The following is a 55978-nucleotide window of genomic DNA, read 5'->3' as shown; positions in this document are numbered from 1 at the left end:
GCGGTGGCGGGGTATTCATGCTCAGGTCGAGGATGGCGGTCAATTCGACTTTCGGCGCCGCGGCATAAGTGCCGCGGGCGCCGCGGCCCTCGAGCAAGTTGCGGCGCCTGGCTTCGTCGTAGGCGCGCGTGATCGTCGTCAGGTCGACGTCCAGCTGTGCCGCCAGCTGGCGCTGCGTAGGCAGGCGGTCGCCCGGCTTCACCGATCCGACTGCCAGCGCCGCTTGCAGGGCATCCGCAATCTGCAAGAAACGTGGCCCTTTGTTCCCGGCCAGGCGGGGCATCCAGATAGTCAAATGTTCATCTTGTATGGTTTTTAACTGGGACATTTTGTCTCAATGTATGGAAATTGTTTTCAGGTAGTATGCATCAGAACGTACAGCAGCACCATCCTTGCATGGCAGTTGCTGACGTTTTCTCCTCTCTCCTTTGCATTCGGCAAATCAATGGGCAAGATGCCATGGTTATTTCATAGCTGGATATAATGAAAGACTCAAGCCGGGAATGCCGGGGGGATGGTTTGAGCAGCAGCTGCTGAAGCGGCGTGTTGAGGCAGTGCTCCCCGCGATAGATAGTGTCAAGTAATAGACTGGAAATACGCAAAATGATCGATTGGACTCCTATAGTCTTCGTTACCTTCAAGGCTTTCGTGCTTTGCACGGGCATGTTCTTCGCCATCAAGTGGCATTACGATCAAGGGAAGAAGGACAAGGATAAGGCGAAGCAGAACCGCGCGGTGCTGCGCGCAAGCGGCAAGGTGGTCGCAGTCTTCATGCTATTGCTGCTGGCCTTGGGGATCGTCACCTTCTTCGTCGTCAGGATGGCCGGTCTGGAAATGACCTTCCTTTGATGGCAAGGAATCGTCGGCCGCTATCCAGTGATGCGGCCGCAAATCCTGATGCGGCCAGGGCCGCATCGGCATGCCATCAGGCATTGCCTTGATGTGCTTCATGGCCCTAGCTCAGGGCATGGGCAAATTGCCGCTGGCTTTGAGTTGAGCGGGCGTTTCTTTGCGCGCGGAGACTTTGTCACGCCAGCGTTCGAACGCGAGTACGGCAATTTCCGCGCACCAGTCCCCTGAGCGTTTCATGGCGTAACGCCCATCCGTTCTTATCGGGTTTAATCGGGAGTGATCGGCTTGATCAGGCAAGAAAAAAGCCACTAAATCCTTGATTTTATTGGATTTAATGGCTTGATCGGTACTTCTTTGATGTGTTCTGTGGTGCCGGGAGCCGGAATCGAACCGGCACGCTGTTTCCAGCGCGGGATTTTGAGTCCCGTGCGTCTACCTATTCCGCCATCCCGGCAACGCGAGACGCATTATCACTGATTTGTCACAATCTGGCAAGTTTTATGCTTGGCGTGCGTTTTGCTCAAGCCTGGCGAATCTGTGACGATGCCGATTCCAGCGCAAGAAGCGGAGTGCCGCGCCCGGCTTGCCGGCCTATCTTTTCCCTTTCAACCACTTGAAGGGGAAGCAAATGTTGCAACTGGAAAATAAGGTCGCCATCATCACGGGCGCCAGCTCGGGCATCGGCCACGCGGCGGCGCGCCTGTTCGCGGGCGAGGGCGCGCGGCTGGTACTGGTGGCGCGGCGGCGGAAGGAACTCGAGGCGCTGGTGGCGCAGCTGGCGGACGGCGGCGCGCAGGCCGTGGCCTGCGTGGGCGACGTGGCCGACGCCGCGTGCGCGCAAGGGGCCGTGGCGCTGGCGCTGCAACGCTTTGGCGGCCTCGATATCGCTTTTAACAATGCGGGCAGCCTGGGGCCCATGGGACCCACGCCGGAGCTGGCGCTGGAAGACTGGCAAGCGGCGGTCGACACCAATCTCACCAGTGCCTTCCTGGCGGCCAAATACCAGCTGCCCGCCATGGCGGCGCGCGGCGGCGGCTCGCTGATCTTCACCTCGACCTTTGTCGGCCATACGCTGGGCATGGCCGGCATGGCGGCGTATGCGGCCAGCAAGGCGGGCGTGATCGGCTTGACGAAGGCCCTGGCGGCCGAGTATGGCGCGGCCGGCGTGCGTGTAAACGCCCTGTTGCCGGGCGGCACGGATACGCCCATGGGGCGCGCGGTGGCCGACACGCCCGAAGCGCTGGCCTTCGTGGCGGGCTTGCATGCGTTAAAACGCCTGGCTACGCCGGACGAGATCGCCCGCTCGGCGCTGTACCTGGCGTCCGATGCATCGAGCTTTACCACCGGCACGGCGCTGCTGGCCGATGGCGGCGTGTCCGTCGTGCGCGCATAGGGCATGCGCAGAAACGCCGACGGCCCGGGGATGAGCCGGGCCGTCGGTGTCTTGCAGCTTACCTTACGCTACATCAAGCTCAGTTGTGAACCGAGTTCAGCTGGCGCGCGATGATGTCGTGGTTGAGCCAGACGACGGGCGCTGGCGGTTCCGACATGGTGTGGAACATCAGCGGACCCGTGCCTTCCAGCACCAGCGAGCTCAGGTGGTCGGTGATCAGTTCCTTGCGGTCCTTGTGCAGCTTGGTGATGTCGTCCGAGGTGCCGATCATGACGTCGGCCAGCTCTGGCGTGTTGTCCATCGGCCAGGCGGCGAAGTTGCGGAACTGCACGCTGGTGGCGTCGCCGTTGTAGGCGGCGATACGGTCGAGCAAGTCTTGCAGCGACACGCCGTCTTCCAGCAAGCCCTGGCAGATTTTCCACTGCTCTTCGGCCCAGGCGCCGCCGCCTTCTTTTTTCAGCGCGTCGAGCAGGGGGAACAGCGACAGTTCCACGCCGACGAAAATGTCGGACGAATTCGTGCGGATTTCCGGGCAATTGAAGACGGTCGCCTTGATGCCTTTTTCCCACGCGGCCTTGGCCACGTTTTCCAGGCGCATCTTGGCCAGGCCTTGCGTGTAGTTGCTGTAGGTTTGCCACTGGTACTTGCCGTCGATCAAGATCTCGGTACCGTGGTAGCCGTAGGCGCTGTAGCGCACCTGGCCGCCCGTTTGCTCGATGCGGGCGCGGATGGCGGCGCTGCCGTCGATCAGGTGCTGCAGGGTGTTGGCCGTGACTTCGTCGAAGTTCATCAGGATCAATTTACCCAGGTCGCTGTCGAGCAGGGCGCGCGAGGACATGAAGCGCTCGCCGCGGCCTTTGTAGATGCGGTTGGCGATGGCCAGGAAGACCTTGACCTTCGGAATGCCGCCGGCCATGGTGTGGGCGAAATACACATTGCTGCCGTCAGGAATCAGGCTGTCCAGCTCGGCCATGGCTTTCGCCACGGAAGCGCTGAAGCGGGCGACGCCGGCTTCGCGGCAGCGTTCGATCTGCGCCCAGTCCAGCTTGTCTTCCTGCCAGCTTTTCAGGGTCATGTCGGCCAGCAGGGCCGTCGGCGTCGGTTCGCCGGCCGGCGCGTCGAGGTCGAAACCGGCCATCAGCGGCACATTGATGATGCGCCCGCCCAGGTTGGCTTCGGCTTCGGCCAGCTCTTCCGCGTTCAGCGGACGCAGGGCCATGTTTTCATCGCGGCGGCCGACCGTCATGCCGACGATATTCATGCCCGCCTTGCGCGCTTCGTCCAGCAAGCCATTCACATAGCCGCGGCCGAACAGCTCGCCGAACAGCACAAAGGTGTCGCCCTTGCGGAAGATATTTTTTTGCGGGATGTCTCTCAGGGACGTGATCTCGGTCATGGTGTCAATTCATTCAAAAATTAGCAGGGCAGACGGCTAAACGCGCTGCCTGCAGGTTCAACATAGTTGTAAATTATGCGCCATTTCAGCCGTAAAAATCTTCTTGCGAACGATTCTCGTCTGGAATGGCATCTTCTTCTGCGGTGGAGCTCTTATTCTTTCGCCATGGCGTATTTTACGCTGCCGCGGCGCACAGCGCCCGCGGACTGGCCCGGCAGGCGCCGATATTACCCCAGCTTGGCCATGCTGGTCAGAAAAATTGACCTAAAACAAATCCTGCTGCCCCGAGACCAGGCGCGAAAAATCGTCGCCCAGGAAGGGCAGTATCGCGTCGGCCACGGGCTGCAGCTGGCGCGTCAGGTAATGCTGGTAGTCGATGGGCGAGCGCTGCGTTTCCAGCGGTTCCGGCCCCGCCACCGTGATGACATAGCTGATCCAGCCGCCGTTCTGGTATTGCAGCGGCCGTCCCTGCGCCAGGTTGTAGGCGTCGGCCGTGCGCGCCGCGCGCACGTGGGGCGGCACGTTGCGCTGGTAATCGTCGAGCGGGCGGCGCAATCGCTTGCGGTAGACCAATAAAGCGTCGCATTCGCCGCGCACCGTGCGCGCCACGTAGTCGCGCACGTAGTCCTGGTAGGCGGCGCGCTGGAAGATGCGCCGGTACAGCTCTTGCTGGAATTGCTGCGCCAGCGGCGTCCAGTCGCTGCGCACGGTTTCCAGGCCCTTGTAGACCATCTCCTCGCTGCCGTCGGGCTTGCCGACGAGGCCAGCGTAGCGCTTCTTGCTGCCTTCTTCCGAGCCGCGGATGGTGGGCATCAGGAAACGCCGGTAATGCGTCTCGAATTCCAGCTCCAGCGCATTGTCCAGGCCGAACTCCTCGCGCAGGTGCCGGTTCCACCAGGCATTCACGTGCGCTACCAGGGCGCGGCCGATCTTGCCCGCTTCTTCGTCGCTATGCGCCGTTTTCAGCCACACAAACGTGGAATCCGTGTCGCCATAGATCACCTGGTAACCCTGTGCGGTGATCAGCTCGCGCGTGCGGTGCATGATGTCGTGGCCGCGCAAGGTGATCGACGAGGCCAGGCGCGGATCGAAGAAGCGGCAGCCGCTGGAGCCCAGCACGCCGTAAAACGCGTTCATGATGATTTTTAACGCTTGCGACAGCGGCGCGTTGCGTTCGCGCTTGGCCGCCTCGCGGCCCTGCCACACCTGTTCCACGATGGCCGGCAGGCAATGTTTTACACGGGAAAACTGCGCGCCCCGGTAGCCGGGCACGGTATCGGCTTCGTCGCCGCTGGTGCCCACCACCAGCCCCACGGGGTCGATCAGGAAAGTGCGGATGATGGATGGGTACAGGCTTTTATAGTCGAGCACGAGCACGGAATCGTACAGGCCCGACTGCGAATCCATGACGAAGCCGCCGGGGCTGTTGTCGCCGGAGACGTCGCCCAGGTTGGGCGCCACATAGCCCTGCCGGTGCATCAGCGGCAGATACAAATGTTCGAAGGCGGCCACGGAGCCGCCGCTGCGGTCGGCCGCCAGGCCCGTCACGCTGGCCCGTTCCAGCAAGAAGGTCAGCAGCTCGGTCTTGGCGAAGATGCGCGTGACCAGCTCGCAATCCTTGAGGTTGTAGCGGGCCAGCGCAGGTTTATCCTCGCGGAAACGCCGGTCGATCTCGGCCATGCGCTGGTAGGGGTTGTCGATGGACTTGCCTTCGCCCAGCAGGGTCTGCGCCACGTTTTCCAGGCTGAACGAAGAAAAATTCCACGTCGCCGAGCGCAAGGCTTCGATGCCGTCGATGATCAGGCGTCCGGCGGCAGCGGCAAAGTAATGCTCCTGCTTGCCGCCATGCTCGCGCCATTCCATCACGGCGCCGCCGCGTCCCAGCCGCAAGGGCACTTGATAACGCTCAGCATGTTCCTTGAGCACGCGCAAGTCGAACTGCACCAGGTTCCAGCCGATGATGGCGTCCGGATCGTGCCGTTCCATCCACGTGTTCAGGCGCTCGAGGATCTGCGAGCGCGTGTCGCAGTATGCGAGGTCGAAGTCGAGTAGCTCATCGCCGCCGTTTGGCGGCCCCAGCATGTAGACCTGGCGCTGGCCGCAGCCTTCCAGGGCCAGCGAATACAGCTCGCCATGCGCCGTCGTCTCGATATCGAGCGATGCCAGTTTTAATGTGGGGCGGTAGCCGGGCGCCGGCCTCAGCTGCACTTCCTGCCCTGTTTCCCCGCTGAACGATACCGGCGCCGTAATAAAGCGCTCCATCAGGTAGCGCTCGGGCGGGCGGATGTCCGCTTCGTACACGTCGACGCCGTGTGCGCGCAGCTGCTTTTCCAGTTTCAGCAAATGCCGGTATTGCTTGCAGTACAGCCCCAGCACGGGACGGTGGTGAAAATCGCACAGCGACAGGGGCCGCAGCTCGGCATGGCGCTCGCCGCGCAGCAGCTGTTGCGCCTGTTCCTGCTGCTCCATGGGGATAAAGGCGACGGCCGTCTGCACGGGCAGGCGCACGTGGCGGGGCCCGGCGTCTGTTGCCAGCCAGAAATCGACCTCCGTGCCATCGCGCGTGTCGCGCCAGTGGCGGGTCAGGATAAAGCCCTGTTCGGGCGGGTGCTGCGCGTTGCCTGTCATGGTGCGTGAGTGTCTGGTGTGCTGGCCTGCACATTACAGCAAGCTGATGCAGGGCGGGGGCGGTTGCGGCTATAATTTTCTGCATCGAAGACGATAACAAGAGCGCGCCGCGCCACCCACCCCGGAGACAGCATGCAAGCAATGAGTTATGTACATGGCGCCCACGAGACGCCGTTGATCGGCGAAACGATAGGCGCCTACCTGGATGGCATCGCCGCCCGCTATGGCCAGCACGACGCCCTGATCGTGGCGCACCAGAACGTGCGCTGGACGTATCTGGAATTCCAGCAGCGCGTGCACCGCCTGGCCGCCGGCCTGTTGAAACTGGGCTTGCAGCCGGGCGACCGGGTCGGCATCTGGTCGCAGAATTGCGCCGAATGGGTGCTGACGCAGTTTGCCACGGCGAAAGCCGGTTTGATCATGGTCAACATCAACCCCGCCTACCGGCGCTCGGAACTCGAATACGTGCTCGACAAGGTGCAATGCAGCGCGCTGATCCTGTCGCCCAGCTTCAAGTCCAGCGATTACCTGGCCATCGTGCAGGACGTGGTGCCGGAAATCGCCCGTTCGCGCGCCGGCGCCCTGCAATCGCCGCGCCTGCCGCAATTGCGCCACGTCATCCGCCTGGGCGCGGCCGCCACGCCGGGCATGCACAGCTTCGACGCCCTGATGGATGGCATCACGGATGCCGACCTGGCGCGCCTGGAAGAAGTGAGCGCTACCTTGCAGTTTGACGATGCCGTCAACATTCAGTTCACTTCCGGCACCACGGGCGCGCCGAAAGGCGCCACTTTGACGCATCACAATATCCTGAATAACGGCTTTTTCATCGGCGAAGCCATGCGCCTCACCGAACAGGACCGCTTGTGCATCCCCGTGCCCCTGTACCACTGTTTCGGCATGGTGCTGGGCAACCTGGCCTGCGTCACGCACGGCGCGGCCATGGTGTTTCCCGGCGAAGGGTTTGATCCGAAGGCCGTGCTGGAAACGGTGCAGGCCGAGCGCTGCACGGGCTTGCATGGCGTGCCGACCATGTTCATCGCCATCCTCGACCATCCTGATTTCAAGCAATACGATCTGTCGAATTTGCGCACCGGCATCATGGCCGGCTCGCCCTGCCCGATGGAAGTCATGACGCGGGTCATCGAATTGATGCACATGGCGGAAATCACGATTGCGTATGGCATGACGGAAACGTCACCCGTCAGCTTCCAGACGTCGATCGAAGACCCGCGCGAGATGCGCGTGTCGTCCATCGGCCGCGTCCACCCGCACCTGGAAGTCAAGATTGTCGATGCGGAAGGCCGCATCGTGCCGCGCGGCGAGAAGGGCGAATTGCTCACGCGCGGCTATTCCGTGATGCAGGGCTACTGGGGCGACCCGGAAAAAACAGCCGAAGCCATCGACGCGGCGCGCTGGATGCACACGGGCGACCTGGCCGTCATCGACGCCAACGGTTTTTGCAGCATTGTGGGCCGCTCGAAGGATATGGTGATACGCGGCGGCGAAAACATCTACCCGCGCGAAGTCGAGGAATTCCTGTACCGCCACCCGAGCGTGCTCGACGTGCAATGCGTGGGCGTGCCCGATGCCAAGTATGGCGAAGAATTGTGCGCCTGCATCATCTTGCGCCCGGGCACGCAGGCCACCAGCGAGGATATCCGCGCCTTTTGCGACGGGCAGATCGCCTATTACAAGATTCCCCGCTATGTGCGCTTCGTCGAGGAATTCCCCATGACGGTGACGGGCAAGATCCAGAAATACCTGTTGCGCCAGCAGGTGGCGACGGATCTGGGGCTGAGCGGGGACTAAGTCTTTCGCCCGCGCATAAAAAAACACCGGGACGCTCGCGCGGCCCGGTGTTTTTTATTGATCCTGCGTAAAGCTTAAGCCAGTTGCGCTTGCGGTGCGCGCGCTGGCGTGCGGCGGCGCACGAAGGCCAGCAAGCCCAGGCCGGCCAGCAGCATGGCGTAGGTGCCTGGTTCCGGCACGGCCGACACGTTCACCGTGTTGAAGCCGGCGCCGTTCATGGAAACGTGGCCATAATTGATCGAGCTGACCGAATTGGCGACCAGGGTGCCGTTCATGCTGCCCGAACCGGAAAACGCGCTGTTCGGCGCCAGGATGCTGCCGTTGATGCCGACGTTGTTCAGGTTGGTGGTGGTGGCATTGGCGAAGTTGAGCAGCGTGCGGTCGGCGAAGCTGCCGAAATTGTCGAAACCGCCGCTCATGGTGATGTTGGTGGCCGTGCCGTTGATGATGATGCTGGCCGTGCTTTTCAGCGACGACACGTCCAGGGTCAGGTTATGCAGGTCGTTTGCAGCGATGGTGAAGACATTCACGTCGGCGTTGACGTCGCCCACCAGCTTGAAGCCGCCCGATTGCGAAATCACGGTGCCGTTCGATTGCAGCTTGGCAACGTCGCCCGACAGGGTCGTCAGCTGTTGCTGGGCGGCCGCAAAGTCCAGGGTGGAGGCATTGCCCTTGCTGATGTTGCTGGTTGGGAACCATTGTGGGGCTGTCAAGGTGGCGTTGGGGTTGCTGACGCCATACACGGAGGAACCGACGATGGTGCCCCAGCCCGTGTTCAGGTTACCGCCAGCAACGATGGCGTTGGTCGCGCTGCCTGGTTTTTTATTCGTGCCAACGTTGTAGTTGTCCAGGTAGATATTGCCGCCAGCGGCCAGGCTGCCGCTGACGCTGGTGAAGCCGCTGGCCGAGCCGCTGCCGATGTTGCCGAAGATGAAGGCCGAGTAGCCGTTGGCGACGCCGAGGTCAATCACGGTCGCCTGGGCCGAGGCACTGAAGGAGAAAGCGAACAGGGCGGCGCTGATGAGCGGCAAGGTGCGTGTAGCAAATAATTTCATGGACAATCTCATGGTGAATGGGGGGACGAATCGGGCGGGAAAGCAAGACACCGCCATCGCGCAAGCCATCATTATAATCTAAAAAACAATTTTAGTTCAATTTAGGTAATTAAGTATATTTAAAAGCAACACTTTTGCTGTTTGCAAAGCTTGCTTTACGGGCAAGAAAAAACCGGGCTAGCCCGGTTCTTTTCATGTGCTACCTGACGCGCTGGTACAGGCGGAAACGTTCCACGTCATCCGTGGGGCGGCGCCCTTCCCACAGCTTGATCCAGTCCGCACCATGGTGCTCGGGCAGTTTCTCCTTGCTGTCGGGAACCTTGATGCTGTCTTGCAACAGGAACACATCGCACTGCTGTTGCCCCACGCTGGCAAACGGCAGGTGGCCGAAGTAGGCGAACGAGGCGCGCTGTGCGGCGCCGACGTTGCTGTTGATGCAACTGCTGCCTGGCGGCAGGTGAATGGAAATCTGGTGCGCCACGCTGGCGTAGCTCTTGCTGTAGTTCAGCGGCGGCAGGAACAGGGTCATGATCAGCACCCAGATCAGGATCAGGCCGCCGGACGACAGCACCACGGCGCGCCACAGCACGGCAGGCTGGCGCGAGATGCGCCAGTGCACCAGCGTTACCCAGCCGGCGCTGGCGCAGGCGGCCACGAAAAAGGCCAGCAAGTCCAGTTCAGGCTTGAAGCCCGGCATGAGTTTCAGGGCATTGTGCGACAGTTTCGGCGGCCAGCCCGTCAGGATGGCGAACCAGAACAGCCACAGCGCGAGGGCGCAGATGGTCAGCACCATCACGGAGAACCAGTCGATGGCGTTGATGGCGCCCCGTTTCATGGTCAGCAAGCCAAACGCGGCCATGACGGCCAGCGGCGGCAGCAGGGGCAGCAGCTGGCTCGGGTCGGGATCGGGATGGCACAGGCCCAGGATGGCCAGCATGGCGACAAAGGTCAGCGGCACGACGATATGCAGCACGTGGTGCTGGCGGCGCCAGGCATACACGGCCCAGGCGGCGAACGGCCAGGCAGGCCAGAAGAACCAGATCCCGACACGCAAGAAATATTGCACGCTTTTCAGGCTGGGCGCGCTGAATTGGCGGCAATTCCATTCCATCCACGCTTGCAGCGGCGAATGGCCGTACGGCTGCAGCCATTCGCCCGGCAGCAGCCAGACGAGGGTCAGCGCGACGCCGATCAGGATGGCCAGCGCCAGGTGGCGTATGCTGCGCAGCAAGGGCAGGCGCAGGAAGACGGTGCATAGCAGCAAGGCGATGCTCAGCGCCGCCGGCGTGATCCAGCCGCGCGCCAGGGTCAGGCCGCCCATCGCCAGGCCCAGCAGGGCCGCATTGCGCACGGATGGGCCTTCCATGTAGCGCACGGCGCGGTACAGCAAATAAGCCATCAGGGAGACGTACAGCGCTTCGGCCGTGATGTCGTGGCTGTGCTGCAGCAGGCCCAGGCAGCCCAGGTAGATGAGCACGGCGGCATCGGCCAGGGTGCGGCCGAAATCGTCCGGCTCCGGCTGGCCGCCGAAGGCCAGGCGCAGCGGCTGGGCGTCGTTGCGGCGGCCCAGATTGAAGGCCGTGTACCAGACGGACAGGGTGCTGACGACGAAGATGCCGATGGTCGACATGCGCGCGCCGAAGACGTCGCCGTCGATCCAGCCGAACAGCTTGATGAAGATGGCGCCCAGCCAGAAGGCCAGCGGGCCTTCATCGGGCAGCGACAGGCCGGCCACGTTGGGCCACAGCCAGTCGTTCAGGCCGCCATGTGCCATGGTCCACATGATGCCGAAACTGGCGGCGTCATCGTTCTTCCACGGTTCGCGGCCGATCAGGCCAGGCAGGATGTACAGCAGGCCGAGCGCAAACAAGGCCCATCGTGGCAGCGCGAGTGTGGCAGCGGCGGGAAGGCGGACTGGCTTCATTGATAATCGGTATCAGAATAGTGGCAAGACGCGACGAATGGCGTCGGGTATGCGCGAGTATAAAGTAAAGCGGCCAAAGACAAAAAAGGCAGCCGTGGCTGCCTTTTTCTCTGGTAGCCGAAGCTGCCCTTTTTTGCCGCAAAGCGGCAAAAATCAGCCTGCTGCGACTGCGGTTTTCGAACCAACCGAACCGAACTTCTGACGGAACTTCTCGACGCGACCGGCGGTATCGACGATTTTGTGCTTGCCCGTGAAGAATGGGTGCGATTCAGCCGAAACCTCGATCTTCACCAGTGGGTATTCTTTACCGTCGTGGGTGATTTTTTCGCGGGTTTGGATGGTCGAGCGGGTAACGAATTTGAAATCGCACGACAGATCGTGGAAAACAACTTCGCGGTATTCTGGATGGGTATCGACTTTCATGGTCTTCTCTCTAGTTTGGTAGCCAAACAGCACTTCGTCGGTCGTCCTGCTTCTTGACCCGATTGCCGATCACTTGCCAGGGTTTAAAATAATGCAACCGTCGATTATATAGCGCTTTCCCGCAGCAGGCAATAAAAAAGCCGCTCAATGAGCGGCTTGTATCGATAACCCAAGGCGGAAACTGGGGTCGGACCCTCAGGGTCCGACCCCGGCGGTTCACGGGTTCACAGCAAATTAACCGCCCCGGCGCATCATGTCGAAGAACTCTGCGTTGTTCTTCGTGGCTTTCATCTTGTCGAGAATGAACTCCATCGCCTCGATCTCGTCCATCGAGTACAGCAACTTGCGCAAGATCCAGATTTTTTGCAGTTCGTTCGGCTTGATCAGCAGTTCTTCGCGGCGGGTACCCGATTTGTTCAGGTTAATTGCCGGATAGACACGTTTTTCGGCCAAACGGCGTTCCAGATGCACTTCCATGTTGCCGGTACCCTTGAATTCTTCAAAGATCACGTCATCCATGCGCGAACCCGTTTCGATCAGCGCCGTGGCGATGATGGTCAGCGAGCCGCCTTCTTCGATATTGCGCGCGGCGCCGAAGAAGCGTTTTGGACGTTGCAGCGCGTTCGCGTCGACACCACCGGTCAGGACCTTGCCCGAGGCAGGGATGACGGTGTTGTAGGCGCGCGCCAGGCGGGTGATCGAGTCGAGCAGGATGACCACGTCTTTTTTCATTTCGACCAGGCGCTTGGCTTTTTCCAGCACCATCTCGGCCACTTGCACGTGGCGCGTGGCCGGCTCGTCGAAGGTCGAGGCGACGACTTCGCCGCGCACGGAGCGTTGCATTTCGGTAACTTCTTCCGGACGTTCGTCGATCAGCAGCACGATCAGGGTGATGTCCGGGTGATTCGCCGTGATCGCATGCGCGATGTGCTGCAGGATCACGGATTTGCCGGATTTCGGCGATGCCACCAGCAGGCCGCGCTGGCCCTTGCCGATCGGGGCGATCAGGTCGATGATGCGGCCGGTGATGTTTTCCTGGCCATTCATTTCACGTTCCAGGCGCAGCGGCTCGTTCGGGTGCAGCGGCGTCAGGTTTTCAAACAGGATGCGGTGCTTCGAGGCTTCCGGCGATTCGCCGTTGACCTTGTCTACTTTGACCAGTGCGAAATAGCGTTCGCCATCTTTCGGGGTCCGTACCTCGCCTTCGATCGAATCGCCGGTGTGCAGATTGAAGCGGCGGATTTGCGAAGGGGAGATGTAAATGTCGTCGGTGGACGCCATGTAGCTGGCGTCGGGCGAGCGCAGGAAGCCGAAGCCGTCAGGCAGCACTTCCAGGGCGCCGTCGCCAAAAATCTGTTCGCCGGACTTGGCGCGTTTCTTCAGGATAGCGAACATCAGCTCCTGTTTGCGCAAGCGGGCTGCGTTGTCAATGTCAAGACCGATCGCCATCTCAAGCAGGGCGGATACGTGTAAGGCCTTTAGTTCGGATAAATGCATATGTGTTGAGTGTCCCGAGACGGGATGTAAAGGTAGGGGAGGGGACTGCGTGGCGTTGATTAATTATTGGGGAAGGCTGTGCACGAATGATGGCAAAGTGCTTCCCGGTCTATCCAGTCAGGCGGCGCTGCGGGCGCAGCGCTGCCTATCATACATTAAATGTTGCTGTCGACGAAAGCGGTCAACTGGCCCTTGGCCATGGCGCCCACTTTTTGAGCTGCTGCAACACCATCCTTGAACAGGATCAGGGTCGGGATGCCGCGGATGCCGAACTTGGCAGGCACTGCCTGGTTGGCGTCCACGTCCATCTTGGCGATCACGATGCGGCCGGCGTATTCCTTGGCCACTTCTTCCAGGATCGGGGCGATGGCCTTGCAGGGACCGCACCACTCGGCCCAGAAGTCCACCAGGACGGGCAAGTCGGATTTCAGGACGTCTGCTTCAAAAGATGCATCGCTAATGTGTTTGATATTTTCGCTCATATTTTCCTCAAATGAGGGTGGGATCAATAATGCCTGGAATTCACCATACGCTGGTTCGCCATCCATGCTTCCTGGAGTACAGCTAGCAGATGGGGGCAATGGGCACGACTTCAATGTTCTTGGAAGGTGCGACCAGAGGTATGCAGGCGGGGATGGCTGAAATAATAACCCATTTTTTCAAAGCGTGGCGATTATTGCAGAAAAACTTGAGGCATATCGTCCCCGCACGTGCCGGCAGGGCGGCAAAGCCGCATGCCTGCTGGCCTGCAGCGCCATGCCCGCCCTCCGCGATCAGGCTTGTACGCTGGCCTGACGCGCCGTGTGCTGCAGTTGCAAGTTCACCATCAGCTGCAATTCCGCGCTTTCCATCGGCTTGCGGAAGGTGCCTAATATATGCAGGCCATTGGCCACGGCCAGGCGTTCGGCTGCCAGGCGCACGGCCGAATGCAGGCCCGACAGCAGGACCACGCCGCCGCGGAAGCCATTGTCCGCCGCCATGCGCAAAAATTCGATGCCGTCGATGTCGGGCATGGACAGGTCGCAGATCAGCAGGTCGGGCTGGTGCTGCTTCAGGGTCGCCAGCGCCTGTTCGCTGTGCGACTCGCAGCGGATGTCGAAGGGCCCCATTTGCTCGAGCATGTCGCTGAGCACGTCGAGCATGAAGACGTCATCGTCCAGCAGCAGCACGCGCAATGGCGCCAGGCCTGCTTCGTTGTGTTCCCGGCTTGCTTGGTTTGATACAGTGTTCATCGTCCTGTCTTTCTATTGATATGCTGCATCGCTGTCGATGCCGATACCTTGCCTTAACGGAATTTGGCGGTAGCTAATCGTCATTGGCAAAGCTGGTGTTATTCATGATTTGTTCGGTAATCTGTTCCAGCAGGGGCCACAGGCGCGCGACGATGCGCCGGGCCCGCTCTGCCTCGTCGGCAGGTTCGCCCGGCGCCAGGGTTTCCAGGTTGTGGCACAGCTCGGCCAGTCCCAGGGCGCCCACGGTGCGCGCCGACGACTTGATGCGGTGCCCCAGTTCCCGCACCTGGTGCACGTCGCCGCGCGCCAGCGCCGCATCGATGTCGCCAAAGCCATCCTGCGTTGTCTGCAGGAACTTGAAGGCGAATTTGCGCACCTTTTCCGGGTTGTAACCCAGCAACTTTGCCAGGATGGACAGGTCGATCACCTGAGGATCGCCCGCCAGCGTGGTCTTGAAGGCGGGCGCGGCGCGGCTGCGCGCCGGCGGTGGCGGCGTGTCGCGCGCCGGCAGCCAGCTGGCGATGGTCTGGTACATCATGGCCGGCTGGATGGGCTTGGAAATGAAATCGTCCATGCCCGCGTCCAGGCAGCGCACCCGGTCTTCGCTGGTGGCCGTGGCCGTCATGGCCAGCACGCGCAGGTGCGCCAGCTGCGGGTCGGCGCGGATGTGGCGCGTCGCCTGCAAGCCGTCCATCAGCGGCATCTGCACGTCCATCAGCACGCAGTCGAACTGCGTCTGGCGCAGCAAATCGAGTGCCTCTTCGCCATTGTTGGCCAGGCAGACGGAGGCGCCCGCTTCTTCCAGCAATTCCAGCGCCACCTGCTGATTAAAAGTGTTGTCTTCCACCAGCAGGATGCGCGCATGCTTGAGCGTACGCATCACCAGGGCCGCGTCGGCGCTGGCGCGCATGGCGGCCGCCGTCTGCACCATGCTGTCGAGCATGGCGGGCGCCGCCTGGTCGGAAATGCCCAGGTTGGCCGTGAACCAGAAGGTGCTGCCGGCGCCGGGACGGCTGTCGACGCCCACGTCGCCGCCCATCAGCTGCGCCAGCTGCTTGCAGATGGCCAGGCCCAGGCCAGTGCCGCCGTACTCGCGCGTGGTGGAGGTGTCGGCTTGCTGGAAGGACTGGAAGAGTTTGCTCATTTCATCCTGCGACAGGCCGATGCCGTGGTCGCACACTTCAAAGCGCACCAGGCAGTGCCTGGCGTCCGCCACCACCTTGCGCACTTTCACGGTGATGCTGCCCTGTTCGCTGAACTTGATGGCATTATTGGCGTAGTTGATCAGCACTTGCCCCAGGCGCAACGGGTCGCCCACCAGCACGGCGGGCAACTGCGGGTCGATTTCGAACAGCAATTCCAGGTTCTTGCCGGCGGCGCGCGGCGCCACCACCGTCATCAGGGTTTGCACCACATGGTCGAAACTGAAGTTGACGCGCTCGATTTCCAGCTTGCCCGCCTCGATTTTCGAGATGTCGAGGATGTCGTCGATGATGCCCAGCAAATGTTCGCCGGCGAAGCGGATCTTTTCCAGGTAGTCGCGCTGGCGCGGTTCCAGGTCCGTCTTGAGGGCCAGGTAGGCCATGCCGATCACGCCATTCATCGGCGTGCGGATTTCATGGCTCATGTTGGCCAGGAATTGTCCCTTCGCCAGGCTCGCCTCTTCGGCCACCTGCTTGGCCTGGTCCAGCTGCTCCGTGCGCTGTGCCACGCGCTCTTCCAGATGTTCATTGAGCTCGCGCAAGGCGCTCTCGCTGCGCTTGTGATACGTGATGTCCGTCAGGCTGGCCACCACCATGCCCACCTTGCCGTATTCATCGCGGATGGCCTCGGTATTCACGGACAGCCACGACAGGCTGCCGTCGGGTTGCTGCACGCCCATCAGCACGTCGCGCATGGCCTCGCCCGTCGACAGGGTGATGTGCACGGGATGGCTGCGCTGGTCGAAGGCGGAACCGTCTTCGCGGATGGCTTGCCACAGGCTGTTGCCGGCAGGACTGGCCGCCAGCATGCGCTCGGCGGCGGCATTGCTTTCCAGGATGTGGCCGTGGCTGTCCTGCACCACCAGGCCATTCGTCACGGCGCCGAAGACGGAGGCCATGCGCTGGCTCGAGTTCGACAGGGCGATCGACGCCTGGCGCCGTTCCGTGATGTCGGTAATCATCGCCAGCGTGCCGCCCGGCTCGCCGTTGTCCGACTGGATGCTGGTGCTCGACAGCAAGCCCCACAGGCTGGACTGGTCCTTGCGGAAGAAGCGGAAATCGACCTGGTCCGGCTGGCTGGCGGCATTGCCGTGGCTGGCCAGGCGGCGCTGCATCAGCAGCTGGCTGTCGCGGTCCATGAAGTCGAGCAGGGGGCGGCCCAGCATTTCCTGCACCGTGTAGCCCAGCATGTGCGCCATCTTCGGGTTGACGAAGGTGGTCTTGCCGTTCGCATCCGTCATCCAGATGCCCTCGGCAGCCGTCTGCACGATCAGGCGGTAGCGTTCCGAACTGGCGTGCAGCGCTTCCTCGGCGCGTTGCCGCTGCGTCATGTCGCGCAGCGAGACGATGGAAAACACTTGCCCGGCCATGCGCAGCGGCGACAGGCTGACCTTGGCCGGGAAATGCGTGCCGTCGCGGCGGCGCGCCATCATCACCCGGCCTGGCAGGCTGTGCCGCCCTTGCGGGTCGCCCACGGAGTGGCTGGCCGTGCTTTCCGGTACCAATTGCTCCAGCGACATGCCCGTCAATTCGGCCAGCGGATAGCCGAAGCAGCGCGCGCCGATCTGGTTGGCGTAATGCACCTTGCCCTCGACGTCGGCCACCAGCATGGCTTCGGGCGCCGCTTCCAGCATCGAGCGCATGCGCGATTCCTCGTCCTGCTTGCGCTCGCTGATATCGCAGACGATGCCGCTGGCCTGCGTGGCGGCGCCATCCGAGGCACGCGCCAGCACGGCGCCGCGCGCCAGCAGCCAGCGCCAGTGGCCGTCGCTGTGGCGCAAACGAAATTCGCAATTGAAGGTGCCGGGCGCTTGCCCATCCAGATGCTGGCGAAAGGCCAGGCTCAGCCGTGCGCGGTCGTCGCGGTGGACTTCGGCCAGCCAGTCGGCCAGTGCATGCTCGAGCCTGGCATTCTTGTCGCCCAGCACGTCCTGGTACTGGGGCGCGAATTGCAGGCGGTCGGACTGGCGCCGCCAGGTCCAGCCAGCCATGATGGCGCCGCGCAAGGCTTGCATGGCATCGTGTTCGGCCAGGGCATGGGCGGGCAGGGGCTGGCGCTGCAACTGCCGGCGCAGGCGCCAGGCTTGCCAGCAAGCCAGTCCCGCCAGGGCGGTGGCGCTGGCGGCTGCATACGGCCACAGCAGTGCCGGCGCCATGCCGGGTGCCGCCGCCTGCACCGGCAGCGAGAATGCCATGCCCGCCGCCAGCATCGTACGCGCGAGCCGGCGCAGCGCAGGGCGCCGTGGGCGTGGTGCGCCGAAACTCGTGTGGCTGCAATACGACAAATGCATCCCTTTCTGGGGCGTGATTGGACGGGGCTGGCAGTGCATGATGCGCGTTCAAATAAACGCCTGCGGCGCTTTCTGGCGGCAACTATAGCATCGAATATTTAGTCGGAGTAGTTAAGTTCTGAAACAGCCAAAACGGGATTTTTTTTGCCCCGGAATGGCTGTTTTTTTCGCGATTTGGTGAGAATTCGTGAGAAAGTTGGCGCGAAATCGTGCTACTCAATTGAGCTGATAGCCTCAGGCGAAACTTCCCGCAAACTGATAGCGGTGTCCGGGATGCCACATGGTGGCGATCGAGGCGATCCTGCCGCCCGAGCGCGTCTGGCGGCGCAGCACCAGGCACGCCTGTTTCGTGTCGATGGCCAGCATTTCGGCGATGTCGCGCGGCGCCGACAGCGCTTCGATGCTGTAAGTGGCGCCTTGCAGGGGGGCGGCGGCCATCAGGTATTCGTTTGGCGTGATGCTGGAAAAATCCTGCGTCATGTAGTCGGGCGCGCACTCGGGGTTGACCCAGCGGTCTTCCACCTGGATCGGTACGCCGTTCTCGAAATGCACGATCAGCGAATGGAACAGCGGGTGCTCCGGCGGCAGGCCGAATTGCTTGGCCAGCAAATCGGACGCCTTGGTGCGCTCCAGCAATTGCAGGCTGCTGCGGTGGATATGCCCGCGCGCGCGCACTTCATCGGCGATACTCTTGATTTCCAACAAGGTCGCCTGGTATTTTTGCTGCGCCACATAGGTGCCGGAACCCTGGCGCCGCGTCAGTATTTGCTCGCTGGTCAGTTCGCGCACGGCGCGGTTGACCGTCATGCGCGAGACGCCGAATTGTTTCACCAGGGCTTGCTCGGAGGGAATCACGTCGCCTTCCTTCCAGCGTCCGGCGGCGATGCCGGCCAGCAGAAAATCCTTGATGCGCTGGAAAATGGGCGTATTTTCCTGGGTATTGTGATCGTCCAATGCGGTTTCTCCGGGGCGCGGGCAGGGCGCGCCGCCGGCTGGAGGCGCGATGGCCGATTTTAGCACCGAGCGCGATGCCTGCCGCCAGCCTTTTTTTGAATTCAAAAGCAAGCGCCGGAGTGTGGCGCGCCCTGGCGCTGGTTATGCTGCGAACTTACTATTGCTTACCATTGACTTGCACGGAGTTCGCCATGGAATACGCTTATCTGACTGACGATGAACGCTGGGATGCGCTGCAGCGGCGCGCCCCCGACGCCGACGGCGTTTTTTATTACTCGGTGCGCACGACGGGCGTGTATTGCCGCCCTTCCTGCGCGGCGCGCCCCGCCTTGCGCCGCAACGTGGCTTTCCACGCCACGTGCGAAGAGGCGGAGGCGGCCGGTTTCCGCCCCTGCCTGCGCTGCAAACCGGACTTGCCACCCCTGGCCCAGCGCCAGGCGGCCATCGTGGCCGATATCTGCCGCCTGATTGACGCCAGCGACGAGCTGCCCGACCTGGACAGCCTGGCGCATGCGGCCGGCATGAGCCGCTTTCACTTTCACCGCGTCTTCAAGGCGCACACGGGCATCACGCCGAAAGCCTATGCGGCGGCGCGGCGCGGCGAGCGCCTGAAGGCCGGCTTGCAGGGCGCGGCGAACGTCACGGAAACGTTGTATGCGGCCGGTTTCAATTCCAGCGGCCGCCTGTACGCGGCCACGCCGGGCTTGCTGGGCATGACGCCGGGCGCATTCCGCGACGGCGGCAGCGGCGCCGTGATCCGCTTTGCCATCGGCGCCTGCTCGCTGGGCGCCATCCTCGTGGCCAGCACGGACAAGGGTATCTGCGCCATTTTGATCGACGACGACCCGGAAGTGCTGCTGCGCGACTTGCAGGACCGTTTTCCCCGGGCCGAACTGCGCGGCGCCGAGCCTGACTATGAACGGACGGTGGCGCAGGTGGTGGGCCTCGTCGAGGCGCCGGCGATCGGCCTGGACTTGCCGCTCGACGTGCGCGGCACCGTGTTCCAGCAGCGCGTCTGGCAAGCCTTGCGCGAGATTCCTGCCGGCAGCACGGTCAGCTATGCCGAACTGGCGCGGCGCATCGGCGCCCCGCAAGGCGCGCGGGCCGTGGCGGGCGCCTGCGCCGCCAATGCCCTGGCCGTCGCCATTCCCTGCCACCGGGTGGTGCGCAACGATGGCGCGCTGTCCGGCTACCGTTGGGGCGTGGAGCGCAAGCAGGCGTTGCTGGAACGCGAGGGCGGACGGTGAGGGCGCTGGACTGGGGGCAGATAGAGGATGAGCTGAATCAATACGGCTGCGCCGTCGTGCCGGGCTTGCTGGCTGCGGATGCCTGCGCGGCGCTGGCGGCGCAGTACGACGATGCGTCGCGCTTTCGCAGCCGGGTGGTGATGCAGCGCCACGGTTTCGGCCAGGGCGAGTACCAGTACTGGGCGTATCCGCTGCCCGCTGTGGTGGCCGCCTTGCGCGAACAGCTGTACGGGCCGCTGGCGGCGATTGCCAACCGCTGGCACGCCAGCATGGGCCTGGAAGCGCGCTTTCCGTCCAGTCACGCCGATTTCCTGGCGCGCTGCCATGCGGCGGGGCAGACGCGGCCCACGCCCTTGCTCTTGCGCTACCGCAAGGACGATTACAACTGCCTGCACCAGGACCTGTATGGCGAGCACGTGTTTCCGCTGCAGCTGGCCGTGCTGCTGTCGCGCCCGCAAGTCGATTTCACGGGTGGCGAGTTCGTGCTGACGGAGCAGCGCCCGCGCATGCAGTCGCGCTTGGAGGTCGTGCCGCTGGCGCAGGGCGACGCCGTGATCTTTCCTGTCGCGCAGCGTCCCGTCAACGGCACCCGGGGCAGTTACCGCGTCAACATGCGCCATGGCGTGTCGCGCCTGCGCTCGGGCATGCGCCACACCCTGGGCATCATTTTCCATGATGCGAGCTGAACGGTAGGTGCGGCGCTTGAGTTTCCGCAATTACATGGCATGATGGCTACTCCTTGTCACTCTTTCATTTCTGCCATGTCTGCGTTGCTCCGCCTGTTGTGCCTGTTGACGATCTTCCTCTTGCCCGTGGCCCATGCGCAGGACGCTGCGCCATCGCTCGTTGCGGAGGCTGCGACCGCCATCGCGCCGGCGCATGCCGCGGCGGCCAGGACGGCGCCGCTGATGTTCGCCAACCGCAAGGTGTTCGTCTTCCGCGCCGCGCTGGCCGGCTATCCGCCCGATGAACGGGCCATCGGCGCACAGCGCCGCCTGGACGGCGTGCTGGCCAAGAACGGCCCCTTGCAGGCAAGCACGCGCATGATTCCCGAAGGCACGCAGGTGCTGCTCGACGGCGTGCAGCTGTTCGTCGTCGTGCCTGGCGACGTCAACCTGCTGGCCGGCGACACGACGGAAAGCGTGGCGAAAACGGCGGCCGAGGAACTGAGCAAGGCCGTCTTTGACTATCGCGAGCAGAGCAGCTGGCGCTACCTGGCCATCGCCGCCGCCGTGTGCGCGGCCGCTACCCTCGTGTTCTGGCTCGTGTGGCTGGGCCTGACGCGTCTGTACCGCTGGGCCAAGCGCCGCAGCGGCATCCTGCTGGCTTCTCGCCTGCGCGACGTGCGCCTGAAAAACGTGCGCGTGCTCGACGCCGAGCACTACATCGCCTTCGCCTATCAACTGCTGAGCGCCGTGCTGTGGGGCTTGCGCCTGATGGCCACCTATCTGTGGGCCGCCTTCGTGCTGGGCCGCCTGCCGTACACGCGCTCGTGGGGCGAAAGCCTGAGCGGCTACCTGTTCGACGTGGCGGCCGACGTCTTCCACGCCATCATCGGCGCCTTGCCGGGGCTGGTGCTGGTGTGCGTGATCTTCGCCATTGCGCGCCTGATCGCCGCCACGGCCGCTTCGCTGTTCAAGCGCGTGGAAAGCGGCGAATTGCAGATCGGCTGGCTGGACAAGGACACGGCCCTGCCCACGCGCCGCATCGCCAGCGTGGTGATCTGGCTGTTCGCGCTGGCCATGGCGTATCCGTATCTGCCCGGTTCGCACACGGCCGCTTTCCAGGGCCTCTCCGTGCTGGTGGGCCTGATGGTGTCGATCGGCGCGTCGAGCATCGTGGGCCAGGGCGCCAGCGGCCTGATCCTGATGTACACGCGCGCCCTGCGCAAGGGCGAATATGTGCGCGTGGGCGACAGCGAGGGCACCGTGGTCGACGTCGGCATGTTCGAGACGCGCCTGCGCACGGGACTAGGTGAAGAGGTCGCTTTGCCGAACGCGTGGGTGATGTCGCAAACGACGAAAAACTATTCGCGCGCCCAGCCCGGCGGCGGCTTCGTGCTCGACTCCACCGTCACCATCGGCTACGCCACGCCGTGGCGGCAAGTGCACGCCATGCTGGAGTTGGCCGCGTCGCGCACGACGGAGCTGTCGACCACGCCGAAACCGTACGTGATGCAGCTGGCCTTGCAGGATTACTACGTGCAATACCGCCTCGTCGCCTACGCCAGCGCCGAAGTCCCCCGCCAGCGCGCCGAAGTGCTGAACCGCTTGCACCAGAACATCATCGACGTCTTCAACGAATTCGACGTGCAGATCACCTCGCCGCATTACATCGACGACCCGAAAGAATCGCACGTGGTGCCGCCCGGTGAATGGTTCAGGGCGCCTGCGAAGCGGGGGGAGGAATCGATTGAGGTGGTTCAGCCCAAGTCTTGAACGCGAGGCGTGGTCTGCGCGTGACGGATGCAATGGCACGCGCTATCTTGGTTTTTCTTCGGGAGCGCAGGTATTCTTGCCATTTGTCAGCTGAATCACCTGGAAACCCCCGGCGGGTGCCGTGAGCAGGCAAAAATCTGCGGAGTAGCGCGAAGTGGGATCGGACGCGGATGGCGGCCTTCCCAGGAAGGATACGCCATACACTTTTCCCGCCACCAGCGGCGCGGCATCGCTGCTCTCGGCCCCCTCGGGGGCCTTGCCGTAGCGCACGCATCCCTTGTTTGGCAGACGATAGCTGGGATCGCCAAACGAGGCATTGGGAAACATGACCGTCCATACATCTTTCCAGCCATTCGGCCCAGGTGTGCTGATCGTCAGCATCTTCAGGCTGACAGGCCCCCTTGAGCGCTCCTCTTCGCTGGCAATCTTGAAGCAGGGAAGGCCAGCCTCAGTCATGACGGCGGCAGTGCCCATGCGCGACCACGCCGAGGCATCCGTGCTCGTCAAGGTCGCCAGCAGACAAAGAATAAGGTGGCGATGATTCATGGCATGCCTTGCGTTATCGGGAAGAATTTCTGGCTGGGCACGTATCATCCATCCAGGCCTGTGTATCGCTTTTGATGACGACGAGGCGTGGCTTGGCAGAGACCTGCTGTACGAGACAGAACTTTGCCACATATCCATAGGTGGGATCGGCAGGATCGGCTGGCCTGCCATTCAGAAATACCTCGTACACCCTGCCGGTCTTCAATTCAGGCGCGGGCGCAGCTTCGGCATGAGCCGGAATATTCCCATAGGGAATGCAATTTTTTGAAGACAGCGGAATTTTCTTATCGTCCGTCATGAGAAACCCCCATATTTCCGTCGTTGGCTTGACCGTCACGTCGGACACGCTCAAGGCGCCGAGGAAGGGCTGGCCGTTGCGCCTCTCTTCTTTTTTGGAAATGCTGAAGCAGGGCACGCCATTGATCGAGGTAACTTCGGCATCGGCCATGCGTGAGCGCGCGTCGCTGTTCATGCTCGAGAATACGAGCAGTATGAGCAGTGTTTTATGGCATAAGGACATAATGTTAAGGAGGCGTCGGACAGACTTCATCGATCCAGGCCTGCATGTCGCTGCTGATGGGGATGACTTGCTGGCCGCCATCCGCCGTAGCTCTCACGCAGAATTTTCCTTGGTAACCATAGGTTGGATCGGACGGATCTTTGGGGCTGCCATTCAGGAATACGCTATAGAAATGTCCGGGTATCAATTTTTCAGCGCGTATGCCCGTCGCGCCGGTAGGCAGGTTTCCATAGCGGATGCATGTGCTGGCACGGATGGGTAACGCCCTGTCTGGCGGTAGGGAGAATCCCCATACTTCTTTTACCGGTTGCACGGACATGTCTGAAACCATGAGTGCGCCAAGAAATGGCAGGCCATTGCGCGCCTCTTCCTTTTTTGTAATGGAAAAGCAGGGCATGCCCTGCGCCGACTGGATAACTGCTTCTGCCATGCGGGAATATGCCCATGTGTCAGGGAATATCCAATATAGGCTCATGGTCAATATCGTTGCCAGGCAAGTTTTTCGGGCTATTACGGTCGTTAAAAAAATCATTGAGTACCTTTTTAAACAGTTCTCCGGAGTTTTTATAGCGTTGTTGGCGCATGGCGCGAGTGGAAGTTAAAAACTTCAGCACAAAGTAGTCCGCCAGTAAATCACCTTGCGCTTCCATGTCATGGCTGGATAATTTCTGTTTGGGGAGCAAGGTATATTTGTAGTCCAGCCCCAGTCGAATGGCTCCCCGCAGTTTTACTGGATATCCGAGTTGGTACTGCCAAACATGAACCATTTCGTGCATAAACCAGTGTTTCAGACTATCTTTTTCTTTGGAAAAGTCCTCTTTGTAATCTGACTCATGAAAGTAAATCTCCCCATCCGGCGTCATGGCCACATCCTTCGGTTGCAAGCCAAACCATAGATACGGCTCGCCATGCACCTTGACCTTGCTGTAGTCGATCGCATCCTGGAACAGCATCCACGCCATGTCGATCTCGCCCCTGGTCAGCGGGCGAACCTTGTCCTTGACTTTGACCTGTTTGACGGACGAACCGACGTCCTTGTCGGTCGTCTTGATGCCTTCCAGCTGAATGACCTTGACTGCAGGCGCCGCGTGTTTCGGGGCGGCGGCGCAGCATGGCGATTTGTCCGCGTGCGGCAGGAATTCGGCCTGGGTAATTTGCTCTTCCCGCTTGCTGGCGATGCGCCCCGTGCGTCCCTTCGCATCCGTCGTCCCCGTCCACGTTTCGCCATTGCTCAAGGTGAGCCGGTAGTCGGCGTGCGCCAGCGGCACGTTGGCTTGCGAGACGAATTCCAGCTGCTCGTCGTAGCCGCAGCACCAGCATTCGTCGGGCTGGCCGGCCAGGCGGTGCAGTTCGCAGCCGCTTGTCGCGTTGCGCAGGGTGGCACCCAGCACGGGTCGGCCGTTGGCGCTGAAGGTGATGACGATCATGCTGTCGAAGCGCGCGCCCAGGCTTTTCTTCTGGTGGGCCACGAGCTTGAAGAACACGTCGCACGCGGTGGTGCTGATGACATGGTGCCTGGCCATGGAACCTCCGCCTTAAAACCTCAGCCTAAGCCAGCGGCGGCGGGGAGGTATTGACTGGGCGCAAGGCCTGGGCGCTTGCGTTAAGATGCCGGGCGTTTTCATGAAAAGAAAGAGATCCCATGTCCAGCCCATCCCACACCGAAGCCTCCCGCACCGCCCGCAGCCTGGCCGCCGCCCTGATCGGCGACCCGTTCTACCGCGCCGTCACGGTGGCCTGCGGCGAGGATGAAACGGCGCGGCTGGCCATGCTGGAAGCCTACTTCGCGCTGGCACTGGCCGAAGGCTGGCAGGCGGGTCGCGTCGACCTGGCTGATGACGGGCGCAATGGCGCGGCCATCTGGACGACGGATACGCCGATAGCCCGGCGTCAGACCGCCTACGCGCAGCGCGAGGATGCCTTGCGCGTGCTGCTGGGTGAGCGCGGCTTTGCACACTTTTCGGCCATCGTCGAAAACATGGAGCATGCGCTGGCGTCGCACGGTCTGCAGCACGCATGGTATCTGTCGATCGCCGGCATCGCCCCGGATGCGCAGGGGCGGGGATTGGGCGCATCCGTGCTGGCGCCTGGCCTGGCGGCCGTCGATGCGGCGGGTGCCGCGTGCTTCCTGGAGACCTACAATGAGCGCAGCCTGCCGTTTTATGCCCGCCTGGGTTTCGTGGTGGCGGGGCGTTACGCGGAAGCCGTCACGGGCTGCGATTACTGGCTGATGCTGCGGCAATCATCTGCTGCCTGATTGACCATTTTGCCAATTTCTATACACTCGTCTTTTTGCTAACGACTAAAAGACCTGGAGATGGAAATGCCGACTTTGCCCTTGCGCCGTACCCTGCTTACGCTCGCCTGCCTTGGCGCCCTGACCCACGCCCACGCCGATACCGTCATCGACAATGCCAACGGCTACACGCTCGACGCAAATGGCAAGGTGATTCGCTTCACGGCGCTGGCATTTGACGACGCGGGCAAGCTGCTCGCCGTCGGCAGCGCCGCGCAGGTGAAACGCAAGGCGGCCAAGGGCGCCACCCACGTCAATATGCAGGGCAAGACCGTGTTGCCGGGCCTGATCGACGCGCACGGCCACGTGTTCGGCCTGGGGACGATCGCCAGCGGCGTGATGCTGTACGGTTCCGCGTCGTTGCCGGCCGCCGTGCAGGCCGTGGGCGACTTCGCCCGTGCGCATCCAGAGCGCAGCTGGGTCGTCGGCAATGGCTGGAACCAGGAAATCTGGAAGCTGGGGCGCTTTCCCACGGCCGCGGAACTCGATGCGGCGGAAAGCGTGCGGCCCGTGTGGCTGCGCCGGGTCGATGGCCACGCGGGATGGGCCAACAGCCGCGCGCTGGCGCTGGCCGGCATCACGCGCGCCACACAAGACCCGTCCGGCGGCAAGATAGAACGCGACGCGGATGGCAATGCCACCGGTGTGCTGGTCGATAATGCCATGGACTTGATGGACGCCGTGCTGCCCAAGCCGGGCGACGTGGAAAACCGCGCCGCCCTCGATGGCGCGCTGGCGCAGCTGTCGCAGGCGGGCCTGACCAGCGTGCACGATGCGGGCATCGGCCAGATGCAGGACCGACTGTTCCGCGACTACGCGGATCACGGCAAGCTGACGGTGCGCGTGTACGGCATGATTGCCGACACGACGGAAGACTTCGACGCGCTGTCGAAAAACGGCCCTTTGACCAGCTACGCACGCGACATGTACGCCTTGCGCGCCGTCAAACTGCTGTCCGACGGCGCCCTGGGCAGCCGCGGCGCAGCGCTGCTGGCGCCGTACAGCGACGATCCGACCACCAGCGGCCTGCTGTTCTTCAAAGATGACGCCATGCGCGCGAAGATGGAAAAGGCCATGCGCGCCGGCTACCAGGTGAACGTGCACGCCATCGGCGACGCGGGCAACCATCAAATCCTCGACGGCTACCAGGCCTTGACCGCGCAATACCATAGCGTGGGCCTGCGCCACCGCATGGAGCATGCGCAGGTGGTGCAATTATCCGACATCCCCCGTTTCAAGGCGCTGGGCATCGTGCCGTCGATGCAGCCCACGCACGCCACGTCCGACCAGAACATGGCGGAGCAGCGCGTGGGCCACGAGCGCATCAAGGGCGCGTATGCGTGGCGCACCTTCCTCAAGCAGGGTTCGCGCATCGCCTGCGGCTCCGACTTCCCCATCGAGTCGCCGAATCCGTTCGAGGGCATCCACGCGGCCGTCACGCGGCAAAATAGCGAGGGGTTCCCGGCCGGCGGCTGGTATCCGCAGCAGGCGATGACGGTGACGCAAGCGCTACGCTGCTTCACGCTGGACGCAGCCTGGGCGGCGCACCAGGAAAAGGTCATCGGCACCCTGGAAGCGGGAAAATGGGCGGATTTCGTCGTCATCGACCAGGATCTGTTCAATGTCGACCCCAAGGCCATCGGCAAGACGCAGGTGCTGCAGACGTGGGTGGCTGGCAAGCGCGTGTTCGAGAAAAAATAGGCGCTGGACGGCTGCAAAAACCTGTTGACTTGGTTGTATAGACAACCTATGCTGGGAGCACAAGAGCGGGCTAAATACGCCCGCTCGCACCCTACGAGGAGACAGCATGAACAGCACAATGGACACCGATCCACGCTTTGATGCCAGCCGTACCATCCGCGCGCCGCGCGGCACGGTCATGGCTTGCAAGAGTTGGCAGGCCGAGGCGGCCTACCGCATGTTGCAAAACAACCTGGACCCGGAAGTGGCGGAAAATCCGCAGCACCTGGTCGTCTACGGCGGCATCGGCCGCGCCGCCCGCAACTGGGCCTGCTTCGACCAGATCCTCGCCTCGCTGCGCGAACTGGAAGACGACCAGACCTTGCTGATCCAGTCCGGCAAGCCGGTGGGCGTGTTCCAGACCCACGCGGACGCGCCGCGCGTGCTGATCGCGAACTCCAACCTGGTGCCGAAATGGGCCAATTGGGAACACTTCAACGAACTCGATCGCCAGGGCCTGTTCATGTACGGCCAGATGACGGCCGGCAGCTGGATCTACATCGGCACGCAGGGCATCGTGCAGGGCACGTATGAAACCTTCGCCGAGGCGGGCCGCCAGCATTTCGGCGGCGACTGGGGCGGGCGCTGGATCCTGACGGCGGGCCTGGGCGGCATGGGCGGCGCGCAGCCGCTGGCCGCCACCATGGCCGGTGCCGTTTCGCTCAATATTGAATGCCAGCAAAGCAGCATCGATTTCCGCCTGCGCACGCGCTACCTGGACAAGCAGGCGGCCAGCCTGGACGAAGCCCTGGAACTGGTGAAATACCATACGGAGCGCAAGGAAGCCATTTCCATCGGCCTGCTGGGCAACGCGGCCGAAGTGCTGCCGGAACTGGTGCGCCGGGCCAAGGCGGGCGGCCTGGTGCCGGACCTGGTGACGGACCAGACGTCCGCGCACGACCTGGTCAACGGCTACCTGCCGCGCGGCTGGAGCGTGTCGGACTGGAAGGCCGCGCAGCAAGACTCGCAGCGCCACGCGCGCCTGACGGTGGCTGCCGCCGATTCCTGCGCCGCCCACGTGCAAGCCATGCTCGATTTCCACGCCATGGGCGTGCACACCGTCGATTACGGCAACAACATCCGCCAGGTGGCGTTCGACCAGGGCGTGCAAAATGCCTTCGACTTCCCCGGCTTCGTGCCCGCCTACATCCGCCCGCAATTCTGCGAAGGACGTGGCCCGTTCCGCTGGGTGGCCCTGTCGGGCGACCCGGAAGACATCTATAAAACGGATGCGAAGATCAAGCAGCTGTTCCCGCACCACAAGCAGGTGCACCACTGGCTGGACATGGCGCGCGAGCGCATCGCCTTCCAGGGCCTGCCGGCGCGCATCTGCTGGCTGGGACTGGGCGAGCGCCATATCGCCGGCCTGGCCTTCAACGAGATGGTGCGCACGGGCGAGCTGAAGGCGCCCATCGTCATCGGCCGCGACCACCTGGACACGGGTTCCGTCGCCAGCCCGAACCGCGAGACGGAAAGCATGAAGGACGGCACGGACGCCGTCTCCGACTGGCCGCTGCTGAACGCCATGCTGAACACGGCCGGCGGCGCCACCTGGGTCTCGCTGCACCATGGCGGCGGCGTGGGAATGGGGTATTCTCAGCATGCGGGCATGGTCATCGTGGCCGACGGCAGCGAAGCGGCGGCGAAACGCCTGGCGCGCGTGCTGGTCAACGACAGCGGCTCGGGCGTGATGCGCCATGCCGATGCCGGCTATGAAACAGCGGCCGCCTGCGCCAAGCGCAACGGCTTGATTCTTCCAATGCTTCCTTGAGACCTAGATTCGAATGACTATGACACAGCATGCCAAAAGTTGGACCCTGAAACCGGGCGCGATGACTCTGGGCGACCTGCGCGCCGTCTGGGCCGCACCCGCGAAACTGATCCTCGCCGCCGAGGCCTATCCCGTCATCGAGGCGTCGGCCGCCGCCGTGCAAGCCATCGTCGCCAAGGGCGATGCGGCCTACGGCATCAACACGGGTTTCGGCCTGCTCGCCAAGACGCGCATCCCCGATGAAAAGCTCGAGCAATTGCAGCGCAACCTGATCCTGTCGCATTCCGTCGGCACGGGAGAGCTGCTGTCGGACGCCGTCGTGCGCCTGATCATGCTGATGAAGATCGGCAGCCTGGCGCGCGGCTTTTCCGGCGTGCGCCCGCTGATCGTCGACACCCTGATCGCCCTGTACAACGCGGGCATCATGCCGGCCATTCCCGCCAAGGGCTCCGTCGGCGCCTCGGGCGACCTGGCGCCCCTGTCGCACATGACCCTGGCCATGCTGGGCGTGGGCGAGGTGCGCGTCAACGGTGAATTGATGGCGGCGCCCGAAGCGCTGGCGCAGGCGGGCATCGCGCCCGTCGTGCTGGCGGCAAAAGAGGGCCTGGCGCTGATCAACGGCACGCAAGTGTCGAACGCGCTGGCGCTGCATGGCCTGTTCATGGCCGAGCGCCTGCTGGAAGCGGCCATGGTCACGGGCGCGCTGTCGCTGGACGCGGCCAAGGGCAGCGACTCGCCGTTCGACGCGCGCGTGCACGCCGTGCGGGGGCAGCCGGGGCAAATCCTGGCCGCGCAGATGTACCGCCAGCTGGTGGCCAACAGCGCCATCCGCGCCTCGCACCTGGAGGGCGACGAGCGCGTGCAAGACCCGTACAGCCTGCGCTGCCAGCCGCAAGTCATGGGCGCCTGCCTGGATTTGATCGGCAACGTGGGCCGTACCCTGCTGATCGAAGCCAATGCCGTCACGGACAACCCGCTGATCTTCCAGGATGGCCCCAACGGGCAGGCGGAAATCGTCTCGGGCGGGAACTTCCATGCCGAGCCGGTGGCGTTTGCCGCCGACACCCTGGCGCTGGCGATCGCTGAAATCGGCGCCCTGGCCGAGCGCCGCATCGCGCTGCTGATCGACGCCACGCTCTCCGGCCTGCCACCGTTCCTGGTGCGCGACCCGGGCGTCAATTCCGGCTTCATGATCGCCCACGTGACGGCAGCCGCGCTGGCGTCGGAAAACAAGTCGCTGGCCCATCCGGCCAGCGTCGACAGCCTGCCCACGTCCGCCAACCAGGAAGACCACGTGAGCATGGCCACGTTCGCCGGGCGCCGCCTGGACGACATGGCGCACAACACGGCCGTCATCGTCGGCATCGAGCTGCTGGCCGCCGCGCAGGGCATCGATTTCCACCGTCCCCTGAAAACCTCGCCGCACCTGGAGCACGTGCACCACCAGCTGCGCCAGAAGGTGCCGTTCTTCGACGCCGACCGCTTCTTCGCGCCCGATATCGAAGCGGCCAAGCAGATGGTGCTGCAGGGTGAGTTGAGCAGCACCTGCAAGAATTTGTTCGCCCCGCTGTACGCTTGAGCGGGCGCAAGGAGACAAGCATGGATTTCCGCTTTAATGAGGGCAGCATCCCGCTGCTCGTGTCGATGCCCCACGTGGGCACCGACATACCGGACGATATCGCCGCGCGCATGACGCCGCAAGCCTTGATCAAGGCCGACACGGACTGGCATTTGCGCGAGCTGTATGGCTTTTTGCAGGAGATGGATGCGTCCGTGCTGTCGGCGCGCTGGTCGCGCTACACCATCGACTTGAACCGCCCGCAGGAAGACACGAATCTGTATCCGGGCCAGGATACGACGGGCTTGCTGCCCAACGATACCTTCCACCGCGAGCCGCTATACCTGGCCGGCAAGGAGCCTGATGCGGCCGACGTGCAGCGCCGATTGCAGCGCTACTGGGCGCCGTATCATGCGCAGCTGCGCGCGGAACTGGACCGCCTGCTACGCGTGCATGGCGCCGTGGTGCTGTGGGATGCCCATTCCATCGCCTCGCGCGTGCCGCGCTTCTTTGACGGCAAGCTGCCCGACCTGAATTTCGGCACGGCCGATGGCGCCAGCTGCGATGCGGGCCTGACGTCCGCCGTGGTCGGCATCGCGCGCGCGCAGGAACAATTTACCGTGGCGCTCAACGGCCGCTTCAAGGGCGGCCACATCACGCGCCATTACGGCCAGCCGGCACAGCGCGTGCATGCGATCCAGCTCGAGATGTGCCAGTGCCTGTACATGAATGAACCTGGCATGGACGAGGCGGCGCCGTTCGGCTACCGGCCCGACCTGGCGGCCCGGGTGCAGCCGCTGCTGCGCCGGATGATGGAAGCGGCCGTCGCATGGGTGGCGCATTGAGTACCTGTCTGTTCGCGCGCCACGCGCTGCTGCCGCAGGGCTGGCGCCGCGACGTGCTGCTGGAATGGGACGCGGCCGGCGACTTGACGCAGATTAAAGAGAGCGTCGCGCCGCCGCCCGGCGCGGAAGTGGCCGAATATGTCTTGCCCGGCATGGTCAACCTGCATTCGCATGCCTTCCAGCGGGCGCTGGGCGGCATGACGGAGGTTGCAGGCGACGAGGTTAATCATGTAGTGGACAGCTTCTGGACCTGGCGCGACTTGATGTACCGCTTCGCGCGCCACATCACGCCGGAACAGATGGAAACCATCGCCGCGCAGCTGTTTGTCGAATGCCTGCGCCATGGCTACACGGCGGTGTGCGAATTCCACTACCTGCAGCGCGATGCGGCAGGCGCCCTGTATGCGCGTCCCGCCGAAACGGCCGAACGGGTGCTGGCCGCGGCGCGCCTCAGCGGCATCGGCATGACCATGCTGCCCGTGCTGTACAGCCATGCGGGCTTCGGCGCACAGCCGCTGAAACCCGAGCAGGCGCGCTTCCGCACGGGGGCGGACGATGTCTTGCGCATCATCGAGGCGCTGGCGCCGCAGCGCGGCGGGCAGGTGGAAGTGGGCTTTGCGCCCCATTCGCTGCGTGCCGCTGGCGTGGCGCAGATCCGTGAAGTGGCGTCAGCGCTGCCCGCGGGCCGCCCCATCCACATCCACATCGCTGAGCAGCAGGGCGAGGTGCGCCAGTGCCTGGACTACAGCGGCCGGCGCCCGGTGCAGTATTTGTACGATCAGCTCGACGTCGATGCGCGCTGGTGCCTGGTGCACGCCACGCACGTGCAGCCCGACGAGGTGGCGCGGATGGCGGCCAGCGGCGCCGTGGCGGGCCTGTGCCCGACGACGGAGGCGAACCTGGGTGACGGCCTGTTCCCGCTGGCCGAATTCATCGCCGCCGGCGGGCGTTTCGGCGTCGGCAGCGACAGCCACGTATCGCAGTCGCCGGTGGAAGAATTGCGCTGGCTCGAATACGGCCAGCGCTTGCAGCGCCAGCAGCGCAATGTCGCCGCCACGCCGGATGAACGCCATGTGGGCGACTACCTGTGGCAAGCGGCCTTGCGGGGCGGGGCGCAGGCGGCCGGGCGCAAGCTCGGCGCGCTGGCGCCGGGCTGCCGCGCCGACTTGCTGGTGCTCGACGACGCGCACGTGAACCTGTGCGGCGTAGCCATCGCCGATGTGCTGGGCAGCGTACTCTTCTGCGGCAACGACAACCTGGTGCGCGACGTGCTGTGCGGCGGCCAGTGGCAGGTGCGCGATGGACGCCACGTGGCGCAGGACGCCATCGCCACCGCCTACCGGCGTACGCTGGCGCAACTGAGGGCGCTCTGATGGCGACCTTCATCCCACAGGAATACCTGCGCGCCGCGCCGTGGAAAAACGGCGGCGGCAGCACGACGGAAATCGCCATTTCTCCGCCGGACGCCGGTTTCGACGATTTTGACTGGCGTATCAGCCTGGCGACGATCACGGCCAGCGGACCGTTTTCCAGCTTTCCCGGCATCGACCGCAGCCTGATGCTGGTCGATGGCGACAGCGTGCAGCTGACGCTCGACGGCACGCGCAAGGTGACCTTGAGCGCGGCGCAGCCGATGCTGTGGTTTCCCGGCGAGGCCGCCGTGGAGGCGCAGGTCAAGGGGACGACGACGGATTTCAATGTGATGACGCGGCGCGACCGCTGCCGCCACCAGCTGGAAAAAATCACGGCCCCGGGCCGGCTGGTGCGGCGCAGCGAGATGACCTTGTTGTTTGTCGCCGGCGATGGCGCCGTGCTGGCGCGCTCAAGCGACCAGCAGTTCGCGCTGGCCCGCCATGATGCGCTGCTGCTGGACGCCGACGATGCGCAGGAATGGCGGCTCGATGCCTTGCAGCGTTCGGCCGTGTTGTGCGTCGACCTGTTTACCTAGGGAGTAAAAACGATGCAAGACTGGGATCTGGTCATCCACAACGTCCACCTGGCCACCATGGAGCACGGCTATGGCGAGCTGCTCGACGCGGCCATCGCCGTCAAGGATGGCCGCATCGCCTGGATCGGCCCCGGCGACGAGCTGCCGGCCAGCGCCGCGGTGCTGCACGATGGCCAGGGCTGCTGGCTGACGCCGGGCCTGATCGACTGCCATACGCACATCGTCCACGCGGGCAACCGCAGCGACGAATTCGAGGCGCGCCTGAATGGCGCCAGCTATGAAGACATCAGCCGTGCCGGCGGCGGCATCATGTCCACCGTGCGCGCCACGCGCGCGGCCAGCGACGACGAATTGCTGCGGCAAAGCCTGCCCCGCGTGCTGGCGCTGCTGGCCGAAGGCGTGACGACGCTGGAAATCAAGTCCGGCTATGGCCTGGCTGCGGACAGCGAGGCGAAGATGCTGCGCGTGGCGCGCAGGATAGGCGAACAGCTACCTGTATCCGTGCGCACGACCTTTCTCGGCGCGCATGCGCTGCCGCCCGAATACGCGGGCCAGGCCGACTCTTATATCGACCTGCTGTGCGCGCAGATGCTGCCCAAGCTGGCCGGCGATGGCCTGGTCGACGCCGTCGACGCGTTTTGCGAGCGCATCGGCTTTACGCCGGCGCAAACGCAGCGCATGTTTGACGCGGCGCAAGGTTTGGGTTTGCCCGTCAAGCTGCATGCGGAGCAGCTGTCGGACCTGGGCGGCGCGGCGCTGGTGGCCCGCTACGGCGGCCTGTCGGCCGACCACCTGGAATTTTTGTCGGACGGGGGCATCGCCGCCATGGCGGAACACGGCACGGTGGCCGTGCTGCTGCCGGGCGCGTATTACTTCTTGCGCGAGACGCAGCCGCCGCCCGTGGCGGCGCTGCGCGCGGCCGGCGTGCCGATGGCGGTGTCCACCGATTGCAATCCTGGCACCTCGCCTTTGACGTCCTTGCTGCTGGCGATGAACATGGCGTGCACGCTGTGGCGGCTGACGCCGCAGGAAGCGCTGGCTGGATGCACGATCCATGCGGCGCGCGCGCTGGGCCAGCAGCACGACACGGGCAGCCTGGCAGTGGGCAAGCGCGCCGATTTCGCCCTGTGGCGCATCGCGCGCCCGGCCGACCTGGCATATGCGCTGGGCTTGAACCCGTGCGCGGGCGTGGTGTACGGCGGTGTCTGGCGCGCGCCGGTGGTAAGCTTGCCGGATTGATCATCCGTCCTGGAGCGCCGCGTGCGTTGCGTTTACCTGTTGTTGCTGCTTGTTTTCAGCGCCGCCGCGCCTATCTCCTCCCTTGCCATGGACGGCGGCACCCTGAAGGTGGGCTCGAAGCGCTTTACGGAATCGTACATCCTCGGCGAAATCGTCAAGCAGAGCGCCGCGCCGCACGTCGCGGCGCAGCACCGCCAGGGCCTGGGCAACACGGCCATCGTGCTGGCCGCGCTGCAGGCGGGCAGCATCGACGTGTATGCCGAATACATGGGCACCATCGCCAGCGAAATCCTCAAGCACGACAAAGCCATTGATCTGGATCAGATGCGGCGCGAGCTGGTGCCGCTGGGCCTGGGCGTGGCCGTGCCGCTGGGTTTTAATAATACCTATGCGCTGGCCGTGCGCGGCGATGAAAAATCCATCACGAACCTGGCGCAGCTGGCCCGGCACCCATCCCTGAAATTCGGCCTGTCGCATGAATTCATCGGCAGGATCGATGGCTGGCCGGGCCTGGCCGCGCGTTATGGCTTGCCGCAGCGCCCGCGCGGGCTCGATCACGGCATCGCGTATGAAGCGCTGGCGCAGCGCCAGGTGGACGTGATCGACATCTATTCGACGGATGCGAAGATCCGCCAGTATGGCTTGCGCGTGCTGGCCGACACGCAGCAGTACTTTCCCCGCTACGACGCCATGCTGCTGTACCGGCTCGACGTGCCGCAGCGCTTTCCCGCCGCCTGGCAAGCCTTGCAGGCGCTGCAGGGGCGCATCAGCGAGGCCGACATGATCGCCATGAATGCGGCCGTGGAAATCGACGGCAAGAGCTTTGCCGGCGTGGCGCGGCAGTGGCTGGCGTCCGGCACGCGGGCGAATAAGCCGGCGGCCACGCGCAGCGGCCTGCTCGATAAAATCCTCGGCGACGATCTGTGGACCCTGACGCGCCAGCATGTGACGCTGGTGCTGCTGTCGGTGGCGCTGGCTTGCCTGGCCGGCGTTCCGCTGGGCGTGCTGGCGGCGTTTTCGGCGCCGCTGCGGCAAACGGTGCTGGCGCTGGTCGGCGTGCTGCAGACGGTGCCGTCGCTGGCGTTGCTGGCGATATTGATTCCCGTGCTGGGCATGATCGGCACCGTGCCGGCGCTGGCGGCGCTATTCGTGTACGCCTTGCTGCCCATCGTGCGCAACACGTGCACGGGCATCTTGCAGGTGCCGCAAGGCTTGCGCATGGCGGCGCTGGCGCTGGGCCTGAGCCGGCGCGACCGGCTGCTGCACGTGGACTTGCCGCTGGCCTTGCCCGTCATGCTGGCGGGCGTGAAAACGGCGGCCGTGATGAGCGTGGGCACGGCCACCATCGCCGCCTTCATCGGCGCGGGCGGCTATGGCGAACGCATCACCATCGGCCTGGCCCTGAACGACAACGACATGCTGCTGGCCGGCGCGATCCCCGCAGCCGTGCTGGCCCTGCTGACGCAGGGCCTGTTTGAGCTGGTGGAGCGCTGGGCCGTGGCCGGCCGGCAGCACTGACGGCATCACGGCTACAGCGAGTGCAGTTTCGAGCGCACCGAGACGACGGCCTGGTGCAGGATGCGTTCGGCCTGGAAGTCGTTTTCGCGCTGTTCCGCGATGGCTTGCAAGTCGCGCGTGTAGCGTTCCAGGCGGGAACGCAGATAGGCGCGGTAGATTTTCATGACGAGCGGTTTGGCAGAGACATTCATGATGTGGCTCCCAGGTGCGGAATGATGCGTTCATTTTGTGTGAGCGGAATGCCGCCACGTTGCGTCATATCAAACGCCTTGACCCCGTCACATTGGCGCGTTTGACATTGCGCAATGCCCCCAACGTCGAAGATGCCACACTGAATCTTCCCTGCTCGCCTGGACGTCATCAGCCGCGAGCCCTGATCCCATCAAGCATACTCAAGGAGCGTTGCATGGTCATTTTTGCCGTGGTTGCTGGCTGCATTGCCTGCCTGACAGTGTACCAAATCTATAAAAATGCGCAGGGTGGCAGTGGGGTTGCGCAACAACATATCGGCTTGCACGGCACATTGATTGAGCCACGGAAATAAACTGTCGCAAATGGTGGACAGTTAGGTGTCAGCTTTAAGGAAAATGTAAGGCCCGGTAAGCAAATGTAAAGGTCGGCGCGGTGACCAGTCGTAGCGTTTATATTGATAACCGTTGATTGCATTCTCCCCCTCCCACTTGACAATGGGTTCACCCCGCGGTGCCGCTAGCCCGCGGGGATTTTTTTTTGGGAACTTACTCTGACGGTTCCAACGCGATGGTTTTTGGCGTGCCTGCCGACAATTGCGTCAAGGCATCACCCGCGACCCGGCAGATGCGCCAGTCCGGCATCACGTCCGCGCCCATGCCCTTGTAGAAGTTGATCGCGTTTTCATTCCAGTCCAGCACCGACCATTCGAAACGGCCGCAATCGCGTTCGACGGCCAGTTGCGCCAGCGCCACCAGCATCTGCTTGCCATAGCCCTTGCCGCGCACCGATTGCTTTACATACAGGTCTTCCAGGTACAGACCCTTGCGGCACAGGAAGGTGGAAAAGTTGTGGAAGAACAAGGCGAACGTCACCATCTCGCCGTTTTCCTCGCCCACCAGTGCTTCGCACGCGGGGTGCGGGCCGAACAGGCTGTCGTGCAGCATGGATTCCTTGGCGATCATCATGTGCTCGAGTTTTTCAAACACGGCCAGTTCATGGATCATGCCGAAGATGGCGGCTACGTCGGATGCGGTCGCGGGACGGATGGCGAGGGAGGAAGAGGTGCTCATGTTGCCTTTGCGGATGGAGTGGTGGAAAGAGAGGAAACGGCAGCCGTCTTGCGCGCGCCCGACGTCAGTGCCCATGCCACGCTGGACAGGCACAGCACCATGCCCACCCATTCGATGGGGGCGGGCCGGTAGTGTTCGAACTGTACCGACAGCAGCACGGAAATGACGGGCGTGACGACGCCGATATACACGGTTTTTTGCGTGCCGATGCGCGCGATTAAAGTGAAATACGCGCTGAAGGCGATCACCGAGCCGAAGAGGGCCAGATACAGCAATCCCATCCAGTAACTGGCGCGCGCGGGCAGCTGCCAGGACTGGCCCGTGGCGATGGCCCAGGCAGCCACCATGAGGGTGCCCCACAGCATGGTCCAGGCCATGGTCAGCATCACGTTGCCCGACTGTTCGCGCACTTTCATGACGAGGGCGTTGCCTGCCGTGCTGGAGACGGTGGCCACCAGGGCCAGCATGAAACCGAGCAGAAAGTGGCCATTGCCGCCGCCGAGGATGTCGTGCAGCGCCGCGCCGATGGACTGGTAAAACAGCAGCACGATGCCGCAGATGGCGACGAACGCCGCGCAACAGGTGCTCCAGGTGATCGGCGTGCCGAAGGCGATGCGGTTGAGCAAGGGCGTCCAGAACACCATCAGCGCGAACAGCACGCTGACGAGGGCCGAGACCAGGTATTGCTCCGAGCTGTAGGTGCACACATAGCTGAGGGCAAACGAGGCCAATCCCTGCAGCAGCATCCATTTTTGCGCGCGCCAGGGCAGGCGCAGGCGGTCGCCGCGCAGCGCGCACCAGGCGAACAGGGTGGCGGACGCCAGGCCGAAGCGGTAGACGACGGACACGGCGGGGGCGACGTCGCCCAGCTGCAAGGTAATGGCCCAGAAGGTGGAGCCCCAGATCAGGCAGGCAATGATGAACAGGAGAGGAGAGGACATCGCGCAAGTATACGGGCATCGCGCGGGGATGGCGAGTATTGGCCGAGCTTGCTCGGGGCCGTCAGGAGACACTCCGGTATTGAGCCAGCGCAGTGCTTCTGGAGAATGTTGAATTTATGAAAATATTTACATTAATATCAAGTAAATATTTTCTGAATTGCATCTTTGAACGGAGACCGCCATGCCAGCCTCACTGCAGATCAAAGTATGGAGCGTGCTTGTGTATGTTGTCGTGGCAACCTTGATGGCCATCTGGCTGCACGAGGGCATGTCGCCCTCGGCCTTGCTGATGGCTGCCGGCGCCTTCGGTTAAAGCCCATGCGCCGGCATGCAGATCAATGCGTGACGCGGGTCTTGCGGCCATCCGACAGCAGGCGCACGCGTTCGCCCGGGCGGAACAGTTCGTCCGCGTCTTGCACGATGGCGCGCATGTCGCCATTGTCCAGGCGTACGGTGATTTCCAGGCCGGGCTTGTTCGAGGCATTCGCTTCGATGCTCTTGCCGGCCATGCCGCCGGCAACCGCACCGAGGATGCTGGCCGCGATGGCGCCCTTGCCGCCGCCGACGGTCGAGCCGGCCACGCCGCCCAGCGCCGCGCCAGCCAGCACGCCCGTGCCCGTTTCGCCCTTGTCGATGGTGACCTGGCGCACGGATTCAACCGTGCCCATGCGAACCGATTGTTCATTCTGCGCCTGGCGCGCGTTGTACACATTCGCCGAGTTCGGTTGTACGGCGCAGCCGGCCAGGGTGGCCAGCAATGCCACTGCAATAATTGGTGCTTTCATGTGGAACTCCCTTGGACAAAAGTTAGTTGCCGATTACATTGACCGGCAGATGATGACTTATCATAAGGACACTTGCCTCATATAACTAGTTGCGAATAGTAAAAATCTGTTACCGGTGACGCGTGACCTCTTGCCGCTCAGTACGCCAGCCGCAGGCGCCGGTACAAAAATCCCAGCACGAACAGCGGGCCTACGAGTAAAAAGCGCAAGTCGTCGAGGAACGACGGTTTCTTGCCTTCGATCTGGTGGCCGATGAACTGGCCTATCCAGGCCAGCACGAACAGCGCCAGCGACACGGGCAGAATGGTCAGCGCCGGCATGAGCAGCAGCAGGCCCAGCATGGCGGCCAGCATCGCCAGCATACCCGCCGCAAACGGGCGCGACAGCTTGTAATAATAGTATAAGGCAAGAATACTGCCGAGCAGCGCCACGCTGGGATGCACGCTCCACAGCAGCCCCAGCAGGCTGAAAACGATCAGCGGCACGCACACGATGTGCACCCATTCATTGACGTGGTTGCGGTGGCTTTCGCCATACTGGGCCAGCAGGGTGTCGATGGTGCGCATGGGAGGTCTCTTGTAGAGGGAGGGTTGTGCGGGAATTCTACACCGTCGCGTGGCCGGGTAAAATGGTCCTTCGTCTTTCCTTCCGGATATCTGATTTGAATAGCCCAGCCTTCTTGCCAGACGAAAGCGCCGACCCGCTTAAACGCTGTTTCGATCCCGTCGTCGATGCCGGCACGCGCTTATTGATATTGGGCAGCCTGCCCGGCGAAAAATCGCTGGCGCACAGCCAGTACTATGCGCATCCGCAAAACAAGTTCTGGATGCTGCTGGGCGAAGTGCTGGACGTGGATTTGAAGAGCTTGCCCTATGAGGCGCGTCTGGCAAGCTTGCTGGCGCACGGCGTGGGCCTGTGGGACGTGGTGGCGCAGGCGCAGCGCACGGGCAGCCTGGACAGCAATATCCGCGCCCGCGACGACAATGACCTGGTGGCATTGGCTGCCAGCTTGCCGCAATTGCACACGATCGCCTTCAACGGCGGCACGGCCGCGAAGCTGGGCGTCAAGGTGCTGGGCGAGCACGCGCAGCGCTACCGCATCGTCAGCTTGCCGTCGAGCAGCCCGGCTTATACCTTGGCGTATGCGCAGAAGCTGCAGGCGTGGCTGTCGCTGCGCGGCCAGCCGGAGCCGGCCGCGCGTTGACCGTGTTGCCGGCCCTTACGCTGGCGCGTAGGCTTGCACTTCCAGCGGCTGTCCCTTGGCATCGAATCTCAGCGCCACGGACAGTTGCGTCACGCCGATGGTGGCCAGCGCATCGCAGATGTCGTCGACTTCGTCCTGCAGGTCGGCGGCCAGGTCCAGCGGCTTGTCGGCGCTGTGCAGCAGTGCGCCGCCCGCCGCGCTGACGTTGACGCGCAACAACATTTCGCCGTGTTCATCGGCCGGGCCGACGACCACCGCGACGTCGCCGGCGGCCACGTTGTTTTCCGCCAATGCATGGTTGATGCCGGACATCATTTGCAGCATCGCATACTCGCTCATGCCTTGTTCCTTGCCGCCGTGGAACAGGTCCTGGTAGAGGAAGCTGACTTCCAGGGCGCTGCCGGCCGGCGCCAGGCAGCGTTTCACCAGGTCGCCCACTTCCGTCGTCCACTGCTGGTAGCGGGCCATGCGTGCGTCGAACCAGGCGTCGAGCGCCGCTTCATCCTTCGGTTCCGCATAGAACGGGTCGTCCACGCGCTTCAGGGCAAAGCCCAGCAGGAAGCGCAGTTCGACGGCCGTGTCCTGCGGGCCGAAGGCCGTTTCGCTCCAGCCGACGATGCTGCTTTCCAGGCCCGGTGTGGCGACGATTTTCTTGTCCGTCATCGACGAATACGCATCGCGCACCATGTCATGCAGGTGGCTGTAGGTGATGCGGTCGATTTCATCGAGGTCGTAGGCATGGCTCATCAGGACCACCTTGGCCTTGGCGCTTTCCAATTCTGCTTGCTGGAAACTTTTTACCAGCGCTTCGAACGCATCCTGGTCCTGGAAACTGTCCGCTTCCTTCAGGCCGCCCGTGCTTTGCACTAGCAGGGGTACGACGAAGGCGTTGATTTCCATGGCCGGGGCATTCTCGCGGCGGATCACGGAAATGGAGGCCGCTTCCTCGATATGGCTGCGCAGGTATTGGTAGGCGCCCACGTCTTCGTACTTGGAACGCTCGATGGCGTCGTACAGGATTTCATCCTTCTTTTGATTCAAGGCCTTGCGGATCAGGCGGCCGAACTCGACGGCTTGCTCGGCCAGCACCGTACCCTGCGATTCGCTGTCTTCCTGCTCCGCCAGGTTCAGGGCCATCGTGCACAGCATGCGCGTGACGGACTCATCCTTGTCTTCTGGCGTGTTGGCGGATTTACGGGGGACAGGGCGCTTATTTTTGGGCATGGCGATCAACAGGTTAAGAAATACGGTCAGGCAAACGGAAACGGGCGCCAGGACTCTGCCAGGCGCCGGGACGGATCATACAGGCGGACGCAGCCGCCTGATACCTCAATGGTCGGTATCGAACATCTCGTGCAGCTCGTCGAGCAGGTCGGCGGCTTCTTCCTGCGACAGACCAAGATGCTGGCAAGCAAGTTCGCCGCCCTTGTCCCATTCGAGCGAGGTACTGTTGCCATGGTAGCGCTGAATGCCCTTTTCGGCCAGCAGCGACAGGGCGACGAGCGAGCGGATGGCGTCGTCCGTGGATGGGTCGGCCAGCACCGTGTAGTCGTGGTGGTGCAAAATCGCCCAGGAGACGTCGGAAGACAGGCCCCAGTTGCGCGCCAGCAAGCAGCCGATGGCCGCATGGTTGGTCTGGTGGCGCGCGTCTTCCAGGCTGGTAAAGCAGTTGTGCGCATCGTTGGCGGCCGCCGCGTACGTCTTGACGTAGTCGGGGAAGCGGTTCATCAGCAGGGGCACGCCGATATCGCAGAACAAGCCGAAGGTATGCGCGATGTCGGGTGGGGCGATGCGCAGCTTGCGCGAGGTAAATACCAGGGCGCGCGCGCGCTTGGCCGACACATCCCAGAAATTGGTCAGTTCCACGCCTTCCGCTTCCAGCGCCTGGCGCGCCAGCAGCCCCGTCATCATGGCGCTGCACTGGTTGATGCCGAGAAAATTGATGCCTTGCTCGACGGATTTGGCCTTGCGCGCGGCGCCATAGAACGGCGAATTGGCGAGCTTCAGCAGGGCGCCGGACATGCCGACATCGTCGGCGATAATGCGTGCAATTTTCCGCGGCGACGGGTCTTCTTCTGCCAATTCGCGCTGCAAGTCGACCAGCAGGCTGGGACGCGGCGGGATACGGATGGAACGCATCAGGGCGTCAACCGGATCTTCCTGCACTACCTGCTTTTGCGCTGCCGCTCTCATCATCATTGCCTTGCCTGTGGTTATTCTGTTGCGCACTGTCGCTGCCGGCCTCGTGGGCGTCTGGCGCAGTGCCCGACGATTATCGCTGTTTATGCATAGCAATAGTTCGTCTCTGCAAATTATTCTGGAAAAAATCCCCGTTTTGGCCTGCTCCATCCCTTGTTTTCCACATTTTACGACGCTCCCTATTCCGGCATTCATGATGAAAAAATCAAGTTTTATTTGTTTTCAAGGTGGGGCCAGGCGTGCGGCGGACAGTGCGGCAGTACAATTGCCGGATGAAAAAAATCCTCGCCGGTATCGATTTTGCGGACGATTCCAGCAGCGTGGCGCGCCAGTTGATCGGCGTGACCGTGCTGGTCGATGGCGTGGGCGGGCGCATCGTGGAAACGGAAGCGTATGACCGGCTGGACCCCGCTTCGCACACGTATGGGGGCTTGACGCCGCGCAATGCGGCCATGTTCGGCCCGCCCGCGCACGCCTATGTGTACCGCTCGTACGGCATCCACTGGTGTTTGAACTTTGTCTGCCGCGAAGCGGGGCATGGGGCGGGCGTGCTGATACGCGCCATCGAACCCGTGGCGGGACTCGATGCCATGCGCCAGCGGCGCGGTGTGGAGGATCTGCGGCTGCTGTGCTCGGGGCCGGGCAAGGTGTGCCAGGCGCTCGGTGTCACGCATCGCCACAACCGCCTGGCGCTCGATGCGCCGCCGTTCACCCTGCTGGCCCGCGAGGAAGAGTTTGCTGTGCAGGCGGGCCCGCGCATCGGCATTTCCAGGGCGATGGACACGCCGTGGCGCTTCGTGCTGGCCGGTTCTCGCTATCTGAGCAAACCGATGCGCACGCCTGTCATTGAGTCACTTCGCTAGCCGCGCCGGCGCTGCGGCGCATCCTTGGCGCCGCGGAGCGGGCTGTGCAGGGCCCGCCTGTCCTTGTCTTCTCCCTTGACGGGGCTGGCCGGATGCTGGAATGCCTCGTCTCCGCTGTGGCCGGCCGGCGTAGCGGGGCGCTCGTCCAGGGTGAACACGGCCACCGCCGCCGACAGTTTGACGGCCTGGTTCTGCAAGCTGGCCGCCGCCGCTGCCGCCTGCTCCACCAGGGCCGCGTTTTGCTGTGTGACGTCATCCATTTGCGCCACCGCCTGGTTCACTTCCGTGATGCCGGACGCCTGCTCGGCGCTGGCCTCTTTCACGCGCTGGATGATCTCGTTGACCTGCTGCACCGAGGCGACGATGGCGCCCATGCTGTCGCCCGCCAGCTGCACGGCCACGCTGCCGCCGTCGATGGTGGTGACGGACGTGGCGATCAGTGTCTTGATCTCTTTGGCCGCCTGCGCCGAGCGCTGCGCCAGGGTGCGCACTTCCGACGCCACCACGGCAAAGCCGCGGCCCTGCTCGCCCGCGCGCGCCGCTTCCACCGCCGCATTCAGCGCGAGGATATTGGTCTGGAAGGAAATTCCGTCGATCACGCCGATAATATCCACGATCTGGCGCGAATTGGCGCGAATTGTCGCCATCGTCGTCACGGCTTGCTGCATCGACTCGCCCCCTTGCACGGCCAGGCTGGATGCTTGCCCCGCCAGCTCGCAGGCCAGCTGGGCGTTGTCGGCGTTGTCATTGACGGCTTGCGTCAGCGCTTCCATGGCGCTCGACGTTTCTTCCAGTGAACTGGCTTGCATTTCCGTGCGCGCCGACAAGTCCAGATTACCGGTGGCAATTTCGCGCGAGGCCGTGTCGATCGATTGCACGGCGCCCATGATGGTGCGCAAGGTCTGATTCAGGTGGGCGATGGTCTGGTCCAGCACGCGCGAGGTGGCGGCGATTTCGTCATTGCCCTGCTTGGGGGCGCCGGCCATCAGCTTGCCTGCCGCCAGGTCTTGGACGGCGTCGGCAATGCCGCGGATTTCCACCAGCATGGCGCGCCGCACCAGCATGGTGACCACGATGGAGACGAGAATGGACAGCAGCACCGTCAGCAACAGGCTCCAGCTCAGGCGGCGAAACTCGGCGCTGGCCGTCGCATGGGCCTGGCTGCTGAGCGTCGTTTCCAGCGCCGACAGCTGCGCCAGCTGCGTATTGAACTGGCCGAATTGCGTTTCCGCCTTGAGCATGGAATTGGTGGCGATCGACTGATCCATCTGCGCCATTTCCATGGTTTCCAGCACGGCCTTGCGGTAGCCGGCCAGGGCCGCGATGGCCGCATCGACCAGGCTGCGCTCGGCGCCCGTGGCCGTGGCGCGCAGCGCGGCCAGCTGGGTGCCGATGGCTGCATGGCGCGCCTTGATCTGCTGCTCCAGCGTATCGAGGCGGGCCTTGGCGAAGCTGCCATTCGTCCACGACAGCAACTGGTACATATTGCCATGCACATGCTTGGCCTCCCCTAGTACGTCGGCGGACGCTTTCAAATGCGCGATGCGCACCCGCACCATGTTTTCCAGCGAGGCATTTTGCCGCACCATGCCATACCAGGCGCCGGTCGAGCTGAGTATCAGCAGCAGCAAGACCAGAGCGGGCGCCAGCAACAATTTTGGTCCGATGCGTAATTGATTGAGCATGCTTGACTCCTGGCAGTGGCTGTTCGAACGGCAGGCGGCGCGCGGCGAGCGCGCGCGCCGCCCCTGCCTTATTTTTTGTAGATACCCGCTTCCAGCACCACATCGTTGACGCGCAGGATGTAGGTGGTCTTCGGCTCGATCTTGCCGGTGGTGGGATTCTTGTACTGGTAATCGACCCAGCCCTTGCCCTGTTTTTGCGCCAGCTCAATGATTTCACGGCGATATTTCTTGCCATTCGCATCGGGCACATCCGTCAAATCCTTGCCCACGATGGAAGGATTGATGGGGTGGGCCAGCACGATGCCCGTCTTGATGTCGCGCATGTCCACATACAGCGAGCCTTGGACGAAGTCCGGGTCTTTCGCCGTGATTTTCTTCATCATTTCTTCCTTGCCATGCGCCTTCATGAAGGCGGCGCCCCGTTCGGCCATGGCGATGGCGTCTTTTTCCGTTGGTTCGACCGCGGCACTGACGCTGCCGCCGGCAAATGCCAGGCACAGCAGGCTACCCGTGAATAAGCGTTTCATGAAAGCTCCTTGTGGTATCGAGGGATGTGTTGCCAAGTCGTAATTTACGTCGCCGTCGGCGGCATCAAATTGCGGTGGAACAAACTAAGGTGTTGCTTGTAGGCAGCGTGCAACGGATCGACGGGCTTGTTGATATGTAGCAATTAGGTTCCATGCAGCAAGAATTATGATGACTTTCACAGCATGCCGCGCTGGGTTGGCATGGGGATATAAAGGGTGAAATTGGCTGATATACGGCTGATTTCATGGAAGTTGTCGCTATTTATGGCAAGGAGCCGACCGTGTCCGCATTCACTACCGAGCCGTTTTCACCCAAGTTCAAGCCGTACACGCGGCAAACCATTCAACAGGCGCGGCAGTGGGAATGGCTGCCGGAAGAGCAGCGTGAAGCCGTGCAAGTGGTCTCGCACGTCTTGCCATTTCGCACCAATGAATATGTGCTCGATCAGCTGATCGACTGGAACAACATCCCTGACGATCCTATCTACCGTCTCGTCTTTCCCCACCGCGACATGCTGCCGCCGGAGCAATATGCGCATTTGCGCGACCTGGTGCTGGTGCAGCGGGACAAGGCTGCCATTGACGCCTATGTACACGGTATTCGCCTGGGCATGAATCCCCATCCGGCCGGGCAGATGACGCATAACGTGCCCAGGGTCAATGATGCGCCCGTGCGCGGCTTGCAGCATAAATATGCGCAAACGGTGCTGTTTTTCCCCAGCGCGGGCCAGACTTGCCACGCGTATTGCACCTTTTGCTTCCGCTGGCCCCAGTTCGTCGGCATGGATGACATGAAATTCGATGCGCGCGAATCGCATGAGTTGGTTGCCTACCTGAAACTGCATCCGGAAGTGACGGACGTGCTGATCACGGGCGGCGACCCGATGATCATGAACACGCGGCAACTGGCGGCCTACCTGGAACCGCTGCTGGCGCCGGGCCTGGAACATATCCAGAACATTCGCATCGGCACCAAGGCGGTGGCGTATTGGCCGCAGCGCTTCGTCTCGGACCGCGATGCGGATGACTTGATGCGCCTGTTCGAGCGCATCGTCAAGGCGGGCAAGAACCTGGCCGTGATGGGCCATTACAGCCACGCCGTCGAGTTGCGCCAGGACATCGCGCAGCAAGCCGTGAAACGTATCGTTTCCACGGGCGCCACCCTGCGCACGCAGGGGCCGCTGATTCGCCACATCAATGAAGATCCGGCATGCTGGGCCGAGCTGTGGCAGACGGGCACGCGTCTGGGAGCCATTCCGTATTACATGTTTGTCGAACGCGACACGGGGCCGCGCGGCTATTTCGAGTTGCCGCTGGCGAAGGCGTACGAAGTCTTCCAGGCCGCCTACCAGATGGTGTCTGGCCTGTCGCGCACGGTGCGTGGGCCATCCATGAGCGCGTTTCCCGGCAAGATTGTCATCGACGGCATCGTCAGCATCAATGGCGAGAAACTGTTTGCCCTGCAATTTTTGCAGGCGCGCAACCCGGACTGGGTGCGCCGGCCGTTTTATGCGAAGTTCGACGCGGAAGCGACGTGGATGGACGATTTGAAGCCGGCCTTTGGCCACGAGAAGTTTTTCTTTGAAACGGATGAACCTCTACCGCACATGCCGCACAAAATCATCCGCCTGGCGCAGGCTGCCTGAGCATGCCTGCCGCCGGTGCGCCTGCCCGCTCCGGCGTGGCCGTGTTTTGCCTGGTATTTCTGCCGTTTGCGCTCGGGCATTACCTGTCGTGCCTGCTGCGCGGCGTCAATGCCGTGCTGACGGCGGAGTTGCTGGGCGCCATCACCCTGACGCCGGCGCAGCTGGGCCTGCTGACCAGCGCCTTTTTTCTCGCCTTTGCGCTGGTGCAATTGCCGGTTGGCATGGCCCTCGACCGTTACGGCCCCCGCACGGTGCAACTGTGGCTGCTGGCGCTGGCGGCCCTGGGCGTGTGGCTGTTCAGCCGGGGCCACAGCTTTGCCGAGCTGATGTGGGCTCGCGCCATCATGGGCGCCGGGCTGGGCGGCTGTTTCATGGCCGCCGTGAAAGCGATTTCGTGCGCCATCGCGCCGGCGCGCCTGCCTTCCGTGCATGGCTATCTGATCGCCGTGGGCGGCCTGGGCGCGGCCACGGCCACCATGCCCGTCAAGCTGGCCCTGCATTACACGGACTGGCGCGGCGTGTTCCTGGGCCTGGCGCTGGCGGCGCTGGCCATCGGCCTGCTGATCCGCCTGCTGTCGCCGGCCATGCCCGCCGCTGCCGCAGGCATGAACCAGGCGAGCAAGGTCAGCGTCTGGAGCGTGTACCGCGATCCCGGCTTTCGCCGCACCATCGCGCTGATCCTGCTGCCGCACACGGTGTTTTTTGGCGTGCAGGGCTTGTGGGTGGGGCGCTGGCTGGCCGATGTGGGCGGCTTGTCCGATGACAGCGTGGCGTATTTGTTGTACTTGGGCATGGCGGCCGTCATCTTCGGCGCCATCGGCATGGGCATGCTGACGGAATGGGCGGGCCGGCGTGGCATTGCACCCATGCAAGTGGCGGCCGCCGGCATCGTCCTGTTTGTCGCCGTGCAAGTGGCGATGGCGTGCAATGTGGTGCCCGGCCTGCCTTTGCTGTCCGTGCTGTTTACCTTGCTGGGCACGGTAACGGGCCTCGAATATGCGATCGTCGCGCAAAGCATGCCGGCTAGCTTGACGGGCAGGGCGGCCACCTGTTTGAATCTGCTCATTTTTACGGGCGCCTTCCTGGTGCAGGCGGGCTTTGGCCTGATCCTCGGCTGCTGGCCCCTGAACAGCCTGCAGCAGTATCCGCCGCAGGCGTACCAGGTGGCGTTTGGCGTGCTGGCCGCCTTGCAACTGCCGGGACTTGCGATGTTTTTCATCAACCGCTACAGGCGTGCCGGGCCATCCGGTAAAATGGCAGCCTGCACAGCGGCAATGATCAACTCCAAGGAAGACTATGAAACTCGTTCGTTATGGACGTCCAGGCAAGGAAAAACCGGGCCTGATCGATGAAGAAGGCAAACTGCGCGACCTGTCCGGCGTGGTCCAGGATATTGACGGCGCGCAACTGTCCGACAAGGCCCTGCGCAAGCTGGCCAAGATCGACGAAAAGACGCTGCCCCTCGTGCGCGGCAATCCGCGCTTCGGCGTGCCGCTGGCCAAGGTCGGCAAGTTCATCGGCATCGGCCTGAACTACGCGGATCACGCGGCCGAGTCCGGCATGCCAATCCCGGCCGAACCCATCGTCTTCATGAAAGCAATCACTTGCCTGAACGGCCCGGACGACAATGTCGTGCTGCCGAAAGGTTCGAAAAAGACGGACTGGGAAGTCGAGCTGGGCGTGATCATCGGTACGCGCGCACAGTACGTGAGCGAAGCAGACGCCTTGAAGCACGTGGCCGGCTATTGCGTCGTCAACGACATTTCTGAGCGCTCGTTCCAGCTGGAGCGGGGCGGCCAGTGGGATAAGGGTAAAGGCTGCGACACCTTCGGCCCCGTCGGCCCGTGGCTGGTGACGCGCGATGAAGTCATCGACGAGCAGGACCTGGACCTGTACCTGGAAGTCAACGGCAAGCGCATGCAGACGGGCAATACGCAAACCATGATTTTTACTGTCGCGCAGATCGTCAGCTACCTGTCGCAATTCATGACCCTGGAACCGGGCGACGTCATCGCCACGGGCACGCCGCCGGGCGTGGGCCAGGGCCGCAAGCCGCAGCGTTTCCTCAAAAAAGGCGATAGCATGCGCCTGGGTATCGCCGGCCTGGGCGAACAGCAGCAGGACGTCGTCGCCTGGACTGCCTGATGGCCGGTAGCGCTATCGACCGTTTGCCCGCGTTGCCTTTGGCGCAGCTGGACCCGCAGCAGCGCGCGGCCGCGCAAGCCATCATCGATGGCCCGCGCGGTGCCTTGTACGGCCCCTTCGTGCCGCTGATCCGCAGTCCCGAGCTGATGGAAACGGCGCAGCGCATGGGCGAATACTTGCGCTACCGCAGCGCCATTGGCACGCGGCTGTCGGAGCTGGCGATCCTGGTGACGGCGCGCCAGTGGGATCAGCAAGTCGAGTGGGCCATCCACGCGCCGCTGGCCGTGCAGAACGGCATCGCGCAAGCGGCCGTGGACGCCATCGCGGCGCGGCGCGCGCCGCTTGCCCTGAAGGAAGATGAGCAAGCCGTGCATGACTTTTGCATCGAGCTGCAGCAAAACAAGCGCGTCAGCGACGTCACGTATGCACGGGCGCTGGCCCTGTTCGGCGAGCATGGCGTGGTCGACTTGATGGGCATCAATGGCTACTATACTTTCCTGGCCATGGTGATGAATGGGGCGCAGACGGCGGTGCCCGCCTTGGGCGTCACGCGTTTGCCCGATTAGAAGAGTTCTTCGGGCAAAGATGGACAAAGTGTAATGAAGTTGAAATTATTCAATATATAATTTTACTTCCCTTCCATTGCCCACTAGCTCAATGAAAACTCGTCCGTGCATCACCCTGATGGGCCGCGCCTTCCTGGCGCTGGCCCTTTCTTTTTGCCCCTTGATGACGGTGCGGGCGCTGGCCGCCGAGCCCGCCGCTACGGCTAACCCCAGCGCTTCGGCGCTGGAAAATTCCGTCGTCAAGGTGTTTTCCACCCTGCGCGGGCCGGACCCCTATAAACCCTGGAGCAAGGCCGCGCCGCAAGAGGTGACGGGCTCCGGCGTCGTCATCGAGGGCCGCCGCATCCTCACCAATGCGCACGTGGTCGGCTATGCCAGCCAGGTGCAGATCCAGGCGAATGGCGCGGGCGACAAGATACCGGCGACCGTGCTGGCCATTTCGCGCGGCATGGACCTGGCCTTGCTGAAAATCGACGATGACAGTTTTTTCGCCAGCCATAAAGCCGTGCCGCGCGCCAACGTCCTGCCCGACGTGCGCGATGCCGTGCTGGCGTATGGCTATCCGACGGGCGGCACCTCGCTGTCGATCACCAAGGGCATCGTGTCGCGCATCGAATTCGTGCGCTACAACTTTCCCGTCTCCGGCCTGCGCATCCAGATCGATGCGGCCATCAACCCCGGCAATAGCGGCGGCCCCGTGATTGCGGGCGACAAGATGATCGGCCTGGCCTTTGCCGGCATGCTCAATGCGCAAAACATCGGCTACATCATTCCCAACGAGGAAATCGAGCTGTTCCTGCGCGACCAGGAAAGTGGCGCGCCCAAGGGCAAGCCGGCCATGCGCGACGTGACGCAAACGCTGGAGAATCCCGCGCTGCGCACGTATCTGAAGCTGGCCAAGGGTGTCGAGGGCGCCGTCGTGATGACGCCGGCCAGCAAGGATGCCGCCTATCCGCTCAAGGAGTGGGATGTCATCACGCATATCGGTGAATTTCCTATCGACAACCAGGGCATGGTCAAGCTGAATGCCAACAGCCGCGTGCGCTTCCAGTACCGCGTGCAGCAGCTGGCGAAAGACGGGCAATTGCCGTTGACGGTGGTGCGCCAGGGCGCGCCCCTGAAAATCAAGGTGCCCGTCTCGGCGGCGCACCCGATGCTCATTAGCGGTCTGCAGGGCAACTATCCGTCCTATTTCATCTTCGGCCCGATGGTGTTTTCGCGCGCCACCACGGAATTCATGGCCGCGCCGAATGGCAACCCGGCAATGTTGGGCGGCATGGCGTTTGCCGGCAATCCACTGGCCACGCGGCGCGGCGATGCGCCCGACAGCGAGCGCGAAGAGCTGGTGGTGATCGCCGCGCCGTTCTTCCCGCACAAGCTGATGAACGGCTACAGCACCCGTTTCTTCTCGGTCGTCGATTCCGTCAATGGCGTGCGCGTGCGCAGCCTGGCGCACCTGGTGGCCTTGCTGCGCGACCAGACGGACGAATTGCTGACGTTCCGCTTCCAGCAGCGCGATGCGGAAATGCTCGTCGTGCCCCGCAAGGACATGCTGGCAGCGACGGAATCGGTGCTGACGGACAACGGTATCCGTTCGGAAGCGTCGCCCGACATGTTGAAAGTCTGGAATGAAAAAACGCCGGCGAACTGATCGTTCCCGGCGTTCCGAATGACAACAGACGCGGCGCACGCCGCGCCTGTTTTACTTTAAACCAATACTTTTTTCAGCCAGGCGCCGATGGCGTCGATTTCTTCCTGGCACAGCGAGTGCTGCATCATGTATTCGTGCCATTCCACCTTGTAACCCATGCCGGTGAGCAAGTCGCGCGATTGCTGCGCGCGGGTAATCGGCACCACGGGGTCGGCCGTGCCATGCGCCATGAAGATGGGCGTCTGCAGGCTGGCTGGCGTGCGCTCAAGAGCCGTCTTGTCGGCCAGCGGCAGGTAGCCGGACAGGCACATCAGGCCGGCCAGCGGTTCCGCGTGGCGCAAGCCCGTTTGCAGGGTCATGGCGCAGCCTTGCGAGAAGCCGGCCAGGATGATGCGGCTGGCGGGAATGCCGCGCGCCTTTTCGCGCGCGATCAGCGCTTCGATTTGTCCCTGCGAGGCGCGCAGGCCAGCCTCGTCTTCGCGGCGCACGAGGTCGTTCACGAGGATGTCGTACCAGGCGCGCATCACGTAGCCATTGTTGATGGTGACGGGCATGGTGCCGGCGCTGGGGAAAATGAAGCGGATGGCGGGGCAGCCGCGCAAATCGAGTTCTTTTACCAAGGGCACGAAATCGTTGCCGTCGGCGCCCAGGCCATGCATCCAGATGATGGAAACGGTGGGATTCGGTGCGCTGTCGAGTTCTATGGTTTCCAGCAAGGTGCTCATGTATTTTCCTCAGGTAATGGTTGCGCCGGACGCAGCGCCGATTTGGGACGGAAGGCCTTGCAGATGGCCGGGTCGGTTTCCATGTAGGGGCCACCGATGAGATCGATGCAATACGGCACGGCGGCAAAGATGCCGTTCACCAATTGATTTCCATCAACATCCTTCAAGCCTTCCAGGGTTTCCTTGATGGCTTTCGGCTGGCCCGGCAAGTTCATGATCAGGCAAGCGCGCTCGGGCGTCTCGCGGATCACGGCCACCTGGCGCGACAGGATCGCCGTCGGCACGAATTGCAGGCTGATCTGGCGCATCTGTTCGCCGAAACCGGGCATTTCCTTGGTTCCGACGGTCAAGGTCGCATCCGGCGTCACGTCGCGCCGCGCCGGGCCCGTGCCGCCCGTCGTCAGGATCAGATGGCAGTGATTCAGGTCGACCATGTCGATCAGGGTGTTTTCAATCTGCGAGCGCTCGTCCGGAATCAGGCGTTTTTCCAGGCGGAAAGGCGTGCGGATGGCGGCGGACAGCCAGCTTTCCAGGGCCGGGATGCCCAGGTCTTCATACACGCCGCCGCTGGCGCGGTCGGAGATCGACACGAGGCCGATAATCAATTCGTCTTCTATCGTGGTCATGGGGCACCTGTCTATGTCGTAAAAAAACCGGGCTGATCCCGGTTTTTCGCTACTTTCGGGGTCTGACCCGCGGGTCTGACCCAGTTTTTTACTCGTCGTCTTCGCCTTCAACGCCATCTTCGTCGGCATCTTTCTTGCCGCTGTTGTTCTTCTTGGCGATCTCTTTCAAGATCTGGAAGATTTCGCGGTAGGCTTTCGGCGGCTTGTTCTCGGCTTGCTCCTTGCGGGCATTGCGGATCAGGGTGCGCAGATGCTGCACGTCCAGTTCCGGGTTTTCCGACAGCAAGACGGTCAGGGCCTTGTCATCCGTCAAGAGTTTGTCGCGGCGGCGCTCCATCGCGTGCATATTGGCCGTGTCGGCTTTCGACAAGCCTTTCCAGCTATCGATGGTGCGTTGGATGGCGGCAACTTCTTCTTCATCCAGGGTGCGCATTTTCTTGCCCACGTATTGCAGCTGGCGGCGGCGGCCTTCGTGATCCTTGATTTGCTGGCATTCGAGAATGGCGTCGCGCACGTCTTCCGGCATCGGGACGCGCTTGACGCGGTCACGTGCCTCATTGACGAGTTCTTCGCCCAGCTTTTGCAGGACGGTCATCTGGCGCTTGAGTTCCGACTTCGACGGACGTTCATATTCCTGTTCGAATTCGGTGGATTGGAAGCCGCAAGCTCCCCGGTTTGGATTTGGCATGATAAGGCGGGATTGGCCGCGTAGGCCGCACCTGTAAACTGTAAACGACTGCTATGATAACCTTTTTAGCGGCTTTCCGAAGAAAACAGCGCATGAACGACTCCGTATTTACCCATAGTCAAGAGCAATTGCAGCAACTGGCCCGTGATGTGTTGTCTTTTGCGCGGGAAGCGGGCGGCACCGACGCTGCCGTCGAAGTCAGCGAAGGCGGCGGCCTGTCCGTTTCTGTACGAAAAAGCAAGATCGAAACGATCGAGCAAAACAAGGACAAGGGCATGGGCGTGACCGTGTTTGTCGGCAAGAAACGCGGCAATGCCAGCACCTCCGACTTTTCGCCGTCCGCCCTGCGCGCCACGGTGGACGCCGCCTACAATATCGCCCGCTTCACGGCCGAGGACGATTGCGCGGGCCTGGCCGATGCGGACATGCTGGAAATGTCTCCCCGCGATTTGCAATTGTGCTATCCCTGGCTCATTTCGACCGAGGAAGCCGTCGCCCTGGCCCAGCGGGCCGAAGCGGCCGCGTTTGCCGTCGACCCGCGCATCACGAACAGCGAGGGCGCCAGCGTGCACGTACAGCAATCGCACTTTGTTTCCGCCAATTCGCGCGGCTTCATCGGCGGCTACCCGTTTTCGCGCCATACGCTGTCCGTGGCACCCATCGCCGGCAAGGGTGCGAAGATGCAGCGCGACGACTGGTATTCGTCCGTGCGCGACCCCGCCAAGATGTCGAGCCCGGAAGCCATCGGTCGCTACGCCGCCGAGCGCGCCCTGTCGCGCCTGAATGCGCGCAAGCTGGGCACGCGCACTTGCCCCGTGCTGTTCGAGGCGCCGCTGGCGGCTGGTTTGCTGGGTACCTATGTGCAAGCGACCTCGGGCGGCGCCCTGTACCGCAAATCCACGTTCCTGATCGATTCCCTGGGCACGCAAGTGCTGCCGTCGCACGTGCAGATCTTCGAAGACCCGCATGTGATCGGCGGCGTCGGTTCCGCGCCGTTCGACGAAGAGGGCGTGAAAACCGTCAGCCGCGACGTCGTCAAGGATGGCGTGGTGCAAGGCTATTTCCTGTCGACCTATACGGCCCGCAAGCTGGGCATGCAGACGACGGGCAATGCGGGCGGCTCGCACAATCTGTACCTGACCTCGAGCCTGACGGCCGCCAGCGACGATTTCAGCGCCATGCTGAAAAAGCTGGGCACGGGCTTGCTGGTGACGGAACTGATGGGGCAGGGAACCAATTACGTGACGGGCGACTATTCGCGCGGCGCCTCCGGTTTTTGGGTGGAAAATGGCGTGATCCAGTATCCGGTGGAAGAAATCACCATCGCCGGCAACATGAAGGACATGCTGCGCAACATCGTTGCCGTGGGCGCCGACGTCTTGCGCCGCGGCACCAAAGAGACGGGTTCCATCCTCATCGAGAGCATGGTGGTGGCCGGCGGCTGAGCGCTTGCCTGCCCGCCGCGGCAACGCCGGGCAGGCGCCCCACGCTTTACTGCTGGACTTGATAGCCATCCGTCAGGGTGGCCAGGAACTTCACCATATCCTCGATCTCGCCCGCCGTCAGCGCGGGCGCCATGCCGCGCTTGCGGTCGAACGGCGCTTCGCTGACGTTCACGTTGGCGCGGTATCTGGCGGGTAGGTCATTGAATTTCTGCACTTTTCCCCGCTTGTCGCGCGGATACCATTCTTGTGGATGCGTATCGCGCCGCACGTAAAAACGCAGGGCATCCGTCAGGTTGTCAAACACGCCATTATGAAAAAACACCTGGCGCGTGGCCACATTGCGCAGGCTGGGCACCTTGAAGGCGCCGCATAACGCTGTTTTTGTTGCCAGGTCCGTGCGGTCGGGGCCGCACAAGCCCAGGTCGAAGTAGGCGGAATCGGCGGTGGCGGGAATGCGCGTATTGCGCGGCACGCCCAGATTGTCGAAACTGAAGTCCGTAAACAAGGGCGGTGCGCCATGTTCGCCCCGCACGCTGGGGTGGCAAGCGGCGCAATTGCCCTTGCGTTCATCGTTGAACAGGGCCAGGCCCCGCAATTCCGCGAGCTCCAGCGGAACCTTGTTGGCCAGGTAGAGGTCATATTTGGAATCGTAGCGGTGGAAGTCCGGCTCTTCCTGCTGGAATTGCTGCAAGGCA

53 protein-coding genes and 1 tRNA gene (2 of these 54 running past the window's edge) are annotated in these 55978 nt (G+C 63.0%); 25 read left to right on the top strand and 29 right to left on the bottom strand.

Going from position 1 to position 55978, the window contains the following annotated elements; all coding sequences use genetic code 11:
* Positions 1–328, bottom strand: the 5' portion of a protein-coding gene (locus IGS61_RS07605) for an aminotransferase-like domain-containing protein (RefSeq protein ID WP_230539029.1). Its footprint begins 1073 nt before the window's first position; only the first 328 of its 1401 coding nucleotides appear in the window; its start codon is at positions 326–328; its stop codon lies off the left edge, out of view.
* A 275-nt stretch (positions 329–603) separates the two neighbouring features.
* On the opposite strand from IGS61_RS07605, the gene IGS61_RS07600 reads away from it, so the two are divergent.
* Positions 604–849: a hypothetical protein gene (locus IGS61_RS07600; protein WP_230539028.1), complete on the top strand. Its 246-nt coding sequence runs from the start codon at positions 604–606 to the stop codon at positions 847–849.
* Positions 850–1219: 370 nt separating this feature from the next.
* Here the strand turns inward: IGS61_RS07600 and IGS61_RS07595 are convergent.
* A tRNA-Leu gene (locus IGS61_RS07595) sits at positions 1220–1306 on the bottom strand.
* A 174-nt stretch (positions 1307–1480) separates the two neighbouring features.
* Between IGS61_RS07595 and IGS61_RS07590 the strand changes: the two genes are divergently transcribed.
* Entirely contained in the window at positions 1481–2245 is a 765-nt protein-coding gene (locus IGS61_RS07590) for an SDR family oxidoreductase (RefSeq protein WP_230539027.1), read from the top strand.
* Positions 2246–2324: 79 nt separating this feature from the next.
* On the opposite strand, the gene IGS61_RS07585 is transcribed toward IGS61_RS07590, so the two are convergent.
* Complete coding sequence (locus IGS61_RS07585) at positions 2325–3641, bottom strand: enoyl ACP reductase FabMG family protein (RefSeq protein WP_230539026.1); 1317 nt, start codon at positions 3639–3641, stop codon at positions 2325–2327.
* A gap of 264 nt (positions 3642–3905) precedes the next feature.
* A complete protein-coding gene (locus IGS61_RS07580) occupies positions 3906–6269 on the bottom strand; it encodes a DNA polymerase II (RefSeq protein WP_230539025.1) in 2364 nt (787 codons plus the stop codon).
* A gap of 132 nt (positions 6270–6401) precedes the next feature.
* Between IGS61_RS07580 and IGS61_RS07575 the strand changes: the two genes are divergently transcribed.
* Positions 6402–8081 (top strand): AMP-binding protein, encoded by a 1680-nt coding sequence (locus IGS61_RS07575; RefSeq protein WP_230539024.1) that lies wholly within the window; start codon positions 6402–6404, stop codon positions 8079–8081.
* Between the two features lie 74 nt (positions 8082–8155).
* On the opposite strand, the gene IGS61_RS07570 is transcribed toward IGS61_RS07575, so the two are convergent.
* The 8 genes from IGS61_RS07570 to hutC all read right to left on the bottom strand — a co-directional run bounded on the left by IGS61_RS07570 (position 8156) and on the right by hutC (position 18659).
* Positions 8156–9136, bottom strand: a complete 981-nt coding sequence (locus IGS61_RS07570) for a choice-of-anchor A family protein (RefSeq protein ID WP_230539023.1) — start codon at positions 9134–9136, stop codon at positions 8156–8158.
* Positions 9137–9335: 199 nt separating this feature from the next.
* Entirely contained in the window at positions 9336–11060 is a 1725-nt protein-coding gene (locus IGS61_RS07565) for an ArnT family glycosyltransferase (protein WP_230539022.1), read from the bottom strand.
* Between the two features lie 153 nt (positions 11061–11213).
* The gene (locus IGS61_RS07560; protein WP_034746247.1) at positions 11214–11483 is read right to left on the bottom strand and encodes a type B 50S ribosomal protein L31; all 270 of its coding nucleotides are present in this window, start codon (positions 11481–11483) and stop codon (positions 11214–11216) included.
* Between the two features lie 234 nt (positions 11484–11717).
* Positions 11718–12980, bottom strand: coding sequence for a transcription termination factor Rho (rho, locus tag IGS61_RS07555; RefSeq protein WP_010401543.1), 1263 nt, complete (start codon positions 12978–12980; stop codon positions 11718–11720).
* A 155-nt stretch (positions 12981–13135) separates the two neighbouring features.
* Positions 13136–13462: a thioredoxin TrxA gene (gene trxA, locus IGS61_RS07550; protein WP_071075390.1), complete on the bottom strand. Its 327-nt coding sequence runs from the start codon at positions 13460–13462 to the stop codon at positions 13136–13138.
* A 291-nt stretch (positions 13463–13753) separates the two neighbouring features.
* A complete protein-coding gene (locus IGS61_RS07545) occupies positions 13754–14212 on the bottom strand; it encodes a response regulator (RefSeq protein WP_230539021.1) in 459 nt (152 codons plus the stop codon).
* A 73-nt stretch (positions 14213–14285) separates the two neighbouring features.
* On the bottom strand, positions 14286–17609 hold the full coding sequence (locus IGS61_RS07540; RefSeq protein WP_230539020.1) for a PAS domain-containing hybrid sensor histidine kinase/response regulator: 3324 nt from the start codon (positions 17607–17609) through the stop codon (positions 14286–14288).
* A gap of 330 nt (positions 17610–17939) precedes the next feature.
* The gene (gene hutC, locus IGS61_RS07535) at positions 17940–18659 is read right to left on the bottom strand and encodes a histidine utilization repressor (RefSeq protein WP_230539019.1); all 720 of its coding nucleotides are present in this window, start codon (positions 18657–18659) and stop codon (positions 17940–17942) included.
* A gap of 191 nt (positions 18660–18850) precedes the next feature.
* Between hutC and ada the strand changes: the two genes are divergently transcribed.
* From ada to IGS61_RS07520, 3 genes are all read left to right on the top strand, one after another.
* Entirely contained in the window at positions 18851–19906 is a 1056-nt protein-coding gene (gene ada / locus IGS61_RS07530; RefSeq protein ID WP_230539018.1) for a bifunctional DNA-binding transcriptional regulator/O6-methylguanine-DNA methyltransferase Ada, read from the top strand.
* On the top strand, positions 19855–20592 hold the full coding sequence (locus IGS61_RS07525; RefSeq protein WP_442908036.1) for a 2OG-Fe(II) oxygenase: 738 nt from the start codon (positions 19855–19857) through the stop codon (positions 20590–20592). The genes ada and IGS61_RS07525 overlap by 52 nt, the downstream gene beginning before the upstream one ends.
* A gap of 75 nt (positions 20593–20667) precedes the next feature.
* Entirely contained in the window at positions 20668–22344 is a 1677-nt protein-coding gene (locus IGS61_RS07520; protein ID WP_230539016.1) for a mechanosensitive ion channel family protein, read from the top strand.
* Positions 22345–22386: 42 nt separating this feature from the next.
* Here the strand turns inward: IGS61_RS07520 and IGS61_RS07515 are convergent, their stop codons facing one another.
* Genes IGS61_RS07515 through IGS61_RS07500 form a run of 4 tightly spaced genes read right to left on the bottom strand, consistent with a single transcriptional unit; the run spans position 22387 to position 24894 of the window.
* Positions 22387–22890, bottom strand: coding sequence for a hypothetical protein (locus IGS61_RS07515; RefSeq protein WP_230539015.1), 504 nt, complete (start codon positions 22888–22890; stop codon positions 22387–22389).
* Between the two features lie 13 nt (positions 22891–22903).
* The gene (locus tag IGS61_RS07510) at positions 22904–23362 is read right to left on the bottom strand and encodes a hypothetical protein (RefSeq protein ID WP_230539014.1); all 459 of its coding nucleotides are present in this window, start codon (positions 23360–23362) and stop codon (positions 22904–22906) included.
* Positions 23363–23414: 52 nt separating this feature from the next.
* On the bottom strand, positions 23415–23840 hold the full coding sequence (locus IGS61_RS07505) for a hypothetical protein (RefSeq protein WP_230539013.1): 426 nt from the start codon (positions 23838–23840) through the stop codon (positions 23415–23417).
* 19 nt (positions 23841–23859) lie between these two features.
* Entirely contained in the window at positions 23860–24894 is a 1035-nt protein-coding gene (locus IGS61_RS07500; RefSeq protein WP_230539012.1) for a hypothetical protein, read from the bottom strand.
* 158 nt (positions 24895–25052) lie between these two features.
* On the opposite strand from IGS61_RS07500, the gene IGS61_RS07495 reads away from it, so the two are divergent.
* The 9 genes from IGS61_RS07495 to IGS61_RS07455 all read left to right on the top strand — a co-directional run bounded on the left by IGS61_RS07495 (position 25053) and on the right by IGS61_RS07455 (position 36325).
* Positions 25053–25667 carry a GNAT family N-acetyltransferase gene (locus IGS61_RS07495; RefSeq protein WP_230539011.1) on the top strand — a complete coding sequence of 205 codons (615 nt, stop codon included), beginning with the start codon at positions 25053–25055 and terminating at the stop codon, positions 25665–25667.
* 66 nt (positions 25668–25733) lie between these two features.
* Complete coding sequence (locus IGS61_RS07490; RefSeq protein WP_230539010.1) at positions 25734–27407, top strand: amidohydrolase; 1674 nt, start codon at positions 25734–25736, stop codon at positions 27405–27407.
* 106 nt (positions 27408–27513) lie between these two features.
* Positions 27514–29217, top strand: a complete 1704-nt coding sequence (gene hutU, locus IGS61_RS07485) for a urocanate hydratase (RefSeq protein WP_230539009.1) — start codon at positions 27514–27516, stop codon at positions 29215–29217.
* Between the two features lie 19 nt (positions 29218–29236).
* A complete protein-coding gene (hutH, locus tag IGS61_RS07480; protein WP_230539008.1) occupies positions 29237–30796 on the top strand; it encodes a histidine ammonia-lyase in 1560 nt (519 codons plus the stop codon).
* Between the two features lie 20 nt (positions 30797–30816).
* The gene (gene hutG, locus IGS61_RS07475; protein ID WP_230539007.1) at positions 30817–31620 is read left to right on the top strand and encodes an N-formylglutamate deformylase; all 804 of its coding nucleotides are present in this window, start codon (positions 30817–30819) and stop codon (positions 31618–31620) included.
* Entirely contained in the window at positions 31605–32993 is a 1389-nt protein-coding gene (locus tag IGS61_RS07470) for a formimidoylglutamate deiminase (RefSeq protein WP_230539006.1), read from the top strand. Before hutG ends, IGS61_RS07470 begins: the two co-directional genes overlap by 16 nt.
* Positions 32993–33568: a HutD/Ves family protein gene (locus tag IGS61_RS07465; RefSeq protein WP_230539005.1), complete on the top strand. Its 576-nt coding sequence runs from the start codon at positions 32993–32995 to the stop codon at positions 33566–33568. Before IGS61_RS07470 ends, IGS61_RS07465 begins: the two co-directional genes overlap by 1 nt.
* A 12-nt stretch (positions 33569–33580) precedes the next feature.
* Entirely contained in the window at positions 33581–34807 is a 1227-nt protein-coding gene (gene hutI / locus IGS61_RS07460) for an imidazolonepropionase (protein WP_230539004.1), read from the top strand.
* An 87-nt stretch (positions 34808–34894) separates the two neighbouring features.
* The gene (locus tag IGS61_RS07455) at positions 34895–36325 is read left to right on the top strand and encodes a glycine betaine ABC transporter substrate-binding protein (RefSeq protein WP_230539266.1); all 1431 of its coding nucleotides are present in this window, start codon (positions 34895–34897) and stop codon (positions 36323–36325) included.
* Between the two features lie 11 nt (positions 36326–36336).
* Here IGS61_RS07455 and IGS61_RS07450 read toward each other — a convergent pair whose 3' ends face one another.
* A complete protein-coding gene (locus IGS61_RS07450) occupies positions 36337–36516 on the bottom strand; it encodes a hypothetical protein (protein ID WP_034746290.1) in 180 nt (59 codons plus the stop codon).
* Between the two features lie 215 nt (positions 36517–36731).
* Here IGS61_RS07450 and IGS61_RS07445 point away from each other — a divergent pair, with 215 nt between their 5' ends.
* Complete coding sequence (locus IGS61_RS07445; RefSeq protein WP_157751284.1) at positions 36732–36869, top strand: hypothetical protein; 138 nt, start codon at positions 36732–36734, stop codon at positions 36867–36869.
* A 193-nt stretch (positions 36870–37062) separates the two neighbouring features.
* On the opposite strand, the gene IGS61_RS07440 is transcribed toward IGS61_RS07445, so the two are convergent.
* Both IGS61_RS07440 and IGS61_RS07435 read right to left on the bottom strand, forming a co-directional pair.
* On the bottom strand, positions 37063–37587 hold the full coding sequence (locus IGS61_RS07440) for a GNAT family N-acetyltransferase (protein WP_230539003.1): 525 nt from the start codon (positions 37585–37587) through the stop codon (positions 37063–37065).
* Positions 37584–38528 (bottom strand): DMT family transporter, encoded by a 945-nt coding sequence (locus IGS61_RS07435; RefSeq protein ID WP_230539002.1) that lies wholly within the window; start codon positions 38526–38528, stop codon positions 37584–37586. The genes IGS61_RS07440 and IGS61_RS07435 overlap by 4 nt, the downstream gene beginning before the upstream one ends.
* Before the next feature lie 181 nt (positions 38529–38709).
* Here IGS61_RS07435 and IGS61_RS27830 point away from each other — a divergent pair, with 181 nt between their 5' ends.
* Positions 38710–38841: a hypothetical protein gene (locus tag IGS61_RS27830; RefSeq protein WP_268993776.1), complete on the top strand. Its 132-nt coding sequence runs from the start codon at positions 38710–38712 to the stop codon at positions 38839–38841.
* A 22-nt stretch (positions 38842–38863) separates the two neighbouring features.
* Here IGS61_RS27830 and IGS61_RS07430 read toward each other — a convergent pair whose 3' ends face one another.
* Positions 38864–39313 carry a glycine zipper 2TM domain-containing protein gene (locus IGS61_RS07430; protein WP_034780449.1) on the bottom strand — a complete coding sequence of 150 codons (450 nt, stop codon included), beginning with the start codon at positions 39311–39313 and terminating at the stop codon, positions 38864–38866.
* A gap of 137 nt (positions 39314–39450) precedes the next feature.
* Positions 39451–39879, bottom strand: a complete 429-nt coding sequence (locus IGS61_RS07425; RefSeq protein ID WP_046684331.1) for an Mpo1 family 2-hydroxy fatty acid dioxygenase — start codon at positions 39877–39879, stop codon at positions 39451–39453.
* Positions 39880–39974: 95 nt separating this feature from the next.
* On the opposite strand from IGS61_RS07425, the gene IGS61_RS07420 reads away from it, so the two are divergent.
* A complete protein-coding gene (locus tag IGS61_RS07420) occupies positions 39975–40517 on the top strand; it encodes a DNA-deoxyinosine glycosylase (protein ID WP_230539001.1) in 543 nt (180 codons plus the stop codon).
* A gap of 15 nt (positions 40518–40532) precedes the next feature.
* Here the strand turns inward: IGS61_RS07420 and IGS61_RS07415 are convergent, their stop codons facing one another.
* Positions 40533–41741 (bottom strand): hypothetical protein, encoded by a 1209-nt coding sequence (locus IGS61_RS07415; RefSeq protein ID WP_230539000.1) that lies wholly within the window; start codon positions 41739–41741, stop codon positions 40533–40535.
* A gap of 105 nt (positions 41742–41846) precedes the next feature.
* A complete protein-coding gene (locus IGS61_RS07410; protein ID WP_230539265.1) occupies positions 41847–42713 on the bottom strand; it encodes an HDOD domain-containing protein in 867 nt (288 codons plus the stop codon).
* A gap of 275 nt (positions 42714–42988) precedes the next feature.
* Between IGS61_RS07410 and IGS61_RS07405 the strand changes: the two genes are divergently transcribed.
* A complete protein-coding gene (locus IGS61_RS07405) occupies positions 42989–43579 on the top strand; it encodes a DNA-3-methyladenine glycosylase (protein WP_230538999.1) in 591 nt (196 codons plus the stop codon).
* Here IGS61_RS07405 and IGS61_RS07400 read toward each other — a convergent pair.
* A complete protein-coding gene (locus IGS61_RS07400) occupies positions 43576–45264 on the bottom strand; it encodes a methyl-accepting chemotaxis protein (RefSeq protein WP_230538998.1) in 1689 nt (562 codons plus the stop codon). The genes IGS61_RS07405 and IGS61_RS07400 overlap by 4 nt on opposite strands.
* Positions 45265–45332: 68 nt before the next feature.
* Positions 45333–45791: a cache domain-containing protein gene (locus IGS61_RS07395; RefSeq protein ID WP_230538997.1), complete on the bottom strand. Its 459-nt coding sequence runs from the start codon at positions 45789–45791 to the stop codon at positions 45333–45335.
* Between the two features lie 281 nt (positions 45792–46072).
* Here IGS61_RS07395 and IGS61_RS07390 point away from each other — a divergent pair, with 281 nt between their 5' ends.
* The 5 genes from IGS61_RS07390 to IGS61_RS07370 all read left to right on the top strand — a co-directional run bounded on the left by IGS61_RS07390 (position 46073) and on the right by IGS61_RS07370 (position 51799).
* Positions 46073–47437 (top strand): KamA family radical SAM protein, encoded by a 1365-nt coding sequence (locus IGS61_RS07390; RefSeq protein WP_230538996.1) that lies wholly within the window; start codon positions 46073–46075, stop codon positions 47435–47437.
* A 2-nt stretch (positions 47438–47439) separates the two neighbouring features.
* Entirely contained in the window at positions 47440–48789 is a 1350-nt protein-coding gene (locus IGS61_RS07385) for an MFS transporter (RefSeq protein ID WP_230538995.1), read from the top strand.
* Entirely contained in the window at positions 48734–49582 is an 849-nt protein-coding gene (locus IGS61_RS07380; protein WP_230538994.1) for a fumarylacetoacetate hydrolase family protein, read from the top strand. Before IGS61_RS07385 ends, IGS61_RS07380 begins: the two co-directional genes overlap by 56 nt.
* Positions 49582–50148: a carboxymuconolactone decarboxylase family protein gene (locus IGS61_RS07375; protein ID WP_230538993.1), complete on the top strand. Its 567-nt coding sequence runs from the start codon at positions 49582–49584 to the stop codon at positions 50146–50148. The genes IGS61_RS07380 and IGS61_RS07375 overlap by 1 nt, the downstream gene beginning before the upstream one ends.
* Positions 50149–50239: 91 nt before the next feature.
* Positions 50240–51799: a S1C family serine protease gene (locus IGS61_RS07370; protein WP_230538992.1), complete on the top strand. Its 1560-nt coding sequence runs from the start codon at positions 50240–50242 to the stop codon at positions 51797–51799.
* A 56-nt stretch (positions 51800–51855) separates the two neighbouring features.
* On the opposite strand, the gene IGS61_RS07365 is transcribed toward IGS61_RS07370, so the two are convergent.
* The 3 genes from IGS61_RS07365 to yjgA all read right to left on the bottom strand — a co-directional run bounded on the left by IGS61_RS07365 (position 51856) and on the right by yjgA (position 53838).
* Positions 51856–52524: an alpha/beta hydrolase gene (locus IGS61_RS07365; RefSeq protein WP_230538991.1), complete on the bottom strand. Its 669-nt coding sequence runs from the start codon at positions 52522–52524 to the stop codon at positions 51856–51858.
* Positions 52521–53150, bottom strand: a complete 630-nt coding sequence (mog, locus tag IGS61_RS07360; protein ID WP_230538990.1) for a molybdopterin adenylyltransferase — start codon at positions 53148–53150, stop codon at positions 52521–52523. The genes IGS61_RS07365 and mog overlap by 4 nt, the downstream gene beginning before the upstream one ends.
* A gap of 88 nt (positions 53151–53238) precedes the next feature.
* Positions 53239–53838: a ribosome biogenesis factor YjgA gene (gene yjgA / locus IGS61_RS07355; RefSeq protein ID WP_230538989.1), complete on the bottom strand. Its 600-nt coding sequence runs from the start codon at positions 53836–53838 to the stop codon at positions 53239–53241.
* A gap of 92 nt (positions 53839–53930) precedes the next feature.
* On the opposite strand from yjgA, the gene pmbA reads away from it, so the two are divergent.
* On the top strand, positions 53931–55283 hold the full coding sequence (gene pmbA, locus IGS61_RS07350) for a metalloprotease PmbA (RefSeq protein WP_230538988.1): 1353 nt from the start codon (positions 53931–53933) through the stop codon (positions 55281–55283).
* Positions 55284–55329: 46 nt separating this feature from the next.
* Here pmbA and IGS61_RS07345 read toward each other — a convergent pair whose 3' ends face one another.
* Positions 55330–55978, bottom strand: partial view of a cytochrome-c peroxidase gene (locus IGS61_RS07345; RefSeq protein ID WP_230538987.1) — the 3' portion only. 494 nt of this gene lie beyond the right edge of the window; 649 of the gene's 1143 nt are visible here — the last part of the coding sequence; the start codon falls outside the window, past its right edge; its stop codon occupies positions 55330–55332.

This window comes from Janthinobacterium sp. FW305-129, assembly GCF_020858115.1.
In the GTDB taxonomy this organism is placed as follows: domain Bacteria; phylum Pseudomonadota; class Gammaproteobacteria; order Burkholderiales; family Burkholderiaceae_D; genus Janthinobacterium.
Note: the sequence above shows the minus strand (reverse complement) of the source record. Positions and strands in the feature narration are given on the sequence as shown.

What these genes read in the sequence shown, in the direction of transcription:
- IGS61_RS07600 (WP_230539028.1), top strand. Translation starts at nt 604, where the DNA reads ATGATCGATTGGACTCCTATAGTCTTCGTTACCTTCAAGGCTTTCGTG.
- IGS61_RS07590 (WP_230539027.1), top strand. Translation starts at nt 1,481, where the DNA reads ATGTTGCAACTGGAAAATAAGGTCGCCATCATCACGGGCGCCAGCTCG.
- IGS61_RS07585 (WP_230539026.1), bottom strand. Translation starts at nt 3,641, where the DNA reads ATGACCGAGATCACGTCCCTGAGAGACATCCCGCAAAAAAATATCTTC.
- IGS61_RS07580 (WP_230539025.1), bottom strand. Translation starts at nt 6,269, where the DNA reads ATGACAGGCAACGCGCAGCACCCGCCCGAACAGGGCTTTATCCTGACC.
- IGS61_RS07575 (WP_230539024.1), top strand. Translation starts at nt 6,402, where the DNA reads ATGCAAGCAATGAGTTATGTACATGGCGCCCACGAGACGCCGTTGATC.
- IGS61_RS07570 (WP_230539023.1), bottom strand. Translation starts at nt 9,136, where the DNA reads ATGAAATTATTTGCTACACGCACCTTGCCGCTCATCAGCGCCGCCCTG.
- IGS61_RS07565 (WP_230539022.1), bottom strand. Translation starts at nt 11,060, where the DNA reads ATGAAGCCAGTCCGCCTTCCCGCCGCTGCCACACTCGCGCTGCCACGA.
- IGS61_RS07560 (WP_034746247.1), bottom strand. Translation starts at nt 11,483, where the DNA reads ATGAAAGTCGATACCCATCCAGAATACCGCGAAGTTGTTTTCCACGAT.
- rho (WP_010401543.1), bottom strand. Translation starts at nt 12,980, where the DNA reads ATGCATTTATCCGAACTAAAGGCCTTACACGTATCCGCCCTGCTTGAG.
- trxA (WP_071075390.1), bottom strand. Translation starts at nt 13,462, where the DNA reads ATGAGCGAAAATATCAAACACATTAGCGATGCATCTTTTGAAGCAGAC.
- IGS61_RS07545 (WP_230539021.1), bottom strand. Translation starts at nt 14,212, where the DNA reads ATGAACACTGTATCAAACCAAGCAAGCCGGGAACACAACGAAGCAGGC.
- IGS61_RS07540 (WP_230539020.1), bottom strand. Translation starts at nt 17,609, where the DNA reads ATGGCATTCTCGCTGCCGGTGCAGGCGGCGGCACCCGGCATGGCGCCG.
- ada (WP_230539018.1), top strand. Translation starts at nt 18,851, where the DNA reads ATGGAATACGCTTATCTGACTGACGATGAACGCTGGGATGCGCTGCAG.
- IGS61_RS07520 (WP_230539016.1), top strand. Translation starts at nt 20,668, where the DNA reads ATGTCTGCGTTGCTCCGCCTGTTGTGCCTGTTGACGATCTTCCTCTTG.
- IGS61_RS07515 (WP_230539015.1), bottom strand. Translation starts at nt 22,890, where the DNA reads ATGAATCATCGCCACCTTATTCTTTGTCTGCTGGCGACCTTGACGAGC.
- IGS61_RS07510 (WP_230539014.1), bottom strand. Translation starts at nt 23,362, where the DNA reads ATGAACAGCGACGCGCGCTCACGCATGGCCGATGCCGAAGTTACCTCG.
- IGS61_RS07505 (WP_230539013.1), bottom strand. Translation starts at nt 23,840, where the DNA reads ATGGCAGAAGCAGTTATCCAGTCGGCGCAGGGCATGCCCTGCTTTTCC.
- IGS61_RS07495 (WP_230539011.1), top strand. Translation starts at nt 25,053, where the DNA reads ATGTCCAGCCCATCCCACACCGAAGCCTCCCGCACCGCCCGCAGCCTG.
- IGS61_RS07490 (WP_230539010.1), top strand. Translation starts at nt 25,734, where the DNA reads ATGCCGACTTTGCCCTTGCGCCGTACCCTGCTTACGCTCGCCTGCCTT.
- hutU (WP_230539009.1), top strand. Translation starts at nt 27,514, where the DNA reads ATGAACAGCACAATGGACACCGATCCACGCTTTGATGCCAGCCGTACC.
- hutH (WP_230539008.1), top strand. Translation starts at nt 29,237, where the DNA reads ATGACACAGCATGCCAAAAGTTGGACCCTGAAACCGGGCGCGATGACT.
- hutG (WP_230539007.1), top strand. Translation starts at nt 30,817, where the DNA reads ATGGATTTCCGCTTTAATGAGGGCAGCATCCCGCTGCTCGTGTCGATG.
- IGS61_RS07470 (WP_230539006.1), top strand. Translation starts at nt 31,605, where the DNA reads ATGGGTGGCGCATTGAGTACCTGTCTGTTCGCGCGCCACGCGCTGCTG.
- IGS61_RS07465 (WP_230539005.1), top strand. Translation starts at nt 32,993, where the DNA reads ATGGCGACCTTCATCCCACAGGAATACCTGCGCGCCGCGCCGTGGAAA.
- hutI (WP_230539004.1), top strand. Translation starts at nt 33,581, where the DNA reads ATGCAAGACTGGGATCTGGTCATCCACAACGTCCACCTGGCCACCATG.
- IGS61_RS07455 (WP_230539266.1), top strand. Translation starts at nt 34,895, where the DNA reads ATGGACGGCGGCACCCTGAAGGTGGGCTCGAAGCGCTTTACGGAATCG.
- IGS61_RS07450 (WP_034746290.1), bottom strand. Translation starts at nt 36,516, where the DNA reads ATGAATGTCTCTGCCAAACCGCTCGTCATGAAAATCTACCGCGCCTAT.
- IGS61_RS07445 (WP_157751284.1), top strand. Translation starts at nt 36,732, where the DNA reads ATGGTCATTTTTGCCGTGGTTGCTGGCTGCATTGCCTGCCTGACAGTG.
- IGS61_RS07440 (WP_230539003.1), bottom strand. Translation starts at nt 37,587, where the DNA reads ATGAGCACCTCTTCCTCCCTCGCCATCCGTCCCGCGACCGCATCCGAC.
- IGS61_RS07435 (WP_230539002.1), bottom strand. Translation starts at nt 38,528, where the DNA reads ATGTCCTCTCCTCTCCTGTTCATCATTGCCTGCCTGATCTGGGGCTCC.
- IGS61_RS27830 (WP_268993776.1), top strand. Translation starts at nt 38,710, where the DNA reads ATGCCAGCCTCACTGCAGATCAAAGTATGGAGCGTGCTTGTGTATGTT.
- IGS61_RS07430 (WP_034780449.1), bottom strand. Translation starts at nt 39,313, where the DNA reads ATGAAAGCACCAATTATTGCAGTGGCATTGCTGGCCACCCTGGCCGGC.
- IGS61_RS07425 (WP_046684331.1), bottom strand. Translation starts at nt 39,879, where the DNA reads ATGCGCACCATCGACACCCTGCTGGCCCAGTATGGCGAAAGCCACCGC.
- IGS61_RS07415 (WP_230539000.1), bottom strand. Translation starts at nt 41,741, where the DNA reads ATGCCCAAAAATAAGCGCCCTGTCCCCCGTAAATCCGCCAACACGCCA.
- IGS61_RS07410 (WP_230539265.1), bottom strand. Translation starts at nt 42,713, where the DNA reads ATGATGAGAGCGGCAGCGCAAAAGCAGGTAGTGCAGGAAGATCCGGTT.
- IGS61_RS07405 (WP_230538999.1), top strand. Translation starts at nt 42,989, where the DNA reads ATGAAAAAAATCCTCGCCGGTATCGATTTTGCGGACGATTCCAGCAGC.
- IGS61_RS07400 (WP_230538998.1), bottom strand. Translation starts at nt 45,264, where the DNA reads ATGCTCAATCAATTACGCATCGGACCAAAATTGTTGCTGGCGCCCGCT.
- IGS61_RS07395 (WP_230538997.1), bottom strand. Translation starts at nt 45,791, where the DNA reads ATGAAACGCTTATTCACGGGTAGCCTGCTGTGCCTGGCATTTGCCGGC.
- IGS61_RS07385 (WP_230538995.1), top strand. Translation starts at nt 47,440, where the DNA reads ATGCCTGCCGCCGGTGCGCCTGCCCGCTCCGGCGTGGCCGTGTTTTGC.
- IGS61_RS07380 (WP_230538994.1), top strand. Translation starts at nt 48,734, where the DNA reads ATGAAACTCGTTCGTTATGGACGTCCAGGCAAGGAAAAACCGGGCCTG.
- IGS61_RS07375 (WP_230538993.1), top strand. Translation starts at nt 49,582, where the DNA reads ATGGCCGGTAGCGCTATCGACCGTTTGCCCGCGTTGCCTTTGGCGCAG.
- IGS61_RS07370 (WP_230538992.1), top strand. Translation starts at nt 50,240, where the DNA reads ATGAAAACTCGTCCGTGCATCACCCTGATGGGCCGCGCCTTCCTGGCG.
- IGS61_RS07365 (WP_230538991.1), bottom strand. Translation starts at nt 52,524, where the DNA reads ATGAGCACCTTGCTGGAAACCATAGAACTCGACAGCGCACCGAATCCC.
- mog (WP_230538990.1), bottom strand. Translation starts at nt 53,150, where the DNA reads ATGACCACGATAGAAGACGAATTGATTATCGGCCTCGTGTCGATCTCC.
- yjgA (WP_230538989.1), bottom strand. Translation starts at nt 53,838, where the DNA reads ATGCCAAATCCAAACCGGGGAGCTTGCGGCTTCCAATCCACCGAATTC.
- pmbA (WP_230538988.1), top strand. Translation starts at nt 53,931, where the DNA reads ATGAACGACTCCGTATTTACCCATAGTCAAGAGCAATTGCAGCAACTG.